The following is a 56,310-nucleotide window of genomic DNA, read 5'->3' as shown; positions in this document are numbered from 1 at the left end:
CGGCGAGCGCGGGAAGATTGTCGAAGGATCGCCCTTGCCCAGGTTGACCAGGAAGTTCGACTTGATCTGCGTGCCGGCGAAGAACTCGGCGTCGACCTTGGCATTGTCGAAGCCCGACATCGGGCCGGTATCGAGGCCGAGCGCGCGCGCGGCCAGGATCAGGTACGCCCCCTGCAGACTGCCATTGCGGAACGCGGCTTCTCGCCGGTTTTCGCGCGGGCCGTCGAACCACGACTTGGCGTCGGTGTGCGGAAACAGGAACGGGAGCTTCTCGTGGAAGTCCTCGTCGTGGCCGATGATGACCGTGACCGGTGCCGACAGCGTCTTGTCGCGGTTGCCCTCGCTCAGCGCCGGCGCCAGCCGTGCCTTACCTTCGGCGGACCTGACGAACACGAAGCGGGCCGGCGACATGTTGGCCGAGGTCGGGGCGAACTTCAGCAGGTCGTAGAGCCGGTGCAGCGTGGCGTCGTCGATCTGCCCGCCGAACCCGTTGTAGGTGCGGGCGGTGCGGAACAACTGGTCGAGCGCGGCATCGGGCAAGGCATCGGTCATCGAACGTCTCGCAAGGACTGGACTGGGCCGCAGTGTAGAGTCACGCGGCGGTGTCGCGCGTGCACCGCCCGGAACGGATGGTCACACTCGTGGAACGAAACCCGCACGACGGCGCCGATTGCCGACATATCTGGGCAGTCAGTGACGGCCGCGCCGGCAACGCGCGTCAGGCCGACGCCTTGGCGGCGGCGGTGGCGTCGGATCACCCCGTGGCGCAGTTGCATCTCACGCCCCGGGCGCCCTGGCGCTGGGCCGCCCCTCGGCGCCTGCCCGGCGCCGACGCCGCGTTCGGCGGCCATTATCAAGCGCGACTGCGTACGCCCCCTGCGCTGGCGATCGGCTGCGGCCGACAAGCAGCGCTCGCGACCCGCCTCGCCGGCGCCCATGGCGCCCGCACGGTGCAGATCCTCGACCCCCGCATCGTTCCGCACCATTGGGATCTCGTCGTCGTACCCGCGCACGACGCGCTGCGCGGCGACAACGTGCTGGTCGCGCGTGGCAGCCTGCATCCGGTCGACGACGACTGGCTGGCCGCCGCCCGTGTGGCGCATCCGGCCCTGGCGACGCTGCCCGGGCCACGGATCGCGGTATTGCTGGGCGGCGATTCCAAGCATGGCCGCTTCGACGTCGCTGCGTTCGAGACCCTGGCCGCGCGGCTCGACGCCCTGGTCGCCCGCGACGGCGGCAGCCTGCTGATCGCGGGCTCGCGGCGAACGCCGCTCCCCGTGCGCGCGGCGCTGCGCGCCCGCTACGCCCACCGCGCCGCACTGGTCTGGGCCGATGACGCTGACGGCGCGAATCCCTACCCGGGCCTGCTCGGCTGGGCGGACCGCATCGTTTGCTCGGCCGACTCAGTCAACATGCTCTCCGAGGCCGCCGCGACCCGCGCTCCGGTGTTCGTGTTCGAACCCGAGCGCATCGACGGCGGCCCGCGCCGCTTCGTCGACAGCCTGATCGCCGACGGTCGCCTCCACGTGCTGGGCGACGCCCTGCCCGACATCCCCGTCACCCCCCTGCGCGAGACCGCCCGGATCGCCGCCGAGATCCGCACCCGCCTCCTCTAGAACCGGGGTCAGAGTGCAATTTCTAAAGAAATTGCACTCTGACCCCGGTTTCGTGGGATGTGAACGCGGGCTCGACAGGGATTCGGCGAGGATTGGGGCGCACGTCCCTGCATCGCACGCCGTCGTCCGCGACCGGCCTTCGGTCGTGAGGGCTATCACGTCGTTTCCCTGCACCCCGAGGAATCTCCATGCGCGCTCTGGTCGTTCCGCTGCAGGATGCGCCATCGCCCGAACGCCTGAGAGGCCGCATCGATGCGCGCCTGTCCGAACTGCTGCCTCGGCCCGCCGATCATCGCGATCTGGTGTGCATGGCGATGCGCGAGGCTGCGCTCGCGGCGGGCAAGCGGACGCGTCCATTGATGGTCCTGATCGCGGGCCGGGAGCTCGGCGGCGATCTGGCCGCTTTGCTCGACCTGGGCTGCGCGGTGGAGATGGTGCATGCCGCCTCGCTGGTGCTCGACGACATGCCGTGCATGGACAACGCGGCGCTGCGGCGCGGCCGGCCGACGATCCACCGCCGTTTCGGCGAGGACGTCGCGGCGCTGGCCTCGGTCGGGCTGCTCAGCCAGGCATTCGCGACGGTCGCGGCCTTGCCGGGCGTCGCCCCCGCCGCGCGTACGCGCATGGTCGGGGTGCTCGCCACGGCGATCGGCCCCCAGGGGTTGGTGCGCGGCCAGTGCCTGGATCTGCGCGACAGCGGCGCACGCGCCGCCGACGACATCGCCGACACCAACCATCTCAAGACCGGCGCGCTGTTCGCAGCGGCGCTGGAGATGGCCGCGCTGCTCGCCGATGCCGACGACGCCACGCGGCGCGCGCTCGGCCGGGTCGCGCTCGAGCTGGGGCAGGCGTTCCAGCTCCAGGACGATCTGCGTGACCGCCACGACAGTGCGTCCACCGGCAAGGACAGCCACCAGGACGCCGGCAAGTCGACCCTGCTGGCATTGCTCGGCGCCGACGAAGTCGAGCGCCGCCTGCGTGCGCATCTGCGGCGCGCCCGCGACACGCTGGCTGACATCTACGGCGAGGACAGCGCGCTGGAGGCATACTGCAGCCGCCTGTTCGGAGCGTCGCGATGAAGCTGGCATCCGGTGCCGGCGATGTCGCGCCGCTGGTGGCACGCAAGAACGATCACCTGGACATCGTGCTCGACGAGGCCCGTGCCCGCACGTGCGTCGCGACCGGCCTGGCCGACTATGCGTTCGAGCACTGCGCGCTGCCCGAGCTCGACCTCGACGCGATCGATCTGGGCACCACGCTGTTCGGACGCCCGCTGCGCGCGCCGCTGCTGATCAGCTCGATGACCGGCGGCGCACTGCGCGCGACCGCGATCAACCGTCACCTCGCCGAGGCCGCGCAATCGCTGGGCATCGCGCTGGCCGTGGGCTCGCAGCGGGTGGCGCTGGAAACGCAGGCCGACCACGGCCTGACCCGGGACCTGCGGCGGCGCGCGCCCGACGTGCCGATCCTCGCCAATCTCGGCGCTGCGCAACTGCGTGACGGCGGCCCGGACCTCGCACGACGTGCGGTCGAGATGATCGACGCCGACGCGTTGATCGTGCATCTCAACCCGCTGCAGGAAGCGGTCCAGCGCGGCGGCGATCGCGACTGGCGCGGCATCCTCGGCGCGATCGAGCACCTGGCCACGCGTGCGTCGGTTCCGCTGGTGGCCAAGGAGGTGGGCGCAGGTCTGTCGCCGGATGTCGCCCGGCGCCTGTGGGATGCGGGCGTGTCGGTGATCGACGTTGCCGGTGCCGGTGGCACCAGTTGGGCTGCGGTCGAGGCCGAGCGCGCACGCGATCCTGCAGACCGGGCCGTGGCGATGGCCTTCGCCGGCTGGGGCATCCCGACCGCGCAGGCGATTACCGACGTCCGCCAGGCGCTGCCCGAAGCCACACTGATCGCCTCGGGCGGGATCCGCGACGGCGTCGATGCCGCCAAGGCGATTGCCCTGGGGGCCGATCTCGTCGGCCAGGCCGCATCGCTGCTCGCCAGTGCGGTGACCTCGACCGAGGCGGTCATCGCCCACTTCGAGATCGTGGTGCGCCAGTTGCGGATCGCCTGCTTCTGCACCGCCAGCCGCGACCTCGACGCCTTGCGACGGGCGCCCCTGCGCGTCCGGCACGGCGACCGTGTCCTGCCGCCGGCATGACCCATTTCGCGTTCGTCGCCCCGCCCTTTCCCAGCCACATGCGCGCACTGCAGACAGTCGCGCAAGCACTGATCGATCGCGGCCACCAGGCCACCTTCTTCCACCTGCCCGAGGCCGCGGCCTGGCTCGCCGACCCGCGCATCGGCTTTCGCGCGATCGGGGCGGCCGACCAGCCTGCCGGCACGTTGGCCGCGATGCTGCGGCGGGCCGCGCGGCCCGGTGGGCCCTTGGGCCTGCGCCGCGTGATCCTGGACGTCGCCGAGTCGACCGACCTGCTGTGCCGCACCCTGCCCGATGCGTTCGCGCGCGCCGGTATCGACGCAGTGGTCTGCGACCAGATGGAGGCGGCCGGCGGCCTGGTGGCCGAGGCGCTCGGCCTGCCCTACGTCTCGGTCGCCTGCGCGCTGCCGGTCAACCGCGAGCCCGGCGTGCCGCTGCCGGTGATGCCGTGGGCCTACGCCGACGACGCCCGGACGCGGCAGCTGTGCGAGGCGAGCAGCCGCGTCTACGACCGTCTGATGGCGCCGCACGGCCGGGTGATCGCGCGCCACGCGGCAGCGTTCGGCCTGTCGCCCCGCCACGCGCTGCACGACTGCCTGTCGCCGTATGCGCAACTCAGCCAGACCGTCGTCGGGCTGGAGTTCCCGCGCCATGCGCTGCCCGCGCACTTCCATCATGTCGGCCCGTTACGCGACGCTGCGCCCGATCCGCCGCTGACCTTGGACTTGGCGGCGGACCGGCCGGTGGTGTTCGCGTCGCTGGGCACCCTGCAGGGCCAGCGGCTGGCGATCTTCCGCCGCATCGTGCGCGCCTGCCGCCGGCTGGGTGCGCATCTGGTGCTGGCCCACTGCGGTGGTCTGTCGCCGGCCCAGGCGCGCAGCCTGCAAATCCCCGGTGCGATCGAGGTCGTCGACTTCGTACCGCAGCGCGCGATGCTCGCGCGCGCCGATGCGGTGATCTCGCACGCCGGGCTCAATACTGTCCTCGATGCCTGCGTCGCTGGGACCCCGATCCTCGCGCTGCCGATCGCCTTCGACCAGCCTGGCGTCGCGGCGCGCGTGGTCCACGCCGGCGCCGGCCTGAAAGCCTCCGCGCACCTGGCCGGCGCCAGCACGCTGCAACGCCTGCTCTCCCGGCTGCTCGACGAACCGGGCTTCGGGCAGCGTGCGCAGGCGCTGGGCGTCGCGGCGCAGGCCGCGGGCGGCAGCGCGCGTGCCGCCAGGATCGCGGAGGCGGTGGCGACCACTGCCCGCCCGGTTTTGGCCGAGGCCGCCTGATGGATGCGCACCATGACCTGATCCTGGTCGGCGCCGGGTTGGCCAACGCGCTGATCGCGTTGCGCCTGCGCGATACCCGTCCCGACCTGCGCGTGCTGATGCTCGAGCGCGGCCCCCAGCCCTGCGGCAACCACACCTGGTCGTTCCACGACAGCGACCTGACCGACGCGCAGCGGCACTGGCTGGCACCGCTGGTGCATCGCCACTGGCCGGCGTACACGGTGCGTTTCCCCGAGCGGCAACGGCGCCTGGACGGCGGTTACGCCAGCGTGCTGTCGGACACCCTCGCAGCGCGTCTGCGCGACGCCCTCGGCGACGCGCTGCACTGCGACACGGCGGTCGTCGAACTGGCGCCGACGCATGTCGTGCTCGGCGATGGCCGCACACTCACCGCCGGCGCCGTCGTCGATGGCCGCGGCGCGCGCGCCAGCCGGTTCATGGCGCTCGGCCACCAGGCGTTTCTCGGCCGCGTGCTGCGCACCGCGCAACCGCACGGGCTCGAACTGCCGGTGATCATGGACGCCGATGTGGCCCAGGGGCTGGGCTACCGCTTCGTCTACCTGCTGCCGTTCTCGGCTGACACCGTGCTGGTGGAGGACACCCACTACGTCGACGACGACCGGCCCGATTTCGATGCGCTCGGCGCGAACATCGACCGCTACGCACGCAACCGTGGCTGGCAGGTGGCCGCCTGCCTGCGCGAGGAACGCGGCGTGCTGCCGATCGTGCTCGACGGCGATGTCGATGCGTTCTGGGACGAAGGCGGCCATCAGCCGCGCGCCGGCCTTGCCGCCGGGTTGTTCCACGCCACCACCGGCTACTCGCTGCCGCACGCCGTCCGGCTCGCCGACCGCATCGTCGCAAGCCAAAAGCTCGATGCCGAGTCCCTGTACGCACTCACCCGGGACGAAGCGCGCGCGCACTGGCAGCGTCAGACGTTCTTCCGCGCGCTCAACCGCATGCTGTTCCGCGCCGGCCGCCCGCAAGACCGCTGGCGTGTGATGCAGCGCTTCTACGGCCTGCCGGCCGGTCTCATCGCCCGGTTCTATGCCGACCGGCTGCAACTGCTGGACAAGCTGCGCATCGTCGCCGGCAAGCCGCCGGTGCCGGTCGCGGCGGCTTGGCGCGCCGTGCGCGGCACCCCTATCGCCTCGAGGAACATGCAATGACGTCACCCAAACGCGCCGTGGTCATCGGCGCGGGTTTCGGCGGGCTCGCGCTCGCCATCCGGCTGCAGGCCGGCGGCTGGCAGACCACGCTGCTCGAAAAGCGCGACAAGCCGGGCGGCCGCGCCTACGTCTACGAAGACCAGGGCTTCGTCTTCGACGCCGGCCCGACCGTGATCACCGACCCTTCGGCGCTGGAAGAACTGTTCGCGCTGACCGGCCGGCGCATGGCCGACTACGTCGAGCTGCTGCCGGTCGAGCCGTTCTATCGGCTGTGTTGGGAGGATGGCTCGCACTTCGACTATGCCAACGACCAGGAGGCGCTCGACCGCCAGATCCACGCGCGCAATCCGGCCGATGTCGCCGGCTATCGGCGTTTTCTGGCGTATTCCAAGGACGTCTTCGAGGCCGGCTATGTCGAACTGGGCGCAGTGCCATTCCTGTCGTTCCGCGACATGCTCGCTGCCGGCCCGCGTCTGGCCCGGCTGCAGGCCTGGAAGAGCGTGTACGGCATGGTGGCGCGCTTCATCCAGGACGAGCAGCTGCGCCAGGCATTCTCGTTCCATTCGCTGCTGGTCGGCGGCAATCCGTTCAAGACCTCGTCCATCTACACGCTGATCCACGCGCTGGAGCGGCAGTGGGGGGTGTGGTTCCCGCGTGGCGGCACCGGTGCGCTGGTGCGCGGGCTGGTGCGGCTGTTCGAGGACATGGGCGGGCGCATCGAACTCAATGCGGATGTCGCCCGGATCGAGGTCGCGCAGTCGCGCGCCACCGGCGTGCAGTTGACCGACGGCCGGCAGTTCGCGCTCGACGCGCTGGCCTCCAATGCCGATGTCGTGCACACCTACGATCGCTTGCTCGGCCACCATCCGCGCGGCGCACAGCAGGCGGCCGCGCTCAAACGCAAGCGCTTCAGCATGTCGCTGTTCGTGTTGTACTTCGGCCTCGATCGCCGTCACGAGCAGTTGCGGCATCACACCGTGTGCTTCGGCCAGCGCTACCGCGGACTGATCGATGAGATCTTCGACGGCCCGACGCTCCCCAACGACTTTTCGCTCTACCTGCATGCGCCCTGCGCGACCGATCCATCGCTCGCACCGCCGGGCTGCGGCAGCCACTACGTGCTCGCACCGGTGCCGCACCTGGGCAACGCCGACATCGACTGGGATATCGAAGGGCCCCGCTACCGCGACCGCATCTTCGACTACCTCGAGCGCTTCTACATGCCCGGCCTGCGTCAGCAACTGGTCACCAGCCGCTTCATCACCCCGTTCGATTTCCGCGACACGCTCAACGCACACCACGGCTCGGCGTTCTCGCTCGAACCGGTGCTGACCCAGAGCGCATGGTTCCGTCCGCACAACCGAGACGCCGACATTCCCAATCTCTACCTCGTCGGGGCCGGCACCCATCCCGGTGCCGGCGTGCCCGGCGTCGTCGGCTCGGCCAAGGCCACCGCCGCATTGATGCTGGACAGCGCGGCGCCATGAGCGACGCGCTGCTCGCGCACGCGCATCGCACGATCGCGGTCGGCTCCAAGAGCTTCGCCACCGCGTCGCGGTTGTTCGACGCCCGCACCCGTCGTAGTGCCGTGCTGCTCTACGCCTGGTGCCGCCATTGCGATGACGTTGTCGATAGCCAGCAACTGGGCGCGGGCGGCGCGATCGAGCCGGACGGCCGCGGCGCCGAGCGTCTGCGCGAGCTCTATGCGCAGACCCACCGCGCCTACGCAGGTGAGACGATGACAGAGCCCGCGTTCGCCGCGCTGCAGGCGGTCGCCCGCGCGCACCGCATCCCGATCTCGCTGCCGCTGGCGCATCTGGACGGCTTTGCGATGGACGTCGAGGGTCAGCGCTACGACACGCTCGATGACACGCTGCGCTACTGCTACCACGTCGCCGGCGTGGTCGGGCTAATGATGGCGCGCATCATGGGCGCGCACGACGAGGCCACCCTCGACCGCGCCTGCGACCTCGGCCTGGCGTTCCAACTGACCAACATCGCCCGCGATATCGTCGACGACGCGCAGCTCGGCCGCTGCTATCTGCCCGAGACCTGGCTGGCCGCGCACCGGGTGCCGAGGGCCGAACTGGCCGACCCTCGCCGCCGGCACGCATTGGCCGAGATGGCCGCAGCGCTCGTGCGCGCCGCCGAGCCCTACTACGCCTCCGCCCGGCACGGCCTAACGGCGCTGCCGCTGCGCTCGGCGTGGGCGGTGGCCACCGCCCACGGGGTCTATCGCGAAATCGGCCTGCGGGTCGAGCGCGAGGGTGCGCGGGCCTGGGATCGGCGGGTCAGCACCTCGCGTGCGACCAAGCTGCGTCTGCTCCTGCGCGCCGCCGGCACCGCGGTGGGTTCGCGGTGGCAGGCCCCGCCCGCGCGTCCGACGCAACTGTGGCAGCGGCCGCCGACCTCAGGCGCGGGGATCTGACCTGCGCGTATCCTGCCGGCGCAGCGGGCCGCCGTGGATGCGCCGCAGATCGGTCTTGAGCCGGTCCACCGAGGGCGCCCACAGGAAGCCGAACGACACGCAGCCGTCCTTGCCGTCCACCGCGTGGTGCATGCGATGGGCCTGGTACAGGCGTTTGAGATAGCCGCGGCGCGGCACGTAGCGGAATGGCCAGCGCTGGTGCACCAGGCCATCGTGCGCGATGAAGTAGAGCGCGCCATAGGCAGTCATGCCCGCGCCGATCCATTGCAACGGCGGCCAGCCGTTCGTCCCCAGATAGATCAGCGCGATCGCGATGCCGGCGAACACCACCGCGAACAGGTCGTTCTTCTCGAAGCGCCCTTGCCGCGGCACATGGTGCGAACGATGCCAGCCCCACCCCCAGCCGTGCATGATGTATTTGTGCGCGGCCCAGGCCACCCACTCCATCGCAGCCAGTGTGCAGAGGAAGACCGCAGTGTTGGTAAGCAGGGACATGGCCAGCGTCGCAGGCGGATGCGACAGCGTACCCGCGTGCCGTGAAAGGCCGCGTCAGGGCCGCATGACCCAGCGGTCGCGACGCCCGTGAACCGGCCCCGATCCTGGCGCTCGGGCTGGCGCCTGGAGGACAGACTGGCCTTCCCACGCCTGCGCTGGCTGCGCCACGACGACCTGATCGTGCTGGCGACACTGGGCCTGCACGTGCTGTGGCTGCGCGTGCTCGGTCGCAGCCTGGTCTGCCCCTGTGGCGTGGTCACGCTGTGGCAGTTCAGCGACGAACCCGTGCAGAACTCCCAACAGGTCGCCGACCCCTACTCGCTACTCCACGTCGTCTTCGGGATGGGGCTCTATCTCGTCTTCACCTGGCTGCGTCCGCGCTGGCCACGCATCGACCGCGCGGTGCTGGCGCTGATCAGCAGCACCGCCTGGGAGATCGTCGAAAACACGCCCTGGGTCATCGCGCTTCTGAACAACGCGACCAACGCCGCGCCGGACTACCACGGCGACAGCATTCTCAACTCGCTGGCAGACACCGGCTTTGCGATGCTCGGCTTCGCGATCGCCGCGCGCCTGCCCTTGCGGTGGATCCTCGTGCTGGCGCTGGTGCTCGAACTGATCGTGAGCCTACGCATCCACGATGGCTTCCTGCTCGCCAGCGGCCGTCTGGTGCTCGGGCTCTTCGGACGAGTCGGGTAATCGCCACCGCAAGGCGGCGTTTACTCAGATCCGGCCGCCCGGCGTGCGCGGCAGCAGCGCGGTCGCCAGCCCGAGCAGCGGCAGGAAGGCGGTGACGTGGTACACCCAGACGATGCCGCGCGCGTCCGCGAGTTGCCCCAGCGCAGCCGCGCCGATGCCGCCGATCCCGAACATCAGGCCGAACATCACGCCCGACACCATGCCCACGCGTCCCGGGACCGCCTCCTGCGCATAGACCACCAGCGCGGCGAACGCCGACGACATCACCAGGCCGATCACTACGGCGAGTACGGCGGTCGCCACCAAGCCGACATACGGCAGTGCCAGCGCGAACGGCGCCACGCCCAGGAACGAGATCCAGATCACCGCCTTGCGTCCGATGCGATCGCCGACTGGACCGCCGGCGAATGTGCCCAGCGCGATCGCGCCCAGGAACAGGAACAGGCAGACCTGGCTCTGCTGCACGCCCAAGCCGAAGCGCTCGATGAGGTAGAACGTGAAGTAGTTGGTGAACGAGGCGATGTAGACGAACTTCGCGAACATCAGCACCGCCACCACCGCGATCGCCTGGACGACCTTGCTGCGCGGCAATCCGCTGCCGCGGCGGCCCGCCAGGCTCGCCAGCCGCGCCTGACCGTGCTGCACCGACCAGCGCGTGAGCCGCAGCAGCACGAACACCGCGAGCCCTGCGACCAGCATCAACCAGGCGACCGCCGACTGCCCGTGCGGGATCACGACCGCGGCCGCCAGCAGCGGACCGATAGCCTGACCGGTGTTGCCGCCGACCTGGAACGTCGACTGCGCGGTGCCGAAGCGCCCGCCCGATCCCATCCGCGCCACACGCGAGGCCTCGGGATGGAAGGTCGCCGAGCCCACGCCGACGATCGCCGCTGCCAGCAGCAGCATCGGATAGCTGTGCGCCGCCGCGAGGGTTGCGATGCCGACGAAGGTCACCGCCATACCGGCCGGCAGCAGATACGGCATCGGGTGACGGTCGGTGTACAGGCCGATCCACGGCTGCAGCAGCGAGGCGGTGATCTGGTAGACCAATGCGATGCCGCCGATCTGGCCGAAGCTCAGGTCGAAATCGCGCTTGAGCAGCGGGAAGATCGCCGGCAGCGTCGCCTGGATCAGGTCGTTGAGCAGGTGCGCGAACGCGGCGGCGCCGACCACACCGAGCGCGAAGCCCTGCGCAGGCGAGGTCGGATCGGATGCAACGGCGGTGGGGGGTTGGGACGAAGGCTCGGACATCGAAGATCGATCGAATCGCGAGCGCCGCGGGCCGCGCGCAGGCACGGTCGATGCCGACGGCCTCGGCACGCATCGGCGGCGCCGGATGCGTCTGTGTGGGGGAACGGAAGCCTAGGCCATCGCCGCCGGCGTGTCATGCGCCCGCACACGCGCCGGTATGCTGTGGACATGCACGAACACGCCAACACCGAATTCACGCTGCGTCCTGCGCGGCTCGACGACATCAACGGCATCTTCCATGTCCGCACCTCGGTCCGCGAGAACGCGCTGAGCCTCGATGCGCTCGCAGCCCTGGGCATCACGCCCGCATCGATCGCGCAGAGGCTGCAGGGCGCGCCCTGCGCCTGGGTCGCCTGTGACGGGCCGGCGATCGTGGGCTTTTCGATGGTCGACCTGGACGAAGGCGCGCTGTTCGCCGCCTTCGTGCTGCCCTCGCACGAGGGCCGCGGTATCGGCAAGGCGCTCGTCGCGCCGGCCGAGCGCGCCTTGTTCGCGCGGCATCCGGTCGCTTGGCTCGAAACCGCCCGCGCCTCGCGCGCCGAGGGCTTCTACCGCCGTCTGGGCTGGGGCGATGCGACCGACATCGGCGGCGGCGACATCCGATTGGAAAAGCCCCGGCCCTGATGCAGGCCGGGCATTCGGTCAGCGCGCCGTCGGCCCGATTCCACCCGCGCCCTTCGTGCGTGCAGCTCGGCGACGCTGCCGGCGTTCGAGCCGCGCCCATTCGAGCAGCAGCAGCGCCATGCCCCCGTTGAGCACGAGTTCGCCGGGCCAGATGGCCGCGTAGCCGTGCCCGGTGTCCATCGCCGCAACCAGGCCCACGACATCGACGATGGCGCCCGCAGCGACCAAGGTGCCGCACAGCTTGATGCCGCGGGGTTGCCCGGTGGCGGTCATCATCCACAGCGCGGCGACGACCAGCAGCAAAGTGACGATGAGGTAGGCGATGGTCATGGGCGGCCCTCGCGGTCCGGGCCGACGACGCGCTCGACCAGTCGCTCGGCCATGCGATCGCCGCGACGATGCAGCAGCCGCTGCACGATCGCGGTCGCCTGCAGCCCGAAACAGCCGACCAGAAAGGCGATGCCGGCCTGCAGGTGCGCGCCGGCACCGGCGAAGAAGCGTTCGTTGAGTGCCGGCCCGACGAACACCGCGACCAGCGCACCGCTGATCGCCCGCACCATCGCCCGGTGCCGCGACGGCGCATCGTCGAGGACCAGCGGCAACAGCGCACCGCAGACCCCGGCCAGGACAATCCACAGTTGGATCAGCATGCTGTCCATGGCCGTCCTCACTTCGGCAACAGCACGACATCCGCGCCGCGTGCACCGCGCACCGTGACCGTCGCACCGGGCGCGCTCGGAACCACGACCGTGCGGCCCACCCACCGGTCGCAGCTTCCGCCACTGGTGCCTGCAGTGAACACATGCCACTGCTGGGCCCCGTCCACGGCCGCCAGCTCCAGGGCGACCCGGCACGGCGTCGCGCCGCCCTGACGCCACTCGCCCGACCGCTCCCCCAGCGTGGCGGCGACCAGACGCAGTTCGACCGCAGCGTCGCCAGGCGCCGACAGCGTCAGCGTGCGCGGCCCGCTCGCCGTGACCGCATCGCCTGTCGGGCGCAGGGTAAGTGGCGTCAGCGACAGCCCGTCCAGGCGCACATGCCGGCCGTCGATCTGCACCATCAGCCGGCGCCCGGACAGGCGGTCGCAGGCCGTGCCACCGTTCACCGACAGCCCCGCCGTGTAGCCGGTGCCCTCGCGCTTGAGCGGCAGCCGGCACGCCCATGGCGCGCCGAGGCGCAGCTCGCCGCCGCCCGGCGCCAGTTGCAACCGCACCGCATGCGGCACCGGGCCGTCCCATCCGCTCCCCAGCCAGACCTCGGGATCGGCGGCCTGTCCGGCGAGTGTCGGCAGCCAGGCGGCGAGCAGCACGATGCCTCGCAATCTCCACTTGTCCATGTTCGCTGTCCTCTGATTCGTCGACCGCGGCATTGCGATCGATCAGCCCCACACGTGCCATGCCGATGCAACTGCCGTGGTCAGCGCCACCGCTGCCGTTGCCACGACCCAAGCGACGCTTCGCTTGCGCTGCGGGATCGGCGGCAGTGAGCGTGCGATCGCCTCGGCCATCTCCGGCGTCAGCTCGAACTCGACGGTGCGCCTCATCGCCGCAGCCCGGCAGTGGGTAACGGCACGTCATCGAAGTACACCCGGATCTCTTCGCAGTCCTCGCCGTGCAGTTCGACCCGCAGCCGATGCACGACCTCCCGCCCGCGCCGGCGCCCGAGCAGCCGCAACGCGTGCACGCGGCCGTCGGCATCGCGCCGCACGGTGCAGGCAATCTGCAGCTCGGCATGGGCGAGGCGATGCCGCCGCCACGGGCGCAGGCTCTCGAGTGCGGTGCCCCAAGTGCGAGCCGCACCAATGCCTCGTGTCGGCAGCGCTGGAAGGTGGTTTCCATGCGCGCGCGTCCATCACGTACGGCGCCCTGGAAGGCGTCCACCAACATGGTGAGTGGATAGCGCTGGACCGCCACTCAGGCGCCCTCCATCCAGGCGGGCTTGCGCGGGAAGCCGACGTGGTAGCAGAGCCATTGCAGCACCACCTGATGCTCGCCGACCTGGAGAATGGTGAAGCTCTTCTCCAGCCCGATGATGCTGCCGCGCGGTGCGTCGGTCAGGCAGCGATTGAGCAGCGCACGCGCCGCCTCGACTTCCTCGTCGGTACGCATGCGGGTGGGGTTGTCGGTCCCCACGACGATGCGTTTGACGAACTTCACCTCGCTCAGGTCGAACATCGGATGCTCCCGGTGCGTGTTCGGTCGCCATCAACGCCGGAGCGCATCGCCGTCAGCGTCGCGCCTCCATGTCGATCGCTGCGAAAGCGCGCCCGCGCACGCGGCGCGGGCGCGATGCGATCAGGTCACCGGCACCGGATCGCTGATCTTCCTCGGCGCACAGGCCGTCTGCAGGATGTCGAGCACCCGGGCCAGGCCTTCGGGCATCCCGTTGTCCTCGGCATGCACGTTGACGTGGTACTTGGCCGAGTTGTCCGACGAGCGGGTGTTCTCCTTGTGCGTGGCGACCGAGCCCTGGATGCGGACCTTGGCGCTGAACACCCCCCAGCCGACCTGCATCGTTGCGTCCAGGGTCGCCGAGGCGTCGGAGCTCTCCTTGCTGGAGAACGACGACTTCACCTCCATGTCGAAAGTGACATCCACGGTGTTGATCGACAGGTTGGGCACCTTGACGATCGCCAGCAGCGGCACCTCCAGTTCGACTTCCTCTTCATGGATGCCGGGGTTGGCCGGGTCGATGCTGTCCACCGGCCGCTTGAAGCGGAACGTGGCGGTGCGCGTGCCGCCGACACCGGTGGGGTCGTTCGCCGGGTCCGGCGGCGGCAGAAAGCCGATCACCTTGATGAAATCCGCAGTCGCCTGCGCGAGCCGGACCTGCGCGTCGCAGGCCGCGTTCAGCGGTCCACCGATGAGGTCGCCCATCGGCAACCCTTGGAACTGATCGGAAATGTTGACGAGTTCGTTTGCCATGTCATTGCTCCTTGAAGTCCGCTAGACCGGAAGGTCGCCCTCCTCGGGCGGCCAGCTCTGGCCGACCGTGCGAAAGACGCCCTGGGTCTGCGCGAGATGGTTGATGAGTCTGGCGGCGCCGTCCGTCGGCTCGGAGCCCTCCACGCGCAGCACCACGTGGACGGATCCTTGTCCACCAGCGACCGCCGCGCCGGTGTCGACGTTGATACAGGGCCGAGGCCCGCTGCCGCGGCGCGTCCAGGCGCGCTCGGGCGGATCGTCGCGGGCAGGCGTCTGCTCTTCGCGCGCGGTCAACCCGCCCAGGTCGGCGTCGAAGGTGATCTCGACATCCTTGATGCGCAGCACATTGGTGGACACCAGCGGCAGCAGCGGCGCCCGGTAGAGATCCTCATCGCCGGCTTGCGCGTCGGGGTGCATCGACGGCAGCCGGATCACCACGCTCTTGGGTCGGTTGTCCTCGTCGAAGAACTCACCCAGGTGCGCGGTCTGGTGCTGCTCGATCCGGTCCTGCGCCTCGATCACTGCGCCTGCAAGCGCTTCGATCAGGCTGTTGAGCGTTGTCTGTGTCGTCATGATGGGCGTCCTCGCCGGCAGGCGCCGGGTGTGCGTTCAACCAGCCGTCGGATTGGCGGGAAAGGCCTCGACCCGCGCCAGCCAGCCGCGCAGGAAGCGCTGCAGCGAGGGCCGTCGCGCGACAAGCGTGCGGTAGTAATCGACGCGCCCCTTGCGATAGGCGAGATAGACCGCAACCGGGTCGGCCGCCTGGAGCGCGGCGAACGTGCCTGGGCCGAACGCCCCGTCCACCTGCAGCCGCGGCTGCGCCCCCAGCTCATTGAGCACGCGCTGCAGCAGCTTGATGGCGTTGGCGCCGGCGTTGACATAGAAGTCGAACACGATCTCGGCCAAGGGCTGCAGTGAGATCGCATCGCCGTGCAGCGGGTCCCAGTACAGCCGGCGATAGAGCACCGCGGCTTGCGCGTCGGTCAGCGCGCGCAGGGTCTCCAGGCTGGGGGCCACGCCGAGCAGGGCCTGTGCATGCCGGCGAAAGGTCGCGAACGTGATGCCTTTGTTGGTCGCGCCCCCGGGTCGGCCGGATCGTTGACGTAGCCGCCCTCGAAGCGCAGCAAATGGGGGAAAAAGCGTTGAAAGTCAGCCATGACATCCTCGTTTCGCGATGCGCTGTGCGGTGGATGCAGCCTCGCCGACGCCGCGCCCGGGCCCCATCGGCAGGATGCCGAGACCGCGATGGACGAATGCCGACCTTGCACGGCGCGCGCGCGCAGGCGCGCGGCGGTCGCACCGATGACATCGGAACTGGCGCCGCCAAGGATCGGCATCGCACCGATGGCAAGCCCTGTGCCCGGCGACAACAGTGCCGTGCACGCGCCGTTGCGCGCGACCGGAGCCGGGCCCCGTATGTCGATACGCCTGATGCCATTGCCCTGCCCGACAGTGCGCACGCGCCCATGCGCGCCGACCGCCGCCGGTCGATCGAGGGTGCGTTCCTGCGCGTCGGGTATGCGTGCACCGGGCATGCCGTCAGCCGGCGCCGTGCGCACCATCGGCGCCCGCCTCCTCCAGGCGGCTGATCCCTTCGCGCAGCGCATACCGGGTCAGGCCGGCGATGCCCGCAACGCCGAGCTTGGCGAAAACATGCTCGCGATGCGTCGCCACCGTCTTTTCGCTGATGTGCAGCCGCGCGGCGATCTGCCGCGTCGACCAGCCTTCGGCATAGAGCTGGGTGACCTCGCGCTCGCGTCCGGTCAGCGGCGATGGGCCCAACGCCGCGTCGCGGTTGCGGTAGGCATCGATGAACACCGCCTCCAATCCCGGGCTGAGCACCATGCGACCGCCGGCCACACCGCGCAGCGCGGCAAGCAGGACCTCGACCGGATCGCGCTTGAGCACATAGCCGCGCGCGCCTGCATCGAAGGCCTCCTTGACCGCGCTGTGGCCACCGGCATGCGCCAGGCACAGCACGCGCGCCGCCGGTGTTCTCGCCAGCAGGCGGCGGGTCGCCTCGATGCCATTCATGCCCGACATCGTGGGCTCGACCACCGCGATGTCGAACGCCAGGCGCCGCGCGAGCCGCAGCATCTCCAGGCCGTCGCTGGCAACCCCCGCGATCTCGAGGTGTGGATCGCCGGCGAGCAATGCGCGCACACCATCGCGCACCAGTGTCTGGCCGTCGGCCAGCAGGATGCGCAGCGTCATCGCGCACCTCCGCACATTCCCACGTCCGCGCACAACGCCTGGCGCCGTTGCGCGGTCGTCTCGTTTCCATGCCGTCGCCGGATCATCGCTCCCTCCCTAGCGTCGATGACGCGGCGATTGCCGCCTCCGGACCGAGCATCACCAGCGCGCCGATCTAAGTCCTTCCGGAAAGCTTCCGGGCGGGCGGTGCGCCACGGCATCCGCCGATGCGCGACCCGCGCCGATCACAGGCGCGCGCGTTCCAACACGGACACGGACACGGACACGCGAAGACACCGGCATCTGCGCCGGCGCCACAGGAGGGCGAATGGCGAGCAAGATCCCGGGAGGCTCGGACCGATTCCGGATAGGCGACTGGATCGTCGTTCCCGCAGAGGGCCGCCTGCTACGCGCAGGCCATCGCCGTCGCCTGGAACCCAGGACCATGACCTTGCTGTGCGCGCTGGCCGCGAGTAACGGCGCGGTCCGCAGCGCCGATGCCCTGCTCGATGCCTGCTGGCCCGGACAGGACTTAAGTGACAACGCAGTGCATAAGCATGTGGCGTTGCTGCGCGCCGCGCTGGGCGATAGCGCCCAGGCCCCGCGCTACATCGACACGCTGCACCGGCGCGGCTATCGGCTGCTGGTCCCGGTGGCGCCGGTCATCGCACACGGCGGGGTTGCCAGCGCAGAGGCCGATGCCGCCGCGCTGGTGGCGGGCGCCTGCGCGCTGGACGATGTCCTGGATCCTGCGCCGCGAATGCGCGATGCCGGTGTCGACGCCTTGGTGCTCGCACGACTGGCCCGCGACAACCGCCGCTTGCGCACGCTCTGCGCGGCCTTGCTGCGGCGGTGTCGGGGAACCGAGCACGGGCCGCCGGTCGGCTGAGCCGTCACAACGCGGTGATCGAGCCGCGGGCCATCGGTTCTCGCATGTGCGGTCGCGCGCCTGGAACCGCGCGTAGCGCTGTCCTGCTGCGGGTGGTGACGCGTCCGTGCCTACGCGACCTCGAGCACCACCTTTCCAACATGCACGCCGGCCTCGAGGTAGGCGTGTGCGGCCGCGGCCTCGGCCAACGGGAACGTGCGGTCGACGACCGCGCGGACCCGCCCCTCGGCGATCCACGGCCACACCCTCCGTTCGACCGCTTCGGCCAGACGTGCCTTCTCATCGGCGCTGCGCGGCCGCAAGGTCGAGCCGGTGAGAACGGCCTGCTTCTGCATCAGCCGCATCACCGGAACCTCCAGCACCGCGCCGCCCAGCGCGGCGATGTAGACGATGCGCCCACCACGGTTGAGCGCGCGCAGCGTGGCCTCGAACGTCGGCGCGCCGACCATATCCAGCGCGACGTCGACGCCGCCGTGCGCGCGCGCGACCTCCGCGAAATCCTCGGTTCGCGTATCGACCGACACCTCTGCGCCCAGTGCGCGCGCCTGCGCGGCCTTCTCCGCGCCCCGGCTGCACGCCAGCACATGCGCCCCGGCCGCGCGCGCCATCTGGATCGCCGCCACGCCGATGCCCGAAGTCGCGCCATGCACCAGCAGCCATTCGCCGGCCTGCAGGGCGCCATGTTCGAACACGTTGGCGTAGACCGTGAACACGGTCTCCGGCAGCGCGGCGGCGTGGACCCAGTCCAGCCCGTCCGGTATCGGCAACACGTGACGGGCGTCGGCCAACGCGTGGGTCGCATAGCCGCCACCGCCCAGCAGCGCACAGACCCGGTCGCCCGGGCGCCATCGACCTGCGCCATGCACGATCTCGCCCGCCACCTCCAGGCCGAGCGTCTCCGGCGCGCCGGGCGGCGGCGGGTAGCTGCCGAGGCGCTGCACGATATCCGGCCGGTTGACGCCCGCCGCTCGCACCCGGATCAGCACCTGTCCCTCCGCCGGCACAGGCATCGGCAGTTCAACCGGATGCAGCGCATCCGCCTCGCCTTTGCCGTCGCGGATGGCGATGGCGGTCATGGTCGATGGCTGCATGGCGTTCCTGGGGTCGGCTGTGACGAAGCGCCAGAGCATACCGGTGCCCGCCTGACGATCAGGTGCAGCCTGCTGGCCCGGTGCATGGCATGCCGCCACCGACGCGCCGAAACCCGCGCGGCGGTGCCGCTATGCGCCGCGCCGCTCGCTCCCGTCGTCGGCCGCGCCGTCGTCCAGAGCGATGAAGCGCAGTCCCACGCCCGGCTCGGTCGCGATGTAGCGCGGCGCGGCGGCGTCGTCGCCGAGCCTGGCGCGCAACTTGCCGACCAGGATGCGCACGTAATGCGCGTCCTCGGTGTGGCTGGGCCCCCAGATCTCGCGCAGCAACTGCGGCTGGGTCAACACGCGGCCGGCATTGCGCAGCAGCATCGACAGCAAGGCGTACTCCTTGCGCGACAGCGCCAGCGGCGCGCCGTCCAAGCGCACCTCGCGGCGCGCCAGGTCGAGGTGCAGGTGGCCATCATCGAACACCGGCGCCTCATTCGGGCCCTGCGCCTGCTGGCGCAGCAGCATGCGGATCCGCGCCATCAGTTCGGCCGTGCCGAACGGTTTGGTCACGTAGTCGTTCGCGCCCGCATCGAGCGCGGCGACCTTGCCGCCCTCGTCGTTGCGTACCGACAGCATCACCACCGGCACCTGCGACCAACTGCGGATCTCGCGCAGCACCGCGTGCCCGTCGATGTCGGGCAGTCCGATGTCGAGCACCACGAGGTCGGCGCCGCCTTCGGCCAGCAGTGTCAGCGCCCGTGCGCCGTCCTCGGCAAGCGCGACGCGGTAGCCCTGCGCGCGCAGGCTGATGTCCAGGAACCGCCGGATCTGCGGTTCGTCGTCGACGACCAAGATGCGCGCCGGCATCGACGCAGCAGACTCAGGCTTCGCCGGCATGGTCGGGCTCCGGTTCTGGCGGGCGCTGCAGAGGCAGCTCGATCCGGATCAGCGTGCCGGTGCCGTCGGGCCCGCGCAACGCCGAGACCGCACCGCCGTGCGCACCGACCATACCCTGGCAGATCGTCAGTCCGAGGCCGGTACCTTTGCGGCCACGATCGCCGCGTTCGACGCTGTAGAACATGTCGAAGATGCGCGCACGCTCCTCGTCGGGGATCCCGGGGCCACGGTCTGCGACATCGATGCGCAGCACGTCCTGCGCAGTGTCTGGGGCCGCGCCCGGCAGCAGGCGCGCGGCCACTGTGATCGCCTCGCCCGGCGGCGAGAACCCGGCCGCGTTCTCGAGCACGTTGAACAGCGCCTGCTCGAGCAGGGCCGGATGCACCCACAGCGGCGGCAAGGCGGGCGCGAGGTCGAGCACGACGCGGACCTCGGGCCGATAGCGGCGCAGCCGCGCGACCGCCGAGCCGACGAGTTCGTCGACGCCGATCCAGTCGCGGTTGAGCGACAGCCCATCCTGGCCCAGCCGGGTCATGTCGAGCAGATTCTGGATGTAGCGGTCCAGGCGCTCGCCCTCGAGCACGATGGTCTCCAGCAGCGCGCGCCGGTCCGCCCCCTCCATCGCCTCGCCGTAGCTGGCCAGGCTGCTGGCCGAGCCGATCATCGAGGCCAGCGGCGAGCGCAGGTCGTGCGACACCGAAGACAGCAACGCCGCGCGCAGGCGTTCGGTCTCGCCTTCGACCCGAGCCCGCTCGAGCGCGCCGACCAGGCGCACGCGCGACGCCGCCTGTGCGATATCGTCGAGCATCGCCTGCGCGAGCCGGCGCTGCTCCAGTCCGGGGCGCGGGGCCTGCGCATCGAAGCGCAACGCGGCGACGCCGTGGACGGTGTCGCCGTCGCGGACCGGCAGCAGCCACCAGCGCAACGCCGATAGCGTGTCGGTATCGCGCCCCGCCGGTTCGCCGTGGCGACGCACCCAGTCCACTGCAGCCGGGTCGAGTCCGTCGGGCAACGTCGACGCGCTCATGGTCTCGTCGAGTTGCATCCAGACCTGCGCACCCAGGCCCTGCGCCAACGCGTCGCGGCCGGCCGCCAGCACCTGACCGAGGTCGGCCGCGGCGGCGAGCTCGCGCCCGAGCGTCTGCAGGCCGGTTGCATGCGCATTGGCCGCGCGCAACGCCAGCACCTGCTGCCGCAGCCGCGAAGCCAACCGCCCGGCGACCAACGCCGCGATCAGGAACAACGTCACCGTGATCACGCTGCGATGGGCCGCGATCTGGAAGGTGAAGCGCGGCTCGATGAAGAAGAAGTTGTAGCTGGCAAAGCTCAACACAGCGGTGACCACCGCCGTGGACATGCGCGTGCGCGCGGCCACCAGCACGACCGCGAGCATGAACAGCATCGACAGATCGTCCAGATGCAGCAAGCGTTGTGTCGCCCAACCCAGCGCGACCGCACCGAGCGTGACCCCGATCGCCCAGGCAACGCCCCGGCCGCCCATCGTGCGATCGCCGCGCCCCGCCCAACGTGCCCGCGCACGTGCGTCGGGCGTGCTGACGATCACCAGCTCAAAGCGTGCGCCCCGCTGCAGCAGGCGCTGGGTGAGCGTGCGGTTAAATGCACGCGCGATGGGGCGCTCGCGCGTGCGGCCGAGCACGATCGAGGACGCGCCGATACGCTCGGCCTGGTCGAGCAATGCAGCGGCGACCTCGTCGCCGTGCACGACCTCGGTCGCAGCGCCGAGACTGCGGGCGAGTGCGAACGCACGGTCGAGTTCGAGCTGCCTGGCGGCATCGGGCGGCGCCCCCGACTGCACGGTGGTCACCGTCCAGGGGGCGTCGCGGCGCTCGGCGATGCGCCGACCCGCGCGCACCAGGTACTCGGACGTCCCCAGCCCGTCGATCGCGACCAGCACCCGGCGTCGCAACGTCGGCCCGGCACGTCCATGCGCCGCCTGCGATTCGCGCAGGTCGGCATCGACGCGGTCGGCCGCGACCTGCATTGCCAGTTCGCGCAGCGCGGCGAGGTTGGAGGGCGTGAAGAAGCCCTGCAGCGCTCGCGTCGCCTGCTCGGGCAGGTAGACCTTGCCCGCCTCCAACCGCTCGATCAGGTCGCGCGGCGGCAGGTCGACCAGGCGGATGTCGCGCAGGCGGTCGAACACGCTGTCGGGGACGGTCTCGGTCACGCGCACGCCAGTGATCGCATGCACGATGTCGTTGAGACTTTCCAGGTGCTGGACATTGACCGTCGTATGGACGTCGATCCCGGCATCGAGCAACTCGATGACGTCCTGCCAGCGCCGCTCGTGGCGGCTGCCCGGCGGATTGCGATGGGCGAGCTCGTCGACCAGTATCAGCGTCGGCCGACGCGCGAGCGCGGCGTCGATGTCGAAGGCCTCAAGCCAGCGGCCCCTGTAGGCGAGGCGCCGGCGCGGCAGCACCTCCATGCCTTCAAGCAACGCGGCGGTATCGGCCCGACCATGGGTCTCGATGAACCCCACGAGCACCGCATGGCCCTGCGCCTGCAGCTCACGCGCACGCGCCAGCATCGCCCAGGTCTTGCCGACGCCGGGCGCGGCGCCCAGGAACACCGTCAGGCGACCGCCACCATGCGCGCGGGCGGCATCGGCCAGCAGCGCATCGGCACGGGCGTCACGGTCGGCGGACATCGGCTTATTGTGCGCCGTCGGCCTGCGACTGCGCGTCGAGCGCGAGGTTGAGCGAGAGCACGTTCACCCGCGCCGCACCGAACAGGCCGAACGTGGGGCCCTGGGTGTGGGCATCGACCAGCGCCTGCACCCGCGCCGGGTCGAGGCCGCGTGCCGCCGCGACCCGCGCGACCTGCACGCGTGCCGCTGCCGGTCCGATGTGCGGGTCGATACCGCTGCCGGACCGGGTGATCAGCTCGTCCGGCACGTCCACAGCGGCGACGCCCTCACGCGCAGCGATGGCCTGGCGCGCGGCCGCGATCTCGGCCCGCAACGCCGGGTTGCCACGCGACAGATTGCTGCCGGCCATCGCCATGGGGTCGTAGCCGGCTGCCGAAGGACGCGGCACGAACCAGCGCGCGCCCGCGAACGGCTGGCCGACCAGCGCCGAGCCGACGATCCGGCCGTCGCGCTCGAGCAGACTGCCCTGGGCCTGTGCCGGGAACAGCACGCGTCCCAGCCCCGTGGCGAGCAGCGCATAACCCAGGCCGGCAACCAGCAGTGTGATCACGGCCAGGCCCAGAGCCGGCCGCAACAGGCCGGCCGAATGCGAAGACGGGAAAACGGTCATGGGGAGTCCTCTACAGGCCGACACTGGCGGCCAGCGCCAGATCGATGAGCTTGATCGCGGCGAACGGCAGCAATACGCCGCCCAGGCCGTAGACGAGCATGTTCCGGCGCAGCAGTGCCGTTGCCCCGGAGGCGCGGAAGCGCACGCCGCGCAGCGCCAACGGAATCAGCAGCGGGATGATCGCGGCGTTGAACAGCAATGCCGCGATCACCGCATTGCGCGGGCTCGACAGCCGCATCACGTCCAGCGCCCCCAGGGCCGGCACCGACGCAGCGAACAGCGCCGGCAGGATCGCGAAGTACTTGGACACGTCGTTGGCCAGCGAGAACGTCGTCAGCGCGCCCCGGGTGATCAACTGCTGCTTGCCAACCTCGACCACCCGCAGCAGCTTGGCCGGGTCGGAATCCAGATCGACCATGTTGCCCGCCTCCTTGGCCGCCTGAGTGCCGGCGTGCATCGCCAGGCCCACGTCGGCCTGCGCCAGCGCGGGCGCATCGTTGGTGCCGTCGCCGACCATCGCCACCAGCCGGCCCTGCGCCTGTTCGGCCCGGATGCGCGCGAGCTTGTCCTCCGGACGCGCCTCGGCGATGTAGTCGTCGACCCCAGCCTCGGCGGCGATCGCGGCCGCGGTCAACGGGTTGTCGCCGGTGATCATTACCGTGCGGATGCCCATGCCGCGCAGCTGCGCGAATTTCTCTCGGATGCCGGTCTTGACCACGTCCGACAGCTCGATCACGCCGAGCACGTGCGGACCTTCGGCGACGACCAGCGGCGTGGCACCGCTGCGTGCGACCTGCTCGACGCGCGCACGCAGTTCCGTCGACACCGTGCCGCCCAGCGCCGCGACATGGGCGACGACCGCATCCATCGCACCCTTGCGGATGTGCCGGGGTGAATCGCCGCCGCCCAGGTCCACACCGCTCATGCGCGTCTGTGCAGTGAACGCGACGAAGTGCGCCTGAGCGGGGGCCTCGAGCGAGGCGCCGGGTCGCCGCGCCAGGCGCACGATGGACTTGCCTTCGGGCGTGGGATCGGCGAGCGAAGCGAGCAGTGCGGCTTCGCGCAGCGCGTCGGGGTCGATCCCCGCCAACGGATGCAGCGCAGTCGCCTGGCGATCGCCGTGGGTGATCGTGCCGGTCTTGTCGAGCAGCAGCACGTCGATGTCGCCGGCCACCTCGACTGCCTTGCCCGACTTCGCCAGCACATTCGCCGACAGCGCGCGATTCATGCCGGCGATGCCAATCGCCGGCAGCAGCCCGCCGATCGTGGTCGGGATCAGGCACACCAACAGTGCGATCAGCAGCAAGGGATCGAGCCGCGCACCGACGAAGCCCGCGATCGCCGGCAGCGTGACCACCACGACCAGGAACGTCAGCGTCATGGTCGCCAGCAGCAGGCCGAGCGCGACCTCATTGGGTGTCTTCTGCCGATTCGCCCCCTCGACCAGCGCGATCATGCGATCGAGGAAGCTGTGCCCGGCTTCGACCGTGACGCGCACGACGATCTCGTCGGACAACACCTTGGTGCCGCCGATCACGCCACTGCGATCGGTCCCCGCTTCGCGCAGCACCGGCGCCGATTCGCCGGTGACCGCCGCCTCGTTGATCGTGGCCAGCCCGAGCACGATCTCACCGTCGGCCGGCACCAACTCGCCTTCCGACACGATCACCAGATCGCCGGGCCGAAGCGCGGATGCGGCCACGCGTTCGGGCGCGTTGGTGGTCTGCGTCGAGGCGACCCGACGTGCGACCAGATCCTGGCGCGCGCGCCGCAACGAGGCGGCCTGTCCGCGGCCGCGCGCCTCGGCCATCGCCTCGGCGAAGTTGGCGAACAGCACGGTGATCGCCAGCAACCCGGTCACCGTCCAACCCAGCACGGGCGACGAGGCCCGGCCCGTCACGGTCAGCGCGGCGGTCAGCAGTGTGGCCAGCCAGACGACGGCCATCACCGGATTGCGCAACGCGTGCTGCGGCGCGAGTTTGACGAACGCATCGCGAACCGCGGCGCGCAGGATGCCGGCATCGAACAGGGTGGGATTGGTCCCGCGCACGGGCGCGGCATCTTGGGAAAGAGAGGTCATCGATCAAGTCCCCACGTGGGCCGAGGCCAGGGCCAGATGCTCGGCCACAGGGCCGAGCACCAGCACCGGCATGAACTGGAGAAGCGTGAGCACCGCGACGATCGCCAGCAGCGTCATCGCGAAGGTCGGTGTCTCGATCCGCAAGGTGCCGGCGCTCTCGGGCGCCGCGCGCTTGGCCGCAAGCAGCGCCGCGATGATCAGCGGGAGCACCAGTGCCGGATAGCGACCGAGCGCGAGCGCCACGGTCGTGGTCAGGTTCCACCACATCGACGCATCGGCCAGGCCTTCGAAGCCCGAGCCGTTGTTGGCGAACGCCGATGCGTACTCGTAGAACACCTGGCCGATCGCGTGCGCGCCTGGATTGGAGGTGCCCGCCAGCGACGGCATCGCCAGGGTCGCCGCAGTCAGGCCCAGCAGCACCACCGGCTGCAGCAAGACGAGCACCGCCAGCAGACGCACCTCCGGCGCCTCGATCTTGCGGCCGAACAGCTCCGGCGTGCGCCCGGTCATCAGCCCGGCCACGAACACCGCCAGCAGCAGGTAGACCAGGAACTGCTGCAGACCGCAGCCGATGCCGCCCCAGATCGCATTGACCAGCATGTTGCCCATCGCCACCAACCCGGTCAGCGGCGCCGCCGAGTCGAGCATCAGGTTCACCGAACCGTTGTTGACCTGCGTGGTCAACGCCGCCCAGGCCGTCGAAGCGTCGACGCCGAAACGCACCTCCTTGCCTTCCATCAACGCCGCCGCGACCGGGGCCGGCCCGTGGCGCTCAGCCCAGAGCGCCGCGGCCCCCGACAACAGCGACATCGTCAACATGCACCCGAACACCAGCGCGGCAAATCGGCGCCGGCCGGTGAACGTGCCGACCATCGCCACGACCGACATCGGCAGCAACACGATCGCCAGCAGCTCCAGCAGGTTGGACAGCGGCGTCGGATTCTCCAGCGGCGCAGCGCTGTTGGGCCCGTACCAGCCGCCGCCATTGCTGCCCAGTTGTTTGGCCGCGACCATCGCCGCGACCGGGCCGAGCGGAATCTTCTGGCCGGTCACTTCCGCACTCGTGTCGAGCGGTGTCGCCTCGGGCCCACCGGCCAGCGTCGAGGGCACGCCCTGCGCCGTCAGCAGCAGCGACCACAGTAGACACAGCGGCAGCATGACGCGCACAGTCGGGCGGACGACATCGGCCCAGTAGTTACCGACATCGACGCGCGCCGTTGCTGGCCTGCGCCCATTGCCGGCCGAAGGCATGACCACATCGGCCGCCACGTGCATGTCCGCTCCGGCCTGCAAGGCCGCGCGGCCTCCGAACAGTCCACGCAAGGTCGCCACGACCAGCGCCAGGCCCATCATCGGCGTCGCCACCTGCAGCCCGACGATCGCCGTCATCTGCGCAAGATGCGAGAGCTGTGCCTGGCCGGCGTAATGCTGCTGATTGGTGTTGGTCAGGAACGACATCGCCGTGTGCAATGCCAGGTCCCAGCGCATGTTCGGCGCCCCGTTGGGATTGAGCGGCAGCCAGGCCTGCCCCATGAACACTGCGGTCGCCACGATGAGCAACATGATGTTGCTGGCAAGGAATGCGCCTGCGTACGCCTTCCACCCCATGCCGACAGTCGGGTCGACGCCGAGCAAGCGGTACAGCGGCCGCTCCAGACGTGCGAACACGCGATCGCCCGGCGCCGGCCCGCCGCGCATCACCATCGCGAGATAGCGCCCAAGCGGCCACGCCAGCGCGGCAGCCAGAGCAAGGGGGACGAGAAGTTCGATCATGACGCGCATCCGTAGCGATGAAAAAGCACGGTCAGAACGACGCTTGCAGCGCCGCCTCCATTCGTGACCCGGCCCAGCCGCCGAAAGCGCGCTGCGCCGACGCACTGGTGTCGTGCACTGTCAGTCGCAGCGCCAGCGGCGCTGCGAGCGTCCACACCACGCCCGCCTGGACGTGGTTGTAGTCGTTGTCGCCGCCCGCCGCGTGCAGCCGATAACGCCCGACCGCGATCTCGAACCAGAGACGGTCGTCGACGGGGATCCGCACACCCATCTGTGCATAGGTGCCCGGCGCACCACTGGCCAATGCATCGGACGCATGCGCCAGTTGCAGCCAGGCGCGCGTGCGCCAGGTCAGCGTGGCACCGAGCTCCGTCCAGTCCAGATCGACCGCGGCACCGGGATAGCGGTAATGCGTGAGCGCGGCGTCGAGCACGAACGCCTCCGACAACGGCCCGGTCCAGCCGGCCACGAGGTCGAGCTCGTGCGAGGCAGCGGTCTGCGGCGCGAAGCGCACGTCCGAGCCCCAGGCCTGGACATATAGCCCACGCTTGCCGGCGATCCTGATGCCGGCCTGCAGGGCCGGCCCCGCATCGCTCTGGCTGGTGCCGCGCCAGACATAATCGCTGGTCAGCGCTGCGCTGCCCGACCAGTCAGCAGCTGCAGCGCTGCCGAGCGACGGCGCCAACAAGGCGAGCGACAGCGCAACCCGGCGCGTGGGGGCGACACGACACTCCATGGCATCAGTCCTGGCGGACAGGCTCCGCCGATGCCGCGCAGTCTCGGCGCCCCGGCCATAAAGTCTCCATGCGTCGACACCGCCGCGGTCGTAAATTCGTCGTAAATCCGATTGACAGCGAGCCCGCCAAGGCGCGAGGCCGCATGGTCTGCGCATATTCGCGCCGCCCTCACGCGGGCCGCCAAATCGGTTGTGAATGCCCGCCGACCTTGCGGACACGTTTACGGCGGCACAGCGCCCGATCGACGCGTGCCTTCGATGAACGATTTACGTGGCGTCCCGGTTCCCGAACGGGTCGTTTGGTTTACAGGCGCGGATTCTCGCCGCAGTCAGGATTTTGAAAATACGCTCCGGCCAGCGACGTAGATGGCGTCGGCCAGGGACTGCACCGGTGCCACATCGACCCGACGTCGCCGCCGGATCCGTCGCTCGGCGGCCGCGCCCATCACAATAAGAAGAGGTTCACATGCGCCCGATTGTCATCTTGCTGGCCTTGCCCGCAATCTTGCTTGTTGGCTGTTCGTCCACCTCGCGCTTCGTTCCCGTGGGCAATGGTGTCTATGAAGTGGCGGGGCATTCTGCGACCGCCTTTTCAAGCGGCGGTGCGCAGCGCATCCGTCTGATCGAAGAAGCCAATGCCTATTGCGGCCGCCAGGGTCTCCGCGCGACCGTGGTCGGCGCTGAAGATCGCGACGGCAAGCTCGGAGACTTCGCCACCATCAGCGTCCCTTCGCATCATCATTCGGGCAAATCCACGGCGACGTACGCCACGTCAGGCAAGCGTGCGACGGCGGACGTGAGGTTCCGCTGCGAGTAGGCGAGTCCGAGGGCCCGGCGCCAGACGCCGGGCCCTCGTTGCATCATCGAGCCGATACGCACGCAAAGCGCTGGCATCGCTCGGCGATACGCCGCCGCGTCAAAGCTGTCGACGTGCGCGCCCGATCCGCCAGGCGGCACGCATCGACAGCCCGGACAGCGCCTCACGCCGCCTCATCGGCCCCCGGCCCGACGCGAGCGGCGCAGCTTGCAGGCTTGACACCTCATCGGCTCGGCCCGACGCTGACGGCATGAAGATTGAAATCGATGCGCTCGGCGTGCGCGAGCTCGATGCCCTGTTGGCCGCTGCCGAGAAACGCAAGACAGTGTTGGCCCGCCGGCGACCGCTGGCCGCCGTGCGCCAGGACCTGATCGCATTCGCTGCGTCCCAGGGCTATGCGATCGAAGAACTCATCGGCACCCCGCCTCCGGCTACGGCGCGCAACGCCGTGGCCCCCGCCAGAAAGCGCAAGCGCGCCAAGGCCGCAGTGAAGTACCGCGACCCCGACAACCGGCGCAACACTTGGTCGGGCCGTGGCCGCATGCCGCGCTGGTTGGCCGAGAAGACCCGGCGCGGTCACAACGCCGCGGATTTCCTCATTCCCGGGCTCGCCCGCCCGACTGCGAAGAAGAGCGCCCCGATCGGCAAGCGGACGGTGTTCAAACAGGGCTGACAGAGCACCGGCCACGTGATCCTGTTTCCGGATAACGGGATTCCGGATATACGGTACGCCCACTTTTCATGAGGATGCCCGTATGCCCGGCAAATCGATCCACAAGCCCGAGTACAAGGTCCTGCTGGCCCTGTTGACCGAGATGCGGGACAAGGCGGACCTCAAGCAAGCACAGCTGGCCGAACGGCTGGAGCGGCCCCAGTCCTACGTCAGCGACGTCGAGCGTGGCGTGCGCCGGCTGGATCTGCTGCAACTGCAGGAGTACTGCCAGGCCTGTGGTCAGGACCTGGTGGCTTTCGTCAGAAAATTTGATAAGGCGACGCGCGCCTGATGCTGGCGGCTCGGCGCACCATTGACGCAGGTCCGCGCCATGGCCTGCCCCTTCGCCACGTCGCGCCCCGACCTCGATAGGCGTACGGGCGTCGGCCCGGCTCCTGAATGGCCGTGCAGCTGAATCCCAACCTGCGAAGCCGCGACGGGCCACGACCTGCTCGCGGATGACCCGGTGCCGCACAGCCTGCGAAGCACAACCGCGGCTTTCGACGCGGCAGGCGTCCGCCGTTGCGCCGACCCCTGCGCCGCCGGGCCCTGTAAAATCGCCGTCTTTTGCGCGCCTGACCTTCGTGGATCCCTCGCCCCGCCCGCCCTCCAGGGTCCGACGTTCGTCCGGCTACTGGCCCGACTGACCGATGCCGAGGCGGCGCGGGCGGCGTTGGTGCCGGCCGATCGGCTGAGCGAATGGATCGACTGGACGCGGGCGGTGGCGCTGTCGAAGGTGCTCGACGCACGGCCGGCGGTCCCGGACGCGCCATGCGCGCCCAGTGCACACGACTCTGCCGCCGCCTGCGCACGGGTCCGCGCGACCCTGGCCGAGGCCATCGCCAGCGCACCCGAACTGGCGACAGCCAAGGCTGACGCATCGTCCGCCGGCGCCGATCCGATCACCAGCGACACCGCGCCCGATTTCGCACCGCTGCGCCAGCGCTGCCTGACCCTGCAGCGCGCGATGCAGGCCGCCACAGGGCGGCTGCGCGGGGAACTGCGCGAAGCGCTGGCCCAGCGCTCGGCGCAGGCGGCGCGGCTGGCCGAGGTCGATGCGGTCATGGAGGGCGCGCTGGCCCCGCGCGAGTCCGCGTTGCTGGGCGCGGTGCCGACGCTGCTCGAAGCGCATTTCGAGCGGTTGCGCGCCGCCGCGGCCGAAGCACAGGCCACGACGCACGACGCTTGGCTCGATCATTTTTGCAGGGACATGCAGGGCGTACTGAGCGCCGAGCTGGATGTCCGTTTCCAACCGGTGGAAGCGCTGCTCGCCGCGCTTCGTGCCCCCTGACGCAGTCATGCCCATGTCCTCACGTTCCCGCGCGCTGTCCCTTCTCCCCGCCCTGGCGTTCGCGCTGGGCCTGGCCGCAATCGCCTGGATCGCGCTGGGCTACCTCGGCACCAACCCCTTGGCGCTCGCGGTGACGCTGCTGATCGGCGTCTGCTATGCAGCCGGTGCGCTGGAGCTGTGGCGTTATCGCCGCGCGAGCGCGACGCTGGCCGATGCCGTCGCCGGACTGTCGACAACGCCGCCATCGCTGGGCGACTGGCTTGACCGGCTCGACCCGTCGCTGCGCGCGGCCGTGCGTCTGCGGGTCGAAGGGGCGCGGACCGCGCTGCCGATCCCTGCCCTCACACCGTACTTGGTCGGCATGCTGGTGCTGCTGGGCATGCTCGGCACCCTGCTGGGCATGATGGCGATGCTGCGCGGCACCGGGCTGGCGCTGGAAACCGCGACCGACCTGCAAGCGATCCGCGATTCGCTGGCCGCGCCGGTCAAGGGGCTGGGCTTTGCGTTCGGCACGTCGATCGCGGGCATCGCCAGCTCGGCGATGCTGGGCCTGGCCTCGGCCCTGGTGCGCCGCGAGCGGTCCGTGATCGTGCACGGGCTCGACGCTGCGATCGCAACGACACTGCGCCCACACTCCCACGCCTACCGGCACGAGGAAACTCTGCGTCTGTTGCAGCGCCAAGCCGACACGATGCCGGCGCTGGTCGACCGGCTGCAGGCGATGATGGTGACGATCGAGCAGCAAGCAGGAGCAGCGGGCGAGCGCCAGGCCGCGCAGCAGGCCGCATTCCATGCACGCACCGAGACCGTGTACACGCAGCTCGCCGCCTCGGTGGAACGCTCGCTGCAGACCAGCGTGGCGCAGAGCGCGCAGGCCGCGACCGCGGCGCTGCAGCCGGTGTTCGAGACCACGATGGCGGCGCTGGCCCGCGAAACCACGGCGCTGCAGACACGCGTGACCGAAGCCGTGGACCGCCAGTTGCAGGCGTTGACGCATGGCTTCGAGGCCTCGACGCAGGCCGTGGCCGCACGCTGGGACCAGGCGCTCGACGGCCAGCAGGCCACCAGTGCCGCACTGACCGGCGAGTTGCAGGCGGCGCTGGCGGAGTTCAATGCCAGCTTCGAGCAGCGCGCCAGCGGGTTGCTCGACGCGGTCGTCGCGCGTCTCGATGTCACCGCTGCGCAGGCCGCGACACTGCACGACACGGTCGCCGACGGGGTGGATCGTCAATTGCAGGCGGTCACCGCCGGCCTGTCGGCTTCGACGGCCGAGGTCACCGAGCGCTGGCAGCAGGCGCTGGCCGGCCAGCAGGCCGCGCAGGCTGCGCTGGTGAACGATCTGCGCCAGACGCTGGCGGGTGTCGGTGAGACCTTCGAACAGCGCACGACGACGCTGGTGGACGGCGTCGCGACGCGACTGGAAGCGACCACCGGCCAAATCGCCGACGGCTGGCGCAACGCGCTGTCGCAACAGACCGACGCGCACGATGCGCAGGCCGACCGCCACGAACAGGCGCTGACCGCGGCCGCAGCCGCGTTCGAACGCCACTCGGCTGCCTTACTCGAGCGCGTCGATGCCTCGCATGGCGCGTTGCAGTCCGCGCTCGCCGAGCAGGACCGTGCCCGGCTGACCGCCTGGACCGATAGCCTGGCCGCACTGGCGGGCGCGCTGCGCGAGGACTGGGCGCAGGCGGGCGCCGAGACCACCCGTCAGCAGCAGGCGATCTGCGACACGCTGGCCGCCACCGCCGACACCATCGCCGCGCAGACCCGCACCCATGCCGGCGAGACGATCGCCGAGATCTCGCGGCTGATCGACACGGCCTCGCAGGCGCCGCGGGCCGCGGCCGAGGTGATTGCCGAACTGCGCCAGTCGCTGTCCGACAGCATGGCCCGCGACACCGCGATGCTGGAGGAACGCACGCAGATGCTGTCCACGCTCGACACCTTGCTGGGCGCGGTCAACCACGCCTCGACCGAACAGCGCGCAGCGATCGACGCATTGGTCGCGACCTCGGCCGACCTGCTCGAACGCGTGGGCACCCGCTTCACCGATCACGTCGAGGCCGAGACCGGCAAGCTCGGCGCAGTCGCCGACCAGGTGACGATCGGCGCGGCCGAAGTCGCCAGCCTGGGCGAAGCCTTCGGCGCCGCGGCGCAGGTGTTCGGCGAGGCCAATGCGCAGTTGGCCGAGCGCCTGGCGCGGATCGAGGACACGCTGGAGAAGGCCCTGGCGCGTAGCGACGAGCAGTTAGCCTACTACGTCGCGCAGGCGCGCGAGGTCGTGGACCTGAGCGTGCTGGCGCAGCGGCAGATCGTCGAGGAACTGCAGCAACTGGGCGGCCGTCAGGCCGGCGCGGCATGAGCCTGGAACTCGACAGCGACGACGCCAACGCCGCCCCTGTCTGGGCCGCATTCGGCGACCTGATGTCGGTGTTGCTCGGTGCGTTCGTGCTGATCCTGGTCGGCGTCATCGGCGTGCAATTGCAGTTGGAAATGAAGCTCGACGCCGAGATCGCGCAACGCCAGGCCGAGCAGCAGCGCCTGCAGACGCTGGAGCAGGCTCTGGCCGCGCCGCTGGCGGCTGGCCGCATTACGCTGGTCGACGGCCGCATCGGTATCCGCGGCAGCGTGCTGTTCGCCGATGCTTCCGACCAGTTGCAGCCCGAGGGCCGCGACCTGCTGCGCAGCCTGGCCGGCCCGCTGTCGGAGTACCTGGCCTCGCGCGACGAGATCCTGATGGTCAGCGGCTTCACCGACGACCGCGCGCTGCGCGACCGCCTCCACTTCGCCGACAACTGGGACCTGTCGGCGCAGCGCGCGCTGACCGTGACCCGCGCGCTGGTCGGCGACGGGGTGCCGGCCGATTCGGTGTTCGCCGCGGCCTTCGGCGCGCAGCAGCCGGTCGCCTCGAACGCCGACGCCGAAGGTCGCGCACGCAATCGCCGGGTCGAGATGGCCCCAGTGCCGCGCAACCCGGCCGCGCGCGATGGCCACTGAAGCCACCCAGCCCGCGGCCCTTCATGCCCGGCTCGACGCCTGGCGTGCCCAGGGCCTGGACCGGCGCCAGCCGCTGCGCGTGCATGCAGTGGCGGCATTGCTACAGCGCGCCGAACGTCTGCACGGGTCCCCGCGCGAGGCGCTGCTGCGGCGTGCGGGCGCGCTGGCTGAGACACTGGATGCGGAGTCCGCAGCGGCCGCGACTGAGGCCACGCGCGAGCGGGCGGCGCCCGGTCCGCTGCGCGCGCTGACGCGCTCAATGTGCGCCGGAGACCACGCGGCGCGCTACCCAGAGCTGCCTGCGCTCGATACGTTCCGGCGGCTGTGGTCGGCCGTGCGCATCGGCAGCCAGGTGCGGCGTTCGCTGGCGAAGACGTCCGACGATGCCGGCCCGCTCAACTCGGCCCGTCTGGTGCACCGCTCGCTGACCCTGATGCGCCAGGTCTCGCCCGACTACCTGCAGCACTTTCTGGCCTATGTGGACACGCTGTCCGGCCTGGCGCAGTTGCAGGAGGCCGGTGCCCTGCCGGGCCAGACGGTGGCGCCGACGCCTGCGGGCAAGCCGCGCGCCAAGCCGAGATCGCGCCGGCGGCAGGGCGAGGGCAGCTGAACAGGCCCCCACCCGCCGCGCCGGGGCGCGGCGACCTGGGTGCCCTCCCCGTATCACGGGGAGGGTTGGGGTGGGGGCGCTTCCCGGCGACAGCCCGCCCCCCCCCACACCCGCCACGCTCCGCGCGGCGACCTCCCCCGCAGCGGGGAGGTGTGAGTTTCAGCGCGGCCTGTTCCGCTGGCCGAGCCGACCTCGCTCACGCGGGCCACGTTTCACGGCATTCCAGCAAGCCCGTCTTCACTTGCCTTGCATCCCAAGACCCGTTCCGGCAATATGGCCGGCTCGTTGCGTCCGGATCATGGCGACATGCTCCCGACCCGCCCGGGGAAGCGCGGTCTTCCCGGCGGCGGTGCGACGAGAGGTTCGACTCCCGTACCGCGCGACGGCCTTGCCGTCGGGGCCGCCATCTCCCTGGCCAAGGGCGATACCGTTCGCGGAACATCCTTTCCGCAGGAGCCCGACTTATCGTCGGACTTCCCATTGATCGAGGTGCACCATGTCCCGAGTCTGCCAAGTCACCGGCAAGCGCACGACGACCGGCAACAACGTCTCGCATGCGCTCAACCGTACCCGCCGCCGTTTCCTCCCGAACCTGCATGAGCGCCGGTTCTGGGTCGCCAGCGAAAACCGCTGGGTGAAGCTGCGTGTGTCCACCAAGGCCCTGCGCACCATCGACAAGAACGGTATCGACGCCGTCCTCGCCGAGCTCCGTGCCCGCGGCGAGAAGATCTGAGGAGTAACGCAACATGGCAGGCAAGCGCGACAAGATCCGTCTGATTTCCTCGGCCAACACCGGCCATTTCTACACGACGGACAAGAACAAGAAGAACACCCCCGGCAAGATGGAGATCAAGAAGTACGATCCCGTCGTCCGCAAGCACGTGGTCTACAAGGAAGGCAAGATCAAGTGACCTGACCGCGCGTTCGCCTGCGCGAACGCCGTCGCGTCACCCCCGCATCCGCGGGGCCTGGAAAGCCCGCCGCAAGGCGGGCTTTCTGCGTTAGACGGCGGCGTGCGCGGATGAAAGCGACGCTCGGCCCGCCTGCAACGGTGGCCATTCGACGCCTTCGCGTGACCCGCCCGGGTGCGCCAGACGCCAGTTCTGCGCCGCGTCCGCGGCGCGACCACGCCACCGCCTGCACAATCGTCCGATGGACTGGCATGCCTTGAACCTCGGACTGGCGATTCTGATCGCCGACTGGACGATCCGGATCGTCGCCCTGCTGTGGATTCCCTCGCGCACCCGCCCGGCGGCGGCGCGCAGCTGGCTGTTGCTGATCGGCTTCGTCCCGCTGGCCGGGCTGCCGCTGTACCTGCTGTTCGGCCATCCCTGGCTCTCGCGCGACCGCATCGCGCGCCAGCGCCAGGCCTCGCAGGTGATCCGCGAAGAGCAACTGCCGCTGGCGGATCTGCGCTGGACGCCGCCCGATACCGGCGCCTCGGCCGAGATGGCGCCGCTGCTCGAACGACTGGGCGACTTCATGCCCACGCACGGCAATGCGGTGCAACTGATCGACGACTACGACGGGGCGCTGCAGGCCTTGCTGGCCGACATCGACGGCGCGCGCACCCGTGTCCATCTGCTTTATTACCTGATGTTCGACGATGGCACCGGCGAGGCGGTGACCGAGGCGCTCGAACGCGCGGCTGCTCGCGGCGTGACCTGCCGGCTGCTGCTCGATGCGGTCGGCGCCAAGCGCGGCCTGCGCCGCTACGCGCGCCGACTGCTCGCGGCCGGGGTGCAGGTCCACGCGATGCTGCCCGGCGGGCTGCAGTGGCGCCGCAGTGGACGCATGGATCTGCGCAACCACCGCAAGGTCGCGGTGATCGACGACACTGCGGCCTATGTCGGCTCGCAGAACCTGGCCGATGCGGACTTCATCGTCAGCGCGCCCAACCGCGAGCTGGTCGCGCGCGTGCAGGGGCCGGCGCTGGCGCACCTGGAGGCGGTGTTCGCCAGCGACTGGTTCATCGAGACCGGCGAGCGGCTCGCGGTCACCCCGACCACCGCGCTGCCCGACGCCGATGTCGCCGCGCAGCTGCTGCCCAGCGGCCCGGCGTATCCGTTCGAGAACGCGCGGGATACCGTCAACGCCCTGATCCACCTGGCCCGGCGCCGGCTGGTGCTGACCACGCCCTACTTCGTGCCCGACGACGCCACGCTCAGCGCGCTGCGTATCGCCGCGCTGTCGGGCGTGGAAGTGCAACTGATCCTCTCGGCCAGCAACAACCAGCGGCTGACCGCGTGGGCACAGACCTCGTACTACGGCGAACTGCTGGAGAGCGGGATCCAGATCGCGCTGTATCGGCCGCACTTCCTGCACGCCAAGCACATGAGCATCGACGACGAGATGGCGCTGGTCGGCTCGATCAATCTCGACATCCGCTCATTCGCACTCAATGCCGAAATCGGCCTGCTGGTCTACGACCGCGATGTGGTCGCGCGCATGCGTGCGATCGAGGCCGGCTACCTGGCCGACGCCACGCCGGTGACGCTCGAGGACTGGCAACGACGTCCGGCCTGGCGCCGTAGCCTGGAGGGCATCGCCCGGCTGGCCGACTCGTTCCTGTGACCGCTGCGCGGCCCGTACGCCGCTAGAAGCCCCCGCCGGCGTCGAGCCAGGCCTGCTCCTCGGACGTATTGGTGCGGCCCAGGACGTAGTTGCGGTGCGGAAAACGGCCGAAACGCGCGATGACGTCCAGGTGCGCCTGCGCATACTCGCGGTAGGTCGCGATCCCGACATCGGCGAACAGCTGCACCGAGCGCTGCTGATCGGCGAGATCCTCGGAATGTTCGAACGGCAGGTACACGAAGCCGCGCAGCGCATCGTCATGTTCGCGATCGAGGCCGGCGTCCACCAGCGCCTGCGCGTGGTGGCGGGCCAGAGCGTCGGTCGCGAAGGCGTGCGCGCTGCCACGGAAGATGTTGCGGGGAATCTGATCGAGCAGGATCAGCAGCGCCAGCCCGCCCTCGGCGCTCTTGGCCCAGTGATCGAGCTCGCGGCGGGCCGCGGCGAAATGGGCGTCGCGGAAGCGGCGCTCGCAGTCGCGGTCGAAGGCGTCGCCGCCACCGAACCACTTCGCCATGCCGGCCTCGCGCCAGAACGTGGTCACCGTCTCGGGACGTATCGTATCCATGGGGCGAGCCTAACGCGGCCGGGCGCGAAAAGGCGCGAAACGCTGCCAACATCACAGGCCCCGACCTATACTTCCCGCCCTCTCTCACCGATGGATACCGCCATGCGTCGCATGTTCCGCCTGCTGCCTGCGCTTCTCGTCCTGTCCGCGGCCTTCCTGCTGTCGGCCTGCCAGCGCGGCGAAGCCGACAAGGCTCTGCTGCAGGCACCGGCTGTCGGCGACCTCTACGCCGCCGAGCTCAGCGCCTTCTCCGATTACGAGTTCACCGACGACAAGCAGACCGCGATCGACCCGGCCTACGGCCTGATGAAGGTGGTGGCAGTCGAGGACGACGGCGTGGTCGTCGTGACCGAGAACGCCGCATTGGGCACCCGCGACCGCGCCCGCTCGGACATCAAGGACCCGTCGTCCATCGTGTTCGACGACAGCGAGCGCATCTCGATCTCCAAGGCCGACCTGGCCAAGGCCTACGAGGACGACCTGATCTACGTCGTGCGCCGCCCCACCGCGGAGTGAGCCACGCGCCATGCGCGACGAAAAGCCCGGCCCGCGCCGGGCTTTTTTTTGTGCGTCCCGACCTAGCGGCCCGGTCGGACAGCCCCGAGGGCGAGCAGTTCGGTGCCGATCGCGACGTGGGTGATCGCCGCCCCGTCCCAGTGATAGTGCAGGTGCGGGCCCTGGCGCGCGGGCGAGACCAGGTCGGGGTGGAACGCCGCGATGCATTGCCCGCCCGGATGGCGCACGCTGTCGTAGACGATGCCCTCGCTGCCGGCCGCGCGCAGTGCGACGGCCGCACGCTGGCTAGCGGCATAGCTGTCGGGATCGTGCAGCGCCGGCCAGCCACCGCGGATATCGTGGAAGTCGCCGGCCACATCCGCCAGGTAGCTGCGCAACTGCAGCACGCAGGGTGGCTCGTGCGTGTGTCGCAGGAAACGGGTGCGGTGATAGACGGTCTCGGCGATCGCGGTGTCGCGCTCGCGGGCCGCGTAGTAGACGCCGAAGCTGCCGTCCGCGAAGCGCGAACCATCGCGATTGGGATGGGTGAAGGCGGCCATGATCGCGGTGGTTCCGGGGCCGGCGATCCGACGCCCGGGCGGCACCAATTGAATCCTTCCCAGTTCCTGGCGCAGCCGCGGATTGGTCATGCCCTCGAGCTCGAACAGCGCGTCGAGGTCCTCCGGATCGGCGATCGCGTCGAAGACGCCGACCGGCGGAAACCGGCTGGACACGATGCGATGGCTCGGCCGCCACGCGATCGGGCGGACCGGAGGCGTCACCTCAGTTCCAGCCGCGCTGGGCATCGAGATACTCGCGGACCACGTACAGGTCGGCGACATGGCCGCCGAGCATGCGCGCCAGCGCCGACGCGCCGCCGAATGGCGGTGCGGTGTTGGCCCGATGCACCCAGCCATCGGCCTGCGCGTCGTCGGGAAACAGGATGTGCAGCGCCTTGTAGATGCCGAGCAGGTAGCTGATCCGCTCCAACACGTCGCCCGAGACGGCACCTGCGCGGTCACGCTTCCAGCGGAAGTAGGTCGACCGCCCGGGGTTGCCGAGTAGCCGCCGCTCCTGGTCAGCGCTCAGCCCCCAGCGCTCGGCGATGTTGAAGAACGCCTTGAGGGCCGGGCCGGCGAGATCGCGGCGGGTCGAGGGGATCAGCGGCGCTTCGTGGATGTGCATGGCAGACCTCCAAGTCCATGAATAGGACTTAGCGCCTGTTATAGTCCCAAATGGGACTAGATGCAACCGCGTGCTGACGCCGGCGCCAGCACGGTTCACGGTGGCGCCCTTGGTCAGCCCTCCAGCGGCGTCAGCAGCCGGAAGCGCGACTCGGTGGAATGGGCAGTGCCCGCAACGAGTGTGTCCGGACTGAAACTTGGCGGATCGGGTGGCATCCACGCCGGTCGCTCGCGCGGTCCCGGGTGGTAGGCCTTCCACTCGCCATATCGTTCCGCCTCATCAGTAAACGCGAACGCTACGGGAACTCGGACAACCCAGTAGCCCCGCTTGGGAACTCGACCATCGTCTGGAGGTGTGAACTGCCAGCGCCTGGCGGTGAGACGCACTGCATTGGACAGCGCTCCTCGGACGGATGCCATTTCGCGCGCAGTGCCTATCGCACTCAAGTTGACCTGCTCGACAGCGAGATCTTTGATACTCCCATCGGGTGCCACTTGGATAAGCGTATACACCGTGCCCTGCCCGCCAATTGACGAGACACTTCTAGGAAAGCGTGGAGGTGGAAGGCTGGCACCCCGCACTGTATTCGGGTCATCGACTCGTGTCTCGTCGCCAAAATGCGCACTACGGATCGCAACCCTCATCGCGCCAGCACCAGACGGCTTGGCAACCAGGCGCAGGCTCATCTTCGCGCGTGCCGCGACGGGCGCACCGCCGTCGAGCACTGGCTCGAACTGCATCTGCGGGACGAAGCGCCGCACCAGATTCACGGCCTCCGCTGGCAACTTGTCTTCCTGGTCGAGCGCGTAGCCCGACACAGCGCCATCGCGTTCGATATCGACGGTCCCGGTCACCAGCATGCTGGCCTCGACCTCGCTGCGCATCTGGCGCGCGTTCTGCGCGAACACCGGCGGCAGACACAGCGCCAACAACGCGAGCAGCACAACGACACGCCTGCAAACCATGATTGCATCCTGCATTGATGGGCCGGCCATCATGCCCACCTGAACAGGCAAGCGCAACGCGGAACCGTTCGAACGGGGCTCAGCGCTCGCGCAGGAACCGCGCCATCGACACGCCGTCCTGCGCCGGCACCGGCGTGAACTCCGCCGCGACGTCGACGAAGCCACGCATCACCGCGATCTCCCGCGGCGTACGATTGAGCGTGTCGCGCAGGTCCGGATCGGCCCCGGCGCGCAGCAGGCGTCGGGCCAGGCGCAACTGTCCGTGCAGGCCGGTCAGGTGCAGCGGCCCGAAGCCGCGCGGGTCCTGCGCATCGAGCGACACGCCCTCATCGAGCAGGTGTTCCATCGCCGCCAGCACGACATCCTCGTCGCAGGCGGTGCCGGGCTCTGCGCGCGCACCCAGCAACAACAGCAACGGCGTCACCCCGCCAGCCGCGGGCGCGTCGATCTGGGCACCGGCCAGCAGCAACGTGTCGAACAGCGCCAGCAGGCGTGTGCGATCGCGCGAGGTGAAGCCGTACAAAGCGGCGCAGTGCAGCGGCGTCAGGCCCTGGGCGTCGGTGGCGTGGATGTCGGCACCGGCCGTGAGCAGGCGTGCCGCCAGGTCCGGCAGGCCGAGTGCGGCAGCCAGCATCAGCACGCTGACCTCGCCGGGCAGACGCTGATCGAGCGGCGCCCCGGCCGCGAGCAGACGATCGACGACCGCAGCATGGCGCATGCTGACCGCCGCCGACAGCGCGGTCGCGCCCGAACGGGCTGCGCAGGTCGTGTCGGCACCACGCGCGAGCAGCAGATCGACGACCGCCAGATGCCCGCCACCCGCTGCGCGCAGCAGCGCGGTGCAGGCCTGGGCGTCGGGCGTGTCGATATCGAAGCCCAGATCGAGCAGCCGGCGGACGGCATCGGCGTCCCCAGCCGAGGCCGCCTGCGGCAGATCCGTGGCCGCGAGCGCGCGACGCGGCAGTGCCCAGCCCTGCCAGTCCAGCCAATCGGCGAGATCGCGCCGGCCGGCCGACAGCGCGACACCCAGCGGCGTCTGTCCGTCGGCAGCCCGCGCCGATGGCGATGCGCCATGACGCACCAGCGCCTTCAGCGCGCCTTCGCGGCCGAGCGCGGCCGCCAGATGCAAGGCGGTCATACCGCGCGAATCGCGGGCATCGGGATCGACGCCCAATCCGGCCAAGCGCTCGACCAGCCGCGGCCATCCCAACCGGACCGCCAGGGCCAACGGCGGATCGCCCTGGGGTGACGCGGCAAACGGATCGGCGCCACGCGCCAGCAACTCCAGCGACAGCCCTTCGAACGCGCGCGCCGCATGGTCGCCCTCGACGCAGGCCGCCAGGTAGGCCGCCAGGCCGCCCGCACCGGCCGGCGACGCGCCATGGCGCAGCAGCACCTGCAGCACCGGCAATGCGTCCGGCGCGCGGGCGAGCAGCGCGGTCAGCGGTGTGCGGCCATCCGCATCGCGCACGTTGGGATCGGCGCCATGGGCGAGCAGCCACTCCACCTGTTCGAGCGACGGCGGCGATGCCGGGTCGGCCAGCAGACTGCCCAGCTCGGCAGGGCCGACCAGCCGCAACAGGTCGCCCAGTTGCGCCTGCCGGCCTTCGCGCAGCCCGGCGCGCAGCAGCACCAATGGCGTGCGGTCGCCTGCGGTGTCGTCGCCGTCCACGTCGAGATTGACCGGGAGGGGGTAATCAGGATCGAGCAGCCGGACCAGCGACCAACGCCCGGCCTCGGCTGCTCGGTCGACGGCACGCTTGCCATCGCCATCGACCACATCGGCCGGTACGCCCAGCGCGAGCAGGCGTTGCACCAGCGCCGGCGACGCCGACTCGGACGCGCAGGCAAGCATGATCGCGTTGCGCCCAGCGATATCGACCGCGGCGACGTCGGCCTCCGCGGCCAGCAGCGCATCCAGCGCGGCCAGGCTGCCGCCGCGCGCGGCATCGAGCAGCGGTGTGCGACCGTCGTTGTCGCGCGCACGCACGTCGGCGCCAGCTGCCAGCAGGGCCGCCAGGATCTCGGTATGGCCGTGCGAGGCGGCCACATGCAGCGCACTGCGGCGCTGGCGATCGCGCGCATCGACCCGGCCCTTGTGGCGGATCAGCAACTGCACGCCGGCCGCATCGTCCTCGTCCCCGCCGGCCGCCGCCAGCAGGGCCGGCGTTGCGCCTTCGACCTCGGGTCGGGCGCCGTGCTCGAGCAGGAACTTCGCCAGCCGCCAGTTGCCCGCGGCGCAGGCCACCCCGAGCGGGGTCAGCGCATCGTGGTTGGTGACATCGAGTTCGGCGGCCGCATCGCGCAACAGCGCGACCACGCCCGGGTCGGAACTGCGCGCGGCCAGATGCAGCGGCGTATTGCCCTCATGATCGGTCACCCGCGGGTCGGCGCCATTGGCCAGCAGGGTCATCACCGCGTCGGGCCGGCCATGCCAGCTGTCGCGCGTGGCCGCCAGCAACGGCGTCATGCCCGCATGCGCGGCGTTGACGTCGACGCCGCGCGCGATGAGTTCGCGCAGCAGCCGCAGATCGGGCAGCACCGCCGCCAGCACGGCGAGGCTGCGCTGGTCGCGCGTCTCGGGCAGCGGCAGCGCGCGCACGTCGGCGCCAGCCTCGATCAACGCCAACGCGCGCTCGACCCGGCCTGCACGCGCCGCGGCATACAGCGCCACTTCGGGATCGGCGTCGACGGGCTCGTCGAACAGGGCGGCGGCCGGGTCGCCTGGCATCTCCACCACCGGCATCGGCAACGCCTGCGGCGGGGCAAGGCGTTGCAGGCCGGCGTGCAACAGCCACCATGCCAGCGCGGCGGCCGCGGCCAGGCCGGCCCGCATGTCCGGGGCCAGCGTCGGCAACCAGGCCGGTGCGAGTGCGATCGCGAGCGCCGCAGTCACCGCAGCGGCGACCGCGATCCCACGCGCGGCACCGACGTCCTGGTCGGCCAGCGCTCGCCAGTGCGCGCGCAGTTCGCCGCCGTCGCGTTCGATCGCGTGCCACAACGGCCAGGTCCGCCAGACGCCGACCATCACCAGGCCGACCGCCACACTCAATCCAAGCGCACCGCCCAGATCGCCGCCGCGACGCAGCGCAGCCAGCGGCCAGGCCGCCAGCAGCGCGCCGGCAGCGGCCGCGCTCACCCAGGCGATCGCCAGCGCACGCACGTCGGGCCAGGGTGAGCGGCCATTGGCACCACCCCGCGCACGGCTGCGCACGACCAGCGCAAAGGCCGGCTGCGCCAGCACGCCGGCCACCGCCGCCGGCACACCGCCCAGCAGCGTGCACGCGACCAAAGCGAGCGCCGCGGCCAACGCGATGGGAAACCGTCGCTGCGGAGCCGTCGGCACGGGGCGACGCGGATGCTCAGGCATCTGTGCTCCAGTCGTCGGTCAGCGGATCGGCCACCGCCCGCGGCGGCATCTGCAGGTGGAAGCCTTGCGCCTGCAGGTTGTGACGCACCTGCGCCGGGTTCTCGCGGGCGAGCCGACGCTCGGGTGTCAGCGTCACCTCGAGCACGAACGCCAGCGTGCCAAGCTCGGCGCGCAGCGGATCGGGCAGGACGTCGAACGCGTCCCTGGCAGCGAGGTACACGTAGGTGTCCGCCTTGCGCTGACTTTTGTAGACGTAGGCGTGCATGTGCGCAGAATCGGCGATATGCGCCGAATTGTGCGGCAAAAGGACCGCCTTGGGTATCGCGCGGGCCGCGCTGCGTTCAGTGATAGCCGGCGTCGGCCTGCACCTTGCCGCGGAATACCCGGTACGACCACGCGGTGTAGCCCAGGATCAGCGGCAGCAGGACCACCAGCCCGCCCAGCACGAACATCTGCGACGACGGCGGCGACGCCGCCTCCCAGATGCTCAGCGACGGCGGCACGATGTTCGGCCAGATGCCGAGCACCAGGCCCGCGAAACCCAGCACGAAGAACGCCAGCGTCAGCAGGAACGGGCGCGCATCGCGGCCTTCACGCATCGCCGCGCGCCACAGCCAGAGCACATTGAGCAAGGCCAGCACTGGCACCGGCGAGAGCCACCAGAAGTTCCCGTCCTCGAACCAGCGCGCCATGATCCGCGAGTCGAGGAACGGCAGCCAGGCGCTGACCAGCCCCATGAAAGCAGCCACGACCAGCACCAGCGGCCGAGTCAGCGTGCGCGCGATCAACTGCAGCCGGCCCTCGGTCTTGAGGATCAGCCAACTGCTGCCCAGCAACGCGTAGCCAAACACCACCGCCACGCCGGTCAGCATCGAGAACGGGCTGAACCAGTCGAGTGCACCGCCGGCGTACTTGCCGGCCTCCAGCGGCATCCCCTCGACCAGCGCGCCGAGGATCACCCCTTGCGCGAATGCGGCCAGCAGCGAGCCGAGCGCGAACGCCGCCCCCCAGAACCGCTTGCCGCGCCGGGCCTTGAAGCGGAACTCGAACGCCACCCCGCGGAACACCAGCGCGATCAGCATCAGCAGCACCGGCAAGTACAGCGCCGAGAGCACAATCGCGTAGGCCCGCGGGAACGCCGCCAGCAGCCCCGCGCCGCCCAGCACCAGCCAGGTTTCGTTGCCGTCCCAGATCGGAGCGGCGGTGTTCATCATGTGGTCGAGCTGTGCTTCGTCTTCGGCGAACGGCGCCAGCACGCCCAGGCCCAACACGAAGCCATCGAGCAGCACGTACATCAACACACCGAAGCCGATCACGCCGAACCAGACCACCGGCAGCACGGTCGCAAGCTCCATCAGTCTTCCCCCACCGGGCCATCCGCCGCCGAGATCGGCCGCATCGGCGTGCGCTCGCCCGCATCGTGGTCCGGGCCATCGTCGAACGGCTGCGGTCCCTTGCGGATCATCTTCACGATGTAGCCGCCGCCCGCGCCGAATACCACCGCGTAGGCGATCGCGAACGCCGACAGCGACACGATCACGCTGGTACGGTCGATCTCGCTGACCGCCTCACTCGTGCGCAGCAGGCCCTGGATCACCCACGGTTGGCGGCCGATCTCGACCACGAACCAGCCCGCCAGCACGGCGATGAAGCCGCTGGGCGCCATCAACCGCCAGGCATCGAGCAACCAGCGCGAGCGCAGCAACGTGCGTCGCCGCCAGGCCCACAGCGACACCGCGGTCAGCACCAGCATCGCCATGCCGATCCCCACCATGACCCGGAAGGCATAGAACACCGGCGCCACCGGCGGCCGGTCCTCCGGCGGCACCGCGGTCAGCGGCGCGATAGTGCCGTCCCAACTATGGGTCAGGATCACGCTGCCCAGGCGCGGGATGGCGATCTCGTAATCGTTGCGCTCGTCGTCTGGATTGGGCACCGCGAACAGCACCAACGGCACGCCCGCACCGGGCGCGCCCTCATGCCAGTGCGCCTCCATCGCCGCGAGTTTCACCGGCTGCACCTCGCCCGTCTTCAGGCCATGCAGGTCGCCGACCACGATCTGCAGCGGCACGGTGATCGCGGCGAATGCGATCGAGAGCTTCAGCATCCGCGCGCCAGCCTCGACATGCTCGCCGCGGCGTAGGTACCACGCCGCGACACCGCCGACGACGAAGCAGGTGGTGATGAAGGCCGCCAGCACCATGTGTGCCAGGCGATAGGGGAAGGAGGGATTGAAGATGACCGCCATCCAGTCGGCGGGATGGAAGACCCCGTCGACGAGCTCGTAGCCGGCCGGCGTATGCAGCCAGCTATTCGCCGACAGAATCCAGAAGGTCGAGATCAGCGTGCCCACCGCTACCAGGCAGGTCGACAGGAAATGCAGTCGCTCCGAGACCCGCCCCCAGCCGAACAGCATCACGCCCAGGAAGCTGGCCTCCAGAAAGAACGCGGTCAGCACTTCGTAGCTGAGCAGCGGCCCGAGGATGTTGCCGGCCGCGACGCTCAGCGCCGACCAGTTGGTGCCGAACTGGAAGCTCATCACGATGCCCGACACCACGCCCATGCCGAACGACACGGCGAAGATCCGCAGCCAGAAGAAGTACAGATCGCGCCACACCGCCTCGCGCGTGCGCAGCCAGCGCCACTCCAGGAAGGCCAGCCAGCTCGACAGGCCGATCGTGAAGGCGGGAAACAGCACATGGAAGGAGATCACGAATCCGAACTGGATCCGAGACAGCAGCAGCGTGTCCAACGCCGACGCTCCTTGCGTGAAACGGTCGGGCATCGAGTGTGCGGCACCTGTCGTGAAACCGGGGTGCGGTCGATCGTCGCATTGCAGGCCCGACGTGCAGGCTCGTCACGCAGCGCGAGCTGCGCCGGTGTGCTGCCATGCGCGGATGGAGATCGGCGTGCGCCCGCAGCGCTGTCGAACGATGCGCAGGCATCGCGCACGCGCTCGCGGCGCCAGCACGCCCATGACCTTCGCCAGAGCGGGCCTCCGCCGCGCGCCGGTACACTGCGCGCTCCTTTCCGCTCCACGGATCGCTGCCGATGCGTCGTCTGCCGCTGTACTGGGTGCTCGCCTGCGCCTTCGCCACCCCGCTCGCCGCCGCGCAACCCGCGCAGCCGCTGACCCTGGACCGGATCATGGCCGACCCGGACTGGATCGGCGCGCCGGTCGAATCGGCCTGGTGGAGCTGGGACGGCAGCCGCGCCTATTACACCGCCAAGCGCGAAGGCAGCAACGTACGCGACACCTGGGTGCAGCCGCTCGCCGGCGGCGCCTCGGTGCCTGTGGACGATGCGACGCGTGCCGACATCGACGGGCGCGATCCGCGCCTCGATGCGACCCGCACGCGCATGGCCTTCGTCCGCAATGGCGATCTGTTCGTGCGCGACCTGCGTACCGGCCAGTTGAGCCAGATCACCCGCACCGAAGCGACCGAGACGCAGGCGCAGTGGACCAGCGGCGGCGGCCTCGTGTGGCGGTCCGGCGACGACTGGTACGGCTGGGACCCGCAACGCGGCACCGCGCAGTTGACCAGCCTCAAGGCCGAGGCCGACCCGGCCAAGCCGCCGCCGGCCGACGCCTTGCGCGACCGGCAGTTGCGCATGATCGAGACCCTGCGCACCGAGCGCGAGCGTCGCGATGCGCTGCGCGAACAGAACGAGACTTGGCGTCGGGCCGATGCCACGCGCGCCCCCGGCCCGGTGTATCTGGGCAAGGATGTGACCATTGCCGGCAGTGCGCTGTCGCCGGCCGGCGACCGCCTGATCGTGGTCACCGAGCCCAAGGACGGCGACGCCGGCCGCGACGGCAAGATGCCCAAGTACGTCACCGAATCGGGCTACGAGGAATTCGAGGACGTGCGTACCCGCGTGGGCCGCAACGACCCGCTGCCGCACCGGCTGTGGTTGGTGGACCTGGCCACCGGGCGCGTGCGCGAACTCGGTACCGGCACGCTGCCGGGCATCGGGACCGATCCGCTGGCCGATCTGCGCCGGGCCGCCGGCAAGGAGCCACTGCAGGGCGACCGCCCGGTGCGCCTGGAAATCGACGGCCGCGGCGGTGGCGGCGGTGCGATCCGCTGGAGCGACGACGGCCGCAACGTCGCGCTGTCGATCCATTCGGTCGACAACAAGGACCGCTGGCTGGCGACCGTCGACCTGGAGAGCGCGACGCTGCGCAGCCGCCACCGCCTGACCGATCCGGCCTGGATCAACTGGGACTTCAACGAGTTCGGCTGGCTGCCCGACCACCGCACGCTGTGGTTCCTGTCCGAGGAATCAGGCTACTCGCATCTCTACCTGCATGACGGCTCGCGCCAGCGTGCGCTGACCTCCGGCCGCTGGGAGGTCTCCTCGCCGGTGATGTCGCATGACGGCAGCCGCTTCTTCTTCCTGTGCAACCAGCAATGGCCGGGCCGTTACGAGGTCTGCATGTCCGGCGACGGCGGTGTGCGCGAGATCACCGCCACCGGCGGCATCGAGGACTTCGCGCTCTCGCCCGACGAGACCCGCCTGCTGCTGCGCACCTCATCGAGCTATCTGCCGCCGCAGCTGGCGGTCGCCGACGTCAACGGGGGCGCCATGCGCGTGCTCACCGACACCCGCACCGCCGAGTTCAAGGCTTACGACTGGTTGCAGCCGCAGTACGTGCAGGTCCCGTCCAAGCACGGCGCCGGCACGGTCTGGGGCAAGTTCTATGGCCCGAAGAACTACGAACCGGGCCGTAAGTATCCGGTCGTGCTGTTCGTGCACGGCGCCGGCTACCTGCAGAACGTCAGCGACCGCTACCCGAACTACTTCCGCGAGCAGATGTTCCACAACATGCTCGTGCAGCAGGGCTACCTGGTCCTCGACCTCGACTTCCGCGCCTCGGCCGGCTACGGCCGCGACTGGCGCACCGCGATCTACCGCCAGATGGGCCATCCGGAGCTGGAGGATTATCTGGACGGCATCGACTGGCTGGTCGAGCACCACCAGGCCGACCGCGACCGCGTGGGCATCTACGGCGGCAGCTACGGCGGCTTCATGACCTTCATGGCGCTGATGCGCGAGCCGGGCCGCTTCAAGGCCGGGGCGGCACTGCGCCCGGTCGCCGACTGGTCGCAGTACAACCACGCCTACACCGCCAACATCCTCAACACGCCCGAGATCGATCCGGAGGCCTATCTGAAGTCCTCGCCGATCGAATACGCCGACCGCCTGCAGGACCACCTGCTGATCGCCCACGGCATGATCGACGACAACGTGTTCTACAAGGACTCGGTGATGATGGCCCAGCGCCTGATCGAGCTGCGCAAGGACAAGTGGGAACTGGCGAGCTACCCGCTCGAGCGGCACGCCTACCAGCATCCGGCCTCGTGGTACGACCAGTACCGCCGCATCCACGAGCTGTTCGAACGCACGCTCAAGTGACGCCTGCGCCGCTGCCGGCGGTCGAACTGTTGCGGCCGGCGCCGTGGAAGCGGTTGGCGCTGCTGGCGGTGTCGCTGGCGCTGGTCGGGCTGGCGATCGCGATCGGCGGCCGGCAGCCCGCGGTCGCCTGGAGCCTGGGCGGGATATTCGGGGCCTGCGCACTGTTGGCGCTTGCCGGGCTGCTGCCCGGCGCCCACCACTTGCGGCTCGACGCCCGCGGGCTCGAGGTGCGTGCGCTGTTCAGGACCACGCGCCTGGCCTGGACCGACATCGCCCGATTCGGCACCACCCGGGTCGGCCTGCACCCGGTCGTCGGGCTGGACTTCGCCCCGCACGTCGATCGCGGCGCGCGTTTGCGGCAGGTCAATCGCGGCCTGAGCGGCTTCCACGGCGCCCTGCCCGATACCTACGGCCTGAGCGCCGAGGCGCTCGCGGCTCGGCTGCAACAGTGGCACCGGGCGTACGCGCCGGCCAGCGGGGATTGACCCGGATCAATGCCGACCGGGACGACGCACCTACAATGCCCCGGATGAACGACACTTTCGACACGGTCCGGGACTATCTCACCGGGCTGCAGGACCGCATCTGCGCCGCAATCGAGCAGGCCGACGGCCAGGCCCGGTTCGCCGAGGACCTGTGGCAGCGCGCCGAAGGCGGTGGCGGCAGAACCCGGGTGCTCCGCGATGGCGCGGTGTTCGAGCAGGCCGGCATCGGCTTCTCCGACGTCAGCGGGACCCGGCTGCCGCCCTCGGCCAGCACCCACCGGCCGGAACTGGCCGGCGCGTCGTGGCGCGCCACCGGCGTGTCGCTGGTGTTCCACCCGCGCAACCCGCACCTGCCCACGACCCACGCCAACGTGCGCCATTTCCGCGCGATGCGCGACGGCGAAGTGGTGGCCTGGTGGTTCGGCGGCGGGTTCGATCTGACGCCGTTCTACCCGGTCGACGAGGACATCGCGCACTGGCACCGCACCGCGCGGGCGCTGTGCGAACCGTTCGGCGGTCAGGAACGCTACGAGGCCCACAAGCGCTGGTGCGACCAGTACTTCTTCCTCGGCCACCGTGCCGAGACGCGGGGCGTGGGCGGCTTGTTCTTCGACGACCAGCACGGCGATTTCGAGCACGAGTTCGCCTACATGCGGGCCGTCGGCGATGGCTTCCTCGATGCCTACTTGCCGATCGTCGCACGACGCCGCGACACGCCCTATGGCGAGCGCGAGCGGGAGTTCCAGCTCTATCGCCGCGGCCGTTACGTCGAGTTCAACCTGGTCTACGACCGCGGCACGCTGTTCGGGCTGCAGTCGGGCGGGCGCGCCGAATCGATCCTGATGAGCCTGCCGCCGCGCGTGCGCTGGGAATACGGCTACACGCCCGAGGCCGACAGCGCCGAGGCGCGGCTGGCCGACTACCTGCGCCCGCGCGACTGGCTCACCGAACTGGCCTGATCCCATGGCGGCGACAGCCCTCGACATCGCGCATCCGGACGTCGTGCCGGACTGCCTGCGCCAGCTCTACGGCGACGACCACGTGCTGGCTTTCGACAAGCCTGCCGGGCTGCTGTCGGTGCCCGGCCGCGGGCCAGACAAGCAGGACAGTATGGCCACCCGTGCCCGCGCGCAGTGGCCCGACGCGCGGGTCGTGCACCGGCTGGACATGGCGACCTCCGGGCTGATGCTGCTGGCCCGGGGCGTGGAGGCGCAGCGCGCGCTCGGGGCGGCGTTCGAGGGGCGTCGGGTCGAGAAGCGCTACATCGCGGTCGTCGACGGCTGGCCGACCGAGGAGGCCGGCGAGATCGACCTGCCGCTGTTGGTCGACTGGCCGGAGCGGCCCCGGCAGAAGATCGATCCGGTCGACGGCAAGCCGGCGCTGACGCGCTGGCGGGTGCTGCGGCGCGAGACCGCCGCCGACGGCGCACCGGTCGCCCGCCTGGTGCTGATGCCGGTGACCGGGCGTAGTCACCAACTGCGCGTTCATCTGCAGGCGATCGGCCATCCGATTCTCGGCGATCCGCTGTACGCGTCCGAGCCTGCACAGCGCCGCGCCCCGCGCCTGCTGCTGCACGCCGAATCGCTCGAGCTCCCCCACCCCGCCACCGGCGCACCGCTGCGCCTGCATTGCCCAACGCCGTTCTAGAAGAACAGGGGTGATCGAGGATTGCGCTGATTGAATTCCAGCGCATGCTAATCACCTATATCTGCTTGAACGACGGGATAAACACTTATCTCCGAGTGTGGAGGACGGAGGTTCCACTCCGGGTGGGCAACCGCCTGGCGACCGGAAGCCGCTCCCCCCTCGGCAAGGCATCCTGCCTTGACTCGGGCGCGCGCCATCCATGGCGCGCTTGACGCGGCCACCGGCCGCCAGCCGGCTGCCGAGTCCGCCACGTCATTGCCTTCGTTTAGGGCGCCCGAGCCCCCGGCTGGACGAAGTCGCAGGCCTTCGATCTCAGTGCGTCGCGATGGCCGGGGATTGCGCGGCGGGTCACGGATGGTCCACGGCGGCGAGTCAGCGATGTATGAATGACCAAAACCGCTGGTTTGCGGGCGAACGCCTGAGTAACGGCAACGCTGACCGCGAAGCGGCTTGACCGGAAGACGCGCGGCTTCCGGCGCGCTGGCTGCCGCCCATCCGGCGTCGAGCTCCAATACGTGGCAGGCGGACATAAAAAAGCCCCGTAGGCAGGGGGGCCTACGGGGCTCGGGAACCGGGCTCGGGGAGAAGCCTGTTGGTTCCGGTCGATCACTCCAGGGGAAGGGAGAGATCTGCGACAGACCTTGCATCTGTCGCGAGTATGAGACCACCCGACGCATTGATGGTTCGTGAAGGCGGCATTCAATTTTCGGGCAAATTCAGGCTGCATTTACTCCGTCGCGCTGCACTCTCCGACGTGCCGCAGTGCGGCAAATCCAGCAGCGCCGGCCCAGGTGCGCACGCACCGCCTGGCCGGGATCAGTGCGCCTGATCCCAGTTGTCGCCGACGCCGCAATCCACCACCAGCGGCACCCGCAGTTCGGCAGCCCCAGTCATTCTCGGCACCACGCCGGCCAGCAGCGGCTCGACGAAGTCGGCATCGGCCTCGAATACCAGTTCGTCATGCACCTGCAGGATCATCTTGGCCTGCGCGGCATGGCCCGCCAGCCAGTCGTCGACGGCGACCATCGCGCGCTTGATGATGTCCGCCGCGGTGCCCTGCATCGGCGCGTTGATCGCAGCGCGCTCGGCGCCCGCGCGCTGCGAGGCGTTGCCGCGCTGGATGAAGTCCAGCGTCAGGCGGCGCCCGAACACGGTCTCGACGAAGCCGGTCTCGCGCGCCTGCTGGCGGGTCCGCTCCATGAAATCGCGCACGCCCGGATAGCGGGAGAAATACAGCGCGATGTAGTCCTGGGCCTCGCCGCGGCCGACGCCGAGATTGCGTGCCAAGCCGAACGCGCTCATGCCGTACATCAGCCCGAAGTTGATCGCCTTGGCGGCGCGGCGCTCGTTCGCCGTCACTTGGTCGAGCGGCCGGCCGAAGACCTCGGCCGCGGTCGCGCGGTGCACGTCGACCCCGGTCTCGAACGCGCCGATCAGACCAGCGTCCTCGGACAGGTGGGCCATGATCCGCAGCTCGATCTGCGAGTAATCGCACGCGACCAGCCGGCGGCCGGGCGGCGCGACGAAGGCACGGCGGATGCGGCGGCCGTCGTCGGTCCGGATCGGGATGTTCTGCAGGTTGGGATCGGACGACGACAGCCGCCCGGTCGCCGCGCCGGCCTGGTGGTAGCTGGTGTGCACGCGGCCGGTGTCGGGATTGATCATCTCCGGCAGCTTGTCGACATAGGTCCCGCGCAGTTTGGCCAGGCTGCGGTACTCGAGGATCACCCGCGGCAACTCGTGCTGGTCGGCGATCGCCTCCAACGCCTCTTCGTTGGCACTGGGTTGGCCCTTGGGCGTCTTGACGACCGCCGGCAGACCCAGTTCCTCGAACAGCAGCGCGCAGACCTGCTTGGGCGAGTCGAGATTGAACGTGCGCCCGGCCAACTCGGTCGCCTTCTGCTGCGCGGCGAGCATGCGCTTGGACAGGTCGGCGCTCTGTCGGCGCAGTTCGTCGACGTCGATGCACACGCCGTTGGCCTCGATCCGGGAGAGCACCGGCACCAGCGGCATCTCGATCTCGCCGTAGACCCGCGCCAGGCCCGGTTCGGCCTCGACCCGCGGCTTGAGCACGCGATGCAGGCGCAAGGTGATGTCGGCATCCTCGGCGGCGTAGCGGGTCGCGTCGTCGATGGCGACCTGCGAGAACGAGATCTGCTTGGCGCCCTTCCCGGCGACGTCCTCGAAGCGGATCGTATCCACGCCCAGATGCCGCTTGGCCAGCGAGTCCATGTCGTGACGGGCGATGCCGGCATCGAGCACGAAGCTCTCGAGCAGGGTGTCGTCCGCGTAGCCGCGCAGGGCGATCCCGTGCCGACGCAGCACATGCAAGTCGTACTTGCCGTGCTGGCCGAGCTTGCGCCGCGCCGGGTCCTCGAGCACCGGCCGCAGCGCCTCGAGCACCTGGGTGCGATCGAGCTGGGCGGGCGCGCCCGGATAGTCGTGCCCGAGCGGAATGTAGGCCGCCCGACCCGGCTCGACCGCCACGCTCAAGCCGACCAGGTTGGAACGCATCGCATCGAGCGCGTCGGTCTCGGTGTCGAACGCGAACTCCTCGGCATCGCGCAACTGGGCGATCCAGGCCTCGAGACGCTCGGTCGTGAGCACGGTCTCGTACTCGCCCGGTGCCGACAGCGCCGGGTCGACCTCGACCGGCGGTGCCGGCGCCGTCGTCGCAGCGGCCGCGGCCGGACCGCCGCCTTCGAGCTCGCGCAGCGCCTGGGTGAAGCCGTAGCGGGCGTAGAGCCCGCGCAGCGCGTCGGTCGCGGGTTGGCGCAGCACCAGGGTGTCGGGCCCACCGTCGAGCGGCACGTCGGTGCGGATCGTCGCCAGCGTGCGGCTGAGCGGCAACTGGTCCAGCACTTCGCGCAGGTTCTCGCCGATCTTGCCCTTGATGTTGGCCGCGGCCGCGATCACGCCGTCGAGCGACTCGTACTCGGCCAGCCACTTGGCCGCGGTCTTCGGCCCGCACTTGGGCACGCCGGGGATGTTGTCGATGCTGTCGCCCATCAGCGCGAGCATGTCGACGATCTGGTCGGGGCGGACGCCGAACTTGTCGTGCACCGCCGCCTCGCTGTCCATGCGGCTGCCGCTCATCGTGTTGACCAGGGTGATGCCCGGGCGCACCAGCTGAGCGAAGTCCTTGTCGCCGGTCGAGATCGTGGTCGCGATACCGGCCTCGGCGGCCTGCACGGCGAGCGTGCCGATCACGTCGTCGGCTTCGACGCCGGGCATGCGCAGGATCGGGAAGCCCAGCGCCTCGACGATGTCGCACATCGGATCGACCTGCGCGCGCAGGTCATCGGGCATCGGCGGGCGGTTGGCCTTGTAGGCGGCGTAGAGATCGTCGCGAAAGGTGCGCCCCGGCGCATCGACCACGAAGGCCGCGTAGTCGGGCGCCTCCTTGAGCGTGGCGCGCAGCATATTGACCACGCCAAACAGCGCGCCGGTCGGCTCGCCATCGGCGTTGGACAGCGGCGGCAGGGCATGGAAGGCGCGGTACAGGTACGAGGACCCGTCGATCAGAATCAGGCGTTTCGTCATCCGCAGATTCTACGGCGTCGGCTGTGGGCGCCGCGTTCGACCCCGTCGGCCGGACCGGGCCGTTCACCCTCCCGACCCCGCCGGGCATACCGACGATGACGGAATCCGAACGCTGTGTCGCGATAATCGCCCCCTGCCAAGGGGGTCTGGATGACCATCGCCTGCCATGGCCGGCCTTCGGGGCGGCCTTTCGTCCAATGCGCGCCGCAGCCGGGAGCTGCGCAATGACGGTGCCCGATCCCGGCACACCGCCGACGGTGGACTGGGCGGCCCGCGACGCCTGCCGCAATTGCGGCGCGGCCCGCGGCGGCGCGCCGTACTGCGGCCAGTGCGGTCAGAAGGCCGCCCATCGCCTGGGGCTGGGCGACCTGCGCCAGGAGACCTGGCAGAAATGGCGCCTGTTCGAATTGTCGGTCGCACGCACCGCCGGGCGCCTGCTGCTGCGCCCGGGCACCGTTGCGCGCGAGTACGTCGAGGGCGCGCGCAGCCGCCACGTGCATCCGCTCAAGCTACTGCTGATCAGCGTGGCGCTGTTGCTGCTGGTGCTCGACACCACAGGCTTCCTGCGCGCGGGCGACCAGTCTTACCTGGGCGCGATGGCGATGATGCAGCGCTACGCCAACTGGACGTTCACGCTGGGCATCTTCGCCGTCGTCGCCAGCTCGCTGCTGGTGTTCGGGCGTCGCCGCTACAACCTCGTCGAGCATCTGGTGCTGGCCGCCTATGCGTATGCGGTGATCATCGGCCTGAATCTGGTCAACCAACTGCCGCTGCTGGTCATCCGCGACCCGGCGCTGGTGCTGCCCTGGCGCGAAGCCGCCAAGTGGTACATGTACGCGGTCAAAGCCGTCGTGCTGGCACTCGCGTTCCACCAGTTCTTCGAACTCGACCTGCGCCGCGACGCCTGGCGCCTGGCGCTGGCGCTGGCGGTGTTCGTCGCCATCGACTGGCTGCTGCGCCGCGCCTATGTCCACGCCATCGTCGCGCTGCTGTACGCGCGCGCCACCTGATCTTCCCGACCGACTGCCAGAGGAAACGCCCATGTCCCGACGCTCCCTGCACCGCCTGGTCCGCCCGTTGCCGGCCGCTCTGCCGCTGGCCCTGCTGCTCGTCGCCTGCGGCGACCGCGATGCGGCGCCCGCCGCGCCCACCGCCGCGTCAGGCACGGCGGCCCCCAGTCGCGCCGAACTCGTCGAGCAGCTCGCTTCGACGCTGCAGGCCTGCTCCTACGACGGCCGCCCCGAACGCCTGGACCCGGCGACGCTGACCGGCACGCCGCCGGCCGATTGCCGCAGCATGGTCGAACGCGTCATGGGCTATACCGGCCTGCCGCAGAACTTCGTGGTCACCGAAGGCCCGGTCGCCAATGCCGCCGCGGTGATCCTGCTCGACGAACAGCGGGTCCCGCAGCGGGTGATCGCCTTCAACCGCGATTTTCTCGGCGAGGTCCGCGCGGCGACCAACGGCAACCCCTGGGCGCCGGTGAGCATCATGGCGCACGAGATCGGCCACCACCTGTCCGGGCACACGATCACCGGCACCGGCAGCCAGCCGCCGATCGAACTGGAGGCCGACAAGTTCAGCGGCTTCGTGCTGCAGCGCATGGGCGCCAGCCTCGCCGATGCCAAGAGCGCGATGCAGTCGCTGGGCGCCGATCACGTCACCGCGACCCATCCGGCCCGCAACGACCGGTTGGCGGCGATCCAGGACGGCTGGATGGAGGCCTGCACCCAGGCCGGGCAGAGCGGTTGCCAGGCCGGTGCGGGCACCGGCACTGCGCCGCCGCAGGCGCCGCCCCCGGCCCGCAGCGCCACCGTCCACCTGCCGGCGCCATCGGCCACGACGATCCCGCTCAAGTACGGCCGTTTCGTCGTCGACGAGACCGGGCGGCTCGACCCCGAGCTGCTCAAGGGCCTGGAGGCAACGCTCTATGACCTGGCGCAGAAGCAGGGCATCGAGCTGGCGCTGCTGGTCGTCGACGACCTGCACGGCATGAGTGCGCAGGACTATGCCTGGACGATGCTGCGCCAGCTGCGCATCGGCAAGCTGGACTTGGGCAACGGCGGCGTG

Annotated in this window: 52 protein-coding genes and 1 pseudogene (2 of these 53 running past the window's edge); 27 read left to right on the top strand and 26 right to left on the bottom strand. The window is 70.2% G+C overall.

What is annotated here, in order from left to right; genetic code table 11:
* On the bottom strand, nucleotides 1-552 hold the 5' portion of the coding sequence (locus BEN78_08320; GenBank protein ASR43379.1) for a malonic semialdehyde reductase. Its footprint begins 36 nt before the window's first position; 552 of the gene's 588 nt are visible here — the first part of the coding sequence; the start codon lies at nucleotides 550-552; its stop codon lies beyond the left edge, outside the window.
* A 77-nt stretch (nucleotides 553-629) separates the two neighbouring features.
* Here BEN78_08320 and BEN78_08315 point away from each other — a divergent pair, with 77 nt between their 5' ends.
* From BEN78_08315 to BEN78_08285, 7 genes are all read left to right on the top strand, one after another.
* Nucleotides 630-1,616 (top strand): nucleoside-diphosphate sugar epimerase, encoded by a 987-nt coding sequence (locus BEN78_08315; protein ID ASR43378.1) that lies wholly within the window; start codon nucleotides 630-632, stop codon nucleotides 1,614-1,616.
* A 188-nt stretch (nucleotides 1,617-1,804) separates the two neighbouring features.
* The gene (locus tag BEN78_08310; protein ID ASR43377.1) at nucleotides 1,805-2,695 is read left to right on the top strand and encodes a hypothetical protein; all 891 of its coding nucleotides are present in this window, start codon (nucleotides 1,805-1,807) and stop codon (nucleotides 2,693-2,695) included.
* The gene (locus BEN78_08305) at nucleotides 2,692-3,768 is read left to right on the top strand and encodes a type 2 isopentenyl-diphosphate Delta-isomerase (GenBank protein ID ASR43376.1); all 1,077 of its coding nucleotides are present in this window, start codon (nucleotides 2,692-2,694) and stop codon (nucleotides 3,766-3,768) included. Before BEN78_08310 ends, BEN78_08305 begins: the two co-directional genes overlap by 4 nt.
* Nucleotides 3,765-5,045, top strand: a complete 1,281-nt coding sequence (locus BEN78_08300) for a zeaxanthin glucosyltransferase (protein ID ASR43375.1) — start codon at nucleotides 3,765-3,767, stop codon at nucleotides 5,043-5,045. Before BEN78_08305 ends, BEN78_08300 begins: the two co-directional genes overlap by 4 nt.
* The gene (locus BEN78_08295; protein ASR43374.1) at nucleotides 5,045-6,214 is read left to right on the top strand and encodes a lycopene cyclase; all 1,170 of its coding nucleotides are present in this window, start codon (nucleotides 5,045-5,047) and stop codon (nucleotides 6,212-6,214) included. Before BEN78_08300 ends, BEN78_08295 begins: the two co-directional genes overlap by 1 nt.
* Nucleotides 6,211-7,701, top strand: coding sequence for a phytoene dehydrogenase (locus tag BEN78_08290; GenBank protein ASR43373.1), 1,491 nt, complete (start codon nucleotides 6,211-6,213; stop codon nucleotides 7,699-7,701). Before BEN78_08295 ends, BEN78_08290 begins: the two co-directional genes overlap by 4 nt.
* Nucleotides 7,698-8,642, top strand: a complete 945-nt coding sequence (locus BEN78_08285; protein ID ASR43372.1) for a phytoene synthase — start codon at nucleotides 7,698-7,700, stop codon at nucleotides 8,640-8,642. The genes BEN78_08290 and BEN78_08285 overlap by 4 nt, the downstream gene beginning before the upstream one ends.
* Here BEN78_08285 and BEN78_08280 read toward each other — a convergent pair.
* Entirely contained in the window at nucleotides 8,625-9,137 is a 513-nt protein-coding gene (locus BEN78_08280) for a beta-carotene hydroxylase (GenBank protein ID ASR43371.1), read from the bottom strand. The genes BEN78_08285 and BEN78_08280 overlap by 18 nt on opposite strands.
* 87 nt (nucleotides 9,138-9,224) lie before the next feature.
* Here BEN78_08280 and BEN78_08275 point away from each other — a divergent pair, with 87 nt between their 5' ends.
* On the top strand, nucleotides 9,225-9,836 hold the full coding sequence (locus BEN78_08275) for a hypothetical protein (GenBank protein ASR43370.1): 612 nt from the start codon (nucleotides 9,225-9,227) through the stop codon (nucleotides 9,834-9,836).
* Between the two features lie 24 nt (nucleotides 9,837-9,860).
* Here BEN78_08275 and BEN78_08270 read toward each other — a convergent pair whose 3' ends face one another.
* Nucleotides 9,861-11,087 carry a Fosmidomycin resistance protein gene (locus tag BEN78_08270; protein ASR43369.1) on the bottom strand — a complete coding sequence of 409 codons (1,227 nt, stop codon included), beginning with the start codon at nucleotides 11,085-11,087 and terminating at the stop codon, nucleotides 9,861-9,863.
* A gap of 168 nt (nucleotides 11,088-11,255) precedes the next feature.
* On the opposite strand from BEN78_08270, the gene BEN78_08265 reads away from it, so the two are divergent.
* Nucleotides 11,256-11,711: a GNAT family N-acetyltransferase gene (locus BEN78_08265; GenBank protein ID ASR45020.1), complete on the top strand. Its 456-nt coding sequence runs from the start codon at nucleotides 11,256-11,258 to the stop codon at nucleotides 11,709-11,711.
* Nucleotides 11,712-11,729: 18 nt separating this feature from the next.
* Here the strand turns inward: BEN78_08265 and BEN78_08260 are convergent, their stop codons facing one another.
* The 8 genes and pseudogenes from BEN78_08260 to BEN78_08225 form a co-directional block, all read right to left on the bottom strand.
* On the bottom strand, nucleotides 11,730-12,041 hold the full coding sequence (locus BEN78_08260) for a hypothetical protein (GenBank protein ASR43368.1): 312 nt from the start codon (nucleotides 12,039-12,041) through the stop codon (nucleotides 11,730-11,732).
* Nucleotides 12,038-12,370: a hypothetical protein gene (locus BEN78_08255; protein ASR43367.1), complete on the bottom strand. Its 333-nt coding sequence runs from the start codon at nucleotides 12,368-12,370 to the stop codon at nucleotides 12,038-12,040. The genes BEN78_08260 and BEN78_08255 overlap by 4 nt, the downstream gene beginning before the upstream one ends.
* 8 nt (nucleotides 12,371-12,378) lie before the next feature.
* On the bottom strand, nucleotides 12,379-13,047 hold the full coding sequence (locus BEN78_08250) for a hypothetical protein (protein ASR43366.1): 669 nt from the start codon (nucleotides 13,045-13,047) through the stop codon (nucleotides 12,379-12,381).
* A gap of 577 nt (nucleotides 13,048-13,624) precedes the next feature.
* Nucleotides 13,625-13,885 carry a hypothetical protein gene (locus BEN78_08245; GenBank protein ASR43365.1) on the bottom strand — a complete coding sequence of 87 codons (261 nt, stop codon included), beginning with the start codon at nucleotides 13,883-13,885 and terminating at the stop codon, nucleotides 13,625-13,627.
* Nucleotides 13,886-14,005: 120 nt separating this feature from the next.
* Nucleotides 14,006-14,635, bottom strand: coding sequence for a hypothetical protein (locus BEN78_08240; protein ASR43364.1), 630 nt, complete (start codon nucleotides 14,633-14,635; stop codon nucleotides 14,006-14,008).
* Nucleotides 14,636-14,656: 21 nt separating this feature from the next.
* Nucleotides 14,657-15,208, bottom strand: coding sequence for a hypothetical protein (locus tag BEN78_08235; protein ID ASR43363.1), 552 nt, complete (start codon nucleotides 15,206-15,208; stop codon nucleotides 14,657-14,659).
* 36 nt (nucleotides 15,209-15,244) lie between these two features.
* A pseudogene (locus BEN78_08230) lies at nucleotides 15,245-15,792 on the bottom strand (N-acetylmuramidase).
* A gap of 382 nt (nucleotides 15,793-16,174) precedes the next feature.
* Nucleotides 16,175-16,849, bottom strand: coding sequence for a hypothetical protein (locus BEN78_08225; protein ASR43362.1), 675 nt, complete (start codon nucleotides 16,847-16,849; stop codon nucleotides 16,175-16,177).
* 424 nt (nucleotides 16,850-17,273) lie between these two features.
* On the opposite strand from BEN78_08225, the gene BEN78_08220 reads away from it, so the two are divergent.
* Nucleotides 17,274-17,717, top strand: a complete 444-nt coding sequence (locus BEN78_08220; protein ASR43361.1) for a hypothetical protein — start codon at nucleotides 17,274-17,276, stop codon at nucleotides 17,715-17,717.
* Between the two features lie 110 nt (nucleotides 17,718-17,827).
* On the opposite strand, the gene BEN78_08215 is transcribed toward BEN78_08220, so the two are convergent.
* The 7 genes from BEN78_08215 to BEN78_08185 all read right to left on the bottom strand — a co-directional run bounded on the left by BEN78_08215 (nucleotide 17,828) and on the right by BEN78_08185 (nucleotide 27,560).
* Nucleotides 17,828-18,808: an NAD(P)H-quinone oxidoreductase gene (locus tag BEN78_08215; protein ID ASR43360.1), complete on the bottom strand. Its 981-nt coding sequence runs from the start codon at nucleotides 18,806-18,808 to the stop codon at nucleotides 17,828-17,830.
* A 129-nt stretch (nucleotides 18,809-18,937) separates the two neighbouring features.
* Complete coding sequence (locus BEN78_08210; protein ID ASR43359.1) at nucleotides 18,938-19,693, bottom strand: DNA-binding response regulator; 756 nt, start codon at nucleotides 19,691-19,693, stop codon at nucleotides 18,938-18,940.
* Nucleotides 19,677-22,361, bottom strand: coding sequence for a histidine kinase (locus BEN78_08205; protein ASR43358.1), 2,685 nt, complete (start codon nucleotides 22,359-22,361; stop codon nucleotides 19,677-19,679). The genes BEN78_08210 and BEN78_08205 overlap by 17 nt, the downstream gene beginning before the upstream one ends.
* 4 nt (nucleotides 22,362-22,365) lie before the next feature.
* Entirely contained in the window at nucleotides 22,366-22,971 is a 606-nt protein-coding gene (locus tag BEN78_08200; protein ASR43357.1) for a potassium-transporting ATPase subunit C, read from the bottom strand.
* A 10-nt stretch (nucleotides 22,972-22,981) separates the two neighbouring features.
* Complete coding sequence (locus BEN78_08195; protein ID ASR43356.1) at nucleotides 22,982-25,051, bottom strand: potassium-transporting ATPase subunit B; 2,070 nt, start codon at nucleotides 25,049-25,051, stop codon at nucleotides 22,982-22,984.
* A 3-nt stretch (nucleotides 25,052-25,054) separates the two neighbouring features.
* Nucleotides 25,055-26,824, bottom strand: a complete 1,770-nt coding sequence (locus BEN78_08190; protein ASR45019.1) for a potassium-transporting ATPase subunit KdpA — start codon at nucleotides 26,822-26,824, stop codon at nucleotides 25,055-25,057.
* Nucleotides 26,825-26,855: 31 nt separating this feature from the next.
* The gene (locus BEN78_08185; GenBank protein ASR43355.1) at nucleotides 26,856-27,560 is read right to left on the bottom strand and encodes a hypothetical protein; all 705 of its coding nucleotides are present in this window, start codon (nucleotides 27,558-27,560) and stop codon (nucleotides 26,856-26,858) included.
* Between the two features lie 1,067 nt (nucleotides 27,561-28,627).
* Between BEN78_08185 and BEN78_08180 the strand changes: the two genes are divergently transcribed.
* The 9 genes from BEN78_08180 to BEN78_08140 all read left to right on the top strand — a co-directional run bounded on the left by BEN78_08180 (nucleotide 28,628) and on the right by BEN78_08140 (nucleotide 36,564).
* Complete coding sequence (locus tag BEN78_08180; protein ASR43354.1) at nucleotides 28,628-29,050, top strand: DNA-binding protein; 423 nt, start codon at nucleotides 28,628-28,630, stop codon at nucleotides 29,048-29,050.
* 82 nt (nucleotides 29,051-29,132) lie between these two features.
* The gene (locus BEN78_08175; GenBank protein ID ASR43353.1) at nucleotides 29,133-29,381 is read left to right on the top strand and encodes a transcriptional regulator; all 249 of its coding nucleotides are present in this window, start codon (nucleotides 29,133-29,135) and stop codon (nucleotides 29,379-29,381) included.
* Nucleotides 29,382-29,645: 264 nt separating this feature from the next.
* Entirely contained in the window at nucleotides 29,646-30,380 is a 735-nt protein-coding gene (locus tag BEN78_08170) for a hypothetical protein (GenBank protein ASR45018.1), read from the top strand.
* Between the two features lie 13 nt (nucleotides 30,381-30,393).
* Nucleotides 30,394-32,745: a DUF802 domain-containing protein gene (locus tag BEN78_08165; GenBank protein ID ASR43352.1), complete on the top strand. Its 2,352-nt coding sequence runs from the start codon at nucleotides 30,394-30,396 to the stop codon at nucleotides 32,743-32,745.
* Nucleotides 32,742-33,380, top strand: a complete 639-nt coding sequence (locus tag BEN78_08160; GenBank protein ID ASR43351.1) for a hypothetical protein — start codon at nucleotides 32,742-32,744, stop codon at nucleotides 33,378-33,380. The genes BEN78_08165 and BEN78_08160 overlap by 4 nt, the downstream gene beginning before the upstream one ends.
* Nucleotides 33,370-33,990, top strand: a complete 621-nt coding sequence (locus BEN78_08155; protein ASR43350.1) for a hypothetical protein — start codon at nucleotides 33,370-33,372, stop codon at nucleotides 33,988-33,990. The genes BEN78_08160 and BEN78_08155 overlap by 11 nt, the downstream gene beginning before the upstream one ends.
* Nucleotides 33,991-34,486: 496 nt before the next feature.
* Nucleotides 34,487-34,723 carry a 50S ribosomal protein L28 gene (locus tag BEN78_08150; GenBank protein ASR43349.1) on the top strand — a complete coding sequence of 79 codons (237 nt, stop codon included), beginning with the start codon at nucleotides 34,487-34,489 and terminating at the stop codon, nucleotides 34,721-34,723.
* A 13-nt stretch (nucleotides 34,724-34,736) separates the two neighbouring features.
* Complete coding sequence (locus BEN78_08145) at nucleotides 34,737-34,901, top strand: 50S ribosomal protein L33 (GenBank protein ID ASR43348.1); 165 nt, start codon at nucleotides 34,737-34,739, stop codon at nucleotides 34,899-34,901.
* A gap of 241 nt (nucleotides 34,902-35,142) precedes the next feature.
* Nucleotides 35,143-36,564, top strand: a complete 1,422-nt coding sequence (locus BEN78_08140; protein ASR43347.1) for a cardiolipin synthase — start codon at nucleotides 35,143-35,145, stop codon at nucleotides 36,562-36,564.
* Nucleotides 36,565-36,586: 22 nt separating this feature from the next.
* On the opposite strand, the gene BEN78_08135 is transcribed toward BEN78_08140, so the two are convergent.
* Complete coding sequence (locus BEN78_08135; GenBank protein ASR43346.1) at nucleotides 36,587-37,129, bottom strand: hypothetical protein; 543 nt, start codon at nucleotides 37,127-37,129, stop codon at nucleotides 36,587-36,589.
* Between the two features lie 90 nt (nucleotides 37,130-37,219).
* Here BEN78_08135 and BEN78_08130 point away from each other — a divergent pair, with 90 nt between their 5' ends.
* Nucleotides 37,220-37,645 (top strand): hypothetical protein, encoded by a 426-nt coding sequence (locus tag BEN78_08130; GenBank protein ID ASR43345.1) that lies wholly within the window; start codon nucleotides 37,220-37,222, stop codon nucleotides 37,643-37,645.
* A 62-nt stretch (nucleotides 37,646-37,707) separates the two neighbouring features.
* Here BEN78_08130 and BEN78_08125 read toward each other — a convergent pair whose 3' ends face one another.
* Nucleotides 37,708-38,430, bottom strand: a complete 723-nt coding sequence (locus BEN78_08125) for a hypothetical protein (protein ID ASR43344.1) — start codon at nucleotides 38,428-38,430, stop codon at nucleotides 37,708-37,710.
* Nucleotides 38,408-38,809, bottom strand: a complete 402-nt coding sequence (locus tag BEN78_08120) for a DUF2384 domain-containing protein (protein ID ASR43343.1) — start codon at nucleotides 38,807-38,809, stop codon at nucleotides 38,408-38,410. The genes BEN78_08125 and BEN78_08120 overlap by 23 nt, the downstream gene beginning before the upstream one ends.
* Nucleotides 38,810-39,426: 617 nt before the next feature.
* On the opposite strand from BEN78_08120, the gene BEN78_08115 reads away from it, so the two are divergent.
* Nucleotides 39,427-39,792, top strand: coding sequence for a hypothetical protein (locus BEN78_08115; GenBank protein ID ASR43342.1), 366 nt, complete (start codon nucleotides 39,427-39,429; stop codon nucleotides 39,790-39,792).
* A 61-nt stretch (nucleotides 39,793-39,853) separates the two neighbouring features.
* Here BEN78_08115 and BEN78_08110 read toward each other — a convergent pair whose 3' ends face one another.
* From BEN78_08110 to BEN78_08095, 4 genes are all read right to left on the bottom strand, one after another.
* Nucleotides 39,854-43,144: a hypothetical protein gene (locus tag BEN78_08110; GenBank protein ASR43341.1), complete on the bottom strand. Its 3,291-nt coding sequence runs from the start codon at nucleotides 43,142-43,144 to the stop codon at nucleotides 39,854-39,856.
* A complete protein-coding gene (locus tag BEN78_08105; protein ASR43340.1) occupies nucleotides 43,137-43,409 on the bottom strand; it encodes a hypothetical protein in 273 nt (90 codons plus the stop codon). Before BEN78_08105 ends, BEN78_08110 begins: the two co-directional genes overlap by 8 nt.
* A gap of 76 nt (nucleotides 43,410-43,485) precedes the next feature.
* On the bottom strand, nucleotides 43,486-44,499 hold the full coding sequence (locus BEN78_08100; protein ID ASR43339.1) for a cytochrome d ubiquinol oxidase subunit II: 1,014 nt from the start codon (nucleotides 44,497-44,499) through the stop codon (nucleotides 43,486-43,488).
* Entirely contained in the window at nucleotides 44,499-45,896 is a 1,398-nt protein-coding gene (locus BEN78_08095; GenBank protein ASR43338.1) for a cytochrome D ubiquinol oxidase subunit I, read from the bottom strand. Before BEN78_08095 ends, BEN78_08100 begins: the two co-directional genes overlap by 1 nt.
* Before the next feature lie 299 nt (nucleotides 45,897-46,195).
* On the opposite strand from BEN78_08095, the gene BEN78_08090 reads away from it, so the two are divergent.
* The 4 genes from BEN78_08090 to BEN78_08075 are packed head-to-tail and all read left to right on the top strand — an operon-like array spanning nucleotide 46,196 to nucleotide 50,697.
* Nucleotides 46,196-48,565, top strand: a complete 2,370-nt coding sequence (locus tag BEN78_08090; GenBank protein ASR43337.1) for a peptidase S9 — start codon at nucleotides 46,196-46,198, stop codon at nucleotides 48,563-48,565.
* Complete coding sequence (locus BEN78_08085; GenBank protein ASR43336.1) at nucleotides 48,562-49,050, top strand: hypothetical protein; 489 nt, start codon at nucleotides 48,562-48,564, stop codon at nucleotides 49,048-49,050. The genes BEN78_08090 and BEN78_08085 overlap by 4 nt, the downstream gene beginning before the upstream one ends.
* A 44-nt stretch (nucleotides 49,051-49,094) precedes the next feature.
* Nucleotides 49,095-50,009 carry a coproporphyrinogen III oxidase gene (locus BEN78_08080; protein ASR43335.1) on the top strand — a complete coding sequence of 305 codons (915 nt, stop codon included), beginning with the start codon at nucleotides 49,095-49,097 and terminating at the stop codon, nucleotides 50,007-50,009.
* A 4-nt stretch (nucleotides 50,010-50,013) separates the two neighbouring features.
* Nucleotides 50,014-50,697: an RNA pseudouridine synthase gene (locus BEN78_08075; GenBank protein ASR43334.1), complete on the top strand. Its 684-nt coding sequence runs from the start codon at nucleotides 50,014-50,016 to the stop codon at nucleotides 50,695-50,697.
* Nucleotides 50,698-51,513: 816 nt separating this feature from the next.
* Here BEN78_08075 and BEN78_08070 read toward each other — a convergent pair.
* The gene (locus BEN78_08070) at nucleotides 51,514-54,240 is read right to left on the bottom strand and encodes a DNA polymerase I (protein ASR43333.1); all 2,727 of its coding nucleotides are present in this window, start codon (nucleotides 54,238-54,240) and stop codon (nucleotides 51,514-51,516) included.
* Nucleotides 54,241-54,464: 224 nt separating this feature from the next.
* Here BEN78_08070 and BEN78_08065 point away from each other — a divergent pair, with 224 nt between their 5' ends.
* Nucleotides 54,465-55,250, top strand: coding sequence for a hypothetical protein (locus BEN78_08065; GenBank protein ID ASR43332.1), 786 nt, complete (start codon nucleotides 54,465-54,467; stop codon nucleotides 55,248-55,250).
* A 31-nt stretch (nucleotides 55,251-55,281) separates the two neighbouring features.
* Nucleotides 55,282-56,310, top strand: the 5' portion of a protein-coding gene (locus BEN78_08060; protein ASR43331.1) for a hypothetical protein. The gene runs 636 nt beyond the window's last position; only the first 1,029 of its 1,665 coding nucleotides appear in the window; the start codon lies at nucleotides 55,282-55,284; its stop codon lies beyond the right edge, outside the window.

It is taken from the genome of Xanthomonas citri pv. mangiferaeindicae (genome assembly GCA_002240395.1).
GTDB lineage: Bacteria > Pseudomonadota > Gammaproteobacteria > Xanthomonadales > Xanthomonadaceae > Luteimonas > Luteimonas citri_A.
This window is presented reverse-complemented; position numbering and strand designations above follow the sequence as displayed.

Bases quoted from the DNA above. Each gene is read 5' to 3' on its own strand.
- BEN78_08315 (ASR43378.1), top strand. From the start codon at position 630: ATGGTCACACTCGTGGAACGAAACCCGCACGACGGCGCCGATTGCCGA.
- BEN78_08310 (ASR43377.1), top strand. From the start codon at position 1,805: ATGCGCGCTCTGGTCGTTCCGCTGCAGGATGCGCCATCGCCCGAACGC.
- BEN78_08305 (ASR43376.1), top strand. From the start codon at position 2,692: ATGAAGCTGGCATCCGGTGCCGGCGATGTCGCGCCGCTGGTGGCACGC.
- BEN78_08300 (ASR43375.1), top strand. From the start codon at position 3,765: ATGACCCATTTCGCGTTCGTCGCCCCGCCCTTTCCCAGCCACATGCGC.
- BEN78_08295 (ASR43374.1), top strand. From the start codon at position 5,045: ATGGATGCGCACCATGACCTGATCCTGGTCGGCGCCGGGTTGGCCAAC.
- BEN78_08290 (ASR43373.1), top strand. From the start codon at position 6,211: ATGACGTCACCCAAACGCGCCGTGGTCATCGGCGCGGGTTTCGGCGGG.
- BEN78_08285 (ASR43372.1), top strand. From the start codon at position 7,698: ATGAGCGACGCGCTGCTCGCGCACGCGCATCGCACGATCGCGGTCGGC.
- BEN78_08280 (ASR43371.1), bottom strand. From the start codon at position 9,137: ATGTCCCTGCTTACCAACACTGCGGTCTTCCTCTGCACACTGGCTGCG.
- BEN78_08270 (ASR43369.1), bottom strand. From the start codon at position 11,087: ATGTCCGAGCCTTCGTCCCAACCCCCCACCGCCGTTGCATCCGATCCG.
- BEN78_08265 (ASR45020.1), top strand. From the start codon at position 11,256: ATGCACGAACACGCCAACACCGAATTCACGCTGCGTCCTGCGCGGCTC.
- BEN78_08260 (ASR43368.1), bottom strand. From the start codon at position 12,041: ATGACCATCGCCTACCTCATCGTCACTTTGCTGCTGGTCGTCGCCGCG.
- BEN78_08255 (ASR43367.1), bottom strand. From the start codon at position 12,370: ATGGACAGCATGCTGATCCAACTGTGGATTGTCCTGGCCGGGGTCTGC.
- BEN78_08250 (ASR43366.1), bottom strand. From the start codon at position 13,047: ATGGACAAGTGGAGATTGCGAGGCATCGTGCTGCTCGCCGCCTGGCTG.
- BEN78_08245 (ASR43365.1), bottom strand. From the start codon at position 13,885: ATGTTCGACCTGAGCGAGGTGAAGTTCGTCAAACGCATCGTCGTGGGG.
- BEN78_08240 (ASR43364.1), bottom strand. From the start codon at position 14,635: ATGGCAAACGAACTCGTCAACATTTCCGATCAGTTCCAAGGGTTGCCG.
- BEN78_08235 (ASR43363.1), bottom strand. From the start codon at position 15,208: ATGACGACACAGACAACGCTCAACAGCCTGATCGAAGCGCTTGCAGGC.
- BEN78_08225 (ASR43362.1), bottom strand. From the start codon at position 16,849: ATGACGCTGCGCATCCTGCTGGCCGACGGCCAGACACTGGTGCGCGAT.
- BEN78_08220 (ASR43361.1), top strand. From the start codon at position 17,274: ATGACCTTGCTGTGCGCGCTGGCCGCGAGTAACGGCGCGGTCCGCAGC.
- BEN78_08215 (ASR43360.1), bottom strand. From the start codon at position 18,808: ATGCAGCCATCGACCATGACCGCCATCGCCATCCGCGACGGCAAAGGC.
- BEN78_08210 (ASR43359.1), bottom strand. From the start codon at position 19,693: ATGCCGGCGAAGCCTGAGTCTGCTGCGTCGATGCCGGCGCGCATCTTG.
- BEN78_08205 (ASR43358.1), bottom strand. From the start codon at position 22,361: ATGTCCGCCGACCGTGACGCCCGTGCCGATGCGCTGCTGGCCGATGCC.
- BEN78_08200 (ASR43357.1), bottom strand. From the start codon at position 22,971: ATGACCGTTTTCCCGTCTTCGCATTCGGCCGGCCTGTTGCGGCCGGCT.
- BEN78_08195 (ASR43356.1), bottom strand. From the start codon at position 25,051: ATGACCTCTCTTTCCCAAGATGCCGCGCCCGTGCGCGGGACCAATCCC.
- BEN78_08190 (ASR45019.1), bottom strand. From the start codon at position 26,824: ATGATCGAACTTCTCGTCCCCCTTGCTCTGGCTGCCGCGCTGGCGTGG.
- BEN78_08185 (ASR43355.1), bottom strand. From the start codon at position 27,560: ATGGAGTGTCGTGTCGCCCCCACGCGCCGGGTTGCGCTGTCGCTCGCC.
- BEN78_08180 (ASR43354.1), top strand. From the start codon at position 28,628: ATGAAGATTGAAATCGATGCGCTCGGCGTGCGCGAGCTCGATGCCCTG.
- BEN78_08175 (ASR43353.1), top strand. From the start codon at position 29,133: ATGCCCGGCAAATCGATCCACAAGCCCGAGTACAAGGTCCTGCTGGCC.
- BEN78_08165 (ASR43352.1), top strand. From the start codon at position 30,394: ATGTCCTCACGTTCCCGCGCGCTGTCCCTTCTCCCCGCCCTGGCGTTC.
- BEN78_08160 (ASR43351.1), top strand. From the start codon at position 32,742: ATGAGCCTGGAACTCGACAGCGACGACGCCAACGCCGCCCCTGTCTGG.
- BEN78_08155 (ASR43350.1), top strand. From the start codon at position 33,370: ATGGCCACTGAAGCCACCCAGCCCGCGGCCCTTCATGCCCGGCTCGAC.
- BEN78_08150 (ASR43349.1), top strand. From the start codon at position 34,487: ATGTCCCGAGTCTGCCAAGTCACCGGCAAGCGCACGACGACCGGCAAC.
- BEN78_08145 (ASR43348.1), top strand. From the start codon at position 34,737: ATGGCAGGCAAGCGCGACAAGATCCGTCTGATTTCCTCGGCCAACACC.
- BEN78_08140 (ASR43347.1), top strand. From the start codon at position 35,143: ATGGACTGGCATGCCTTGAACCTCGGACTGGCGATTCTGATCGCCGAC.
- BEN78_08135 (ASR43346.1), bottom strand. From the start codon at position 37,129: ATGGATACGATACGTCCCGAGACGGTGACCACGTTCTGGCGCGAGGCC.
- BEN78_08130 (ASR43345.1), top strand. From the start codon at position 37,220: ATGGATACCGCCATGCGTCGCATGTTCCGCCTGCTGCCTGCGCTTCTC.
- BEN78_08125 (ASR43344.1), bottom strand. From the start codon at position 38,430: ATGCCCAGCGCGGCTGGAACTGAGGTGACGCCTCCGGTCCGCCCGATC.
- BEN78_08120 (ASR43343.1), bottom strand. From the start codon at position 38,809: ATGCACATCCACGAAGCGCCGCTGATCCCCTCGACCCGCCGCGATCTC.
- BEN78_08115 (ASR43342.1), top strand. From the start codon at position 39,427: ATGCGCACTACGGATCGCAACCCTCATCGCGCCAGCACCAGACGGCTT.
- BEN78_08110 (ASR43341.1), bottom strand. From the start codon at position 43,144: ATGCCTGAGCATCCGCGTCGCCCCGTGCCGACGGCTCCGCAGCGACGG.
- BEN78_08105 (ASR43340.1), bottom strand. From the start codon at position 43,409: ATGCACGCCTACGTCTACAAAAGTCAGCGCAAGGCGGACACCTACGTG.
- BEN78_08100 (ASR43339.1), bottom strand. From the start codon at position 44,499: ATGGAGCTTGCGACCGTGCTGCCGGTGGTCTGGTTCGGCGTGATCGGC.
- BEN78_08090 (ASR43337.1), top strand. From the start codon at position 46,196: ATGCGTCGTCTGCCGCTGTACTGGGTGCTCGCCTGCGCCTTCGCCACC.
- BEN78_08080 (ASR43335.1), top strand. From the start codon at position 49,095: ATGAACGACACTTTCGACACGGTCCGGGACTATCTCACCGGGCTGCAG.
- BEN78_08075 (ASR43334.1), top strand. From the start codon at position 50,014: ATGGCGGCGACAGCCCTCGACATCGCGCATCCGGACGTCGTGCCGGAC.
- BEN78_08070 (ASR43333.1), bottom strand. From the start codon at position 54,240: ATGACGAAACGCCTGATTCTGATCGACGGGTCCTCGTACCTGTACCGC.
- BEN78_08065 (ASR43332.1), top strand. From the start codon at position 54,465: ATGACGGTGCCCGATCCCGGCACACCGCCGACGGTGGACTGGGCGGCC.